Here is a 56862-nt window from a genome sequence, read left to right as displayed (position 1 = left end):
GATCCGCTTCCTGACGGCCTTCATCGTCGTAACGCTTCAGGACCGCAGAGGCCAGGAAGATCTGGCTCAGCACATCCCCCAGACGGGCAGAAATACGCTCGCGACGCTTCAGGCTACCGCCCAGCACCGCCATGGAGACGTCAGACAGCAGAGCCAGGTTGGCGCTAAGACGGTTCAGATGCTGGTAGTAACGTTTGGTCGCATCGCCGGTCGGCGTCGCGCTGGTAAGACCGCGCGTCAGGCCCAGCCAGAAGCTGCGCACCTTGTTGCTGCCCACGTGACCGATATGTTTGAAGAGCAGCTTATCGAAGGCATCCACGTCGTTGTTCTGCGCGGCAGCCATCTCTTCCAGCACGTACGGATGGCAGCGGATTGCGCCCTGACCGAAGATCATCATGCTGCGGGTCAGGATGTTTGCCCCTTCCACGGTGATGGCAATCGGTGCGCCCTGATAGCCGCGCGCCAGGAAGTTGCCTTCGCCGAGCATAATGCCTTTACCGCCCGCGATATCCATCGCGTCAATGATCGACTGCTGCGCGCGGTGGGTACAGTGGTACTTCACAATTGCGGATAGCACGGCCGGTTTTTCGCCCAGCATAATGCCGTAGGTAATCAGAGAAGCCGCGGCATCCATCACGTAGGCGTTGCCCGCGATACGCGCCAGCGGCTCTTCGATACCTTCCATCTTGCCGATGGAGATTTTGAACTGACGGCGGATATGAGCGTAAGCGCCAATCCCCATCGCGACCGACTTCAGACCGCCGGTTGAGTTCGACGGCAGGGTAATGCCGCGGCCCACGGACAGACATTCCACCAGCATACGCCAGCCCTGACCGGCCATTTTCGGACCGCCGATGATGTAGTCAATCGGCACAAAGATGTCCTGACCGCGGGTCGGACCGTTCTGGAACGGCACGTTCAGCGGGAAGTGACGACGACCAATTTCAACGCCTGGGGTAGAAGTTGGGATCAGCGCGCAGGTAATGCCCAGATCTTCTTCACCGCCCAGCAGTTTTTCCGGGTCAGAGAGCTTAAAGGCCAGACCCAGCACGGTGGCGATTGGCGCCAGGGTGATATAACGCTTGTTCCAGGTCAGGCGCATGCCCAGCACCTGCTCGCCCTGCCACTCGCCCATGCAGACCACGCCGGTGTCCGGGATCGCGCCTGCATCGGAGCCCGCTTCCGGGCTGGTCAGCGCGAAGCATGGGATTTCCTGACCGCGTGCCAGACGCGGCAGGTAGTGATCTTTCTGCTCTTCGGTACCGTAATGCTGCAGCAGTTCGCCCGGGCCTAAGGAGTTAGGCACGCCAACGGTAATCGCCAGGATCCCGGAGACGCCTGCCAGCTTTTGCAGGACGCGAGCCTGAGCGTAAGCGGAGAATTCCAGACCGCCGTACTCTTTCTTGATGATCATCGCGAAGAAGCGATGTTCTTTCAGATACGCCCACAGCTCTGGCGGCAGATCGGCCATTTCATGGGTGATGGCAAAGTCGTTGGCCATACGGCACGCTTCTTCCACCGGGCCGTCAATAAAGGCCTGTTCTTCAGCGGTCAGGCGCGGCTGCGGATAGTTATGCAGTTTTTTCCAGTCCGGGTTGCCCTGGAACAGATCGCCTTCCCACCAGGTGGTGCCTGCGTCAATCGCTTCTTTCTCGGTACGCGACATGGGCGGCATCACTTTGCGGAAGCCTTTGAACACCGGCGCAGAGATCATTGATTTACGCATCGGGGCCAGGTTAAACGGCAGAAGAATGATGGCAAGAGGGACTAAAAGCCAGATATTCCAGAGGCCTGCGGCGCCAAGCGCAGCCGTCCAGGCCAGAAGAATCAGGCTGCTCAGGAATAAACTTACGCGGTGATAGAACAACACACCGAGCAGAACAACGGTTGCGAGAATGCTCAAAATCATCATAAAGAAAAGCTCCCTTGCTTGTAGGAGGTCTGACCACTTGTGATGATATGGTTGTAGTTGATGTTATTTCCTTTAGCAATGTGTTTACAAAATAATTACAACCTGGTTCACATTGTTCGCGTTTTAGCCGGCACAAAAAATCAAAACGCCGGACGTTTCGCATGGCTTTAGCTTCTCGCTTTTCTTGCTATCCGGTACACTCCACTGTGTTATTTCATCAATACTGAAGGATTATCCTCATGTACCAGGATCTTATTCGTAACGAACTGAACGAAGCGGCGGAAACGCTGGCGAACTTTCTGAAAGATGATGCCAATATTCACGCTATTCAGCGCGCAGCGGTCCTGCTTGCCGACAGCTTCAAAGCCGGTGGCAAAGTGCTCTCCTGCGGTAACGGCGGTTCCCACTGCGACGCTATGCACTTCGCAGAAGAGCTGACCGGACGCTATCGCGAAAACCGTCCGGGCTACCCGGCGATTGCGATTTCCGACGTGAGCCACATCTCCTGCGTAGGCAACGACTTCGGTTATGACCACATCTTCTCCCGCTACGTTGAAGCCGTAGGCCGTGAAGGCGACGTGCTGCTGGGGATCTCTACTTCTGGCAACTCCGGCAACGTGATCAAAGCGATCGCCGCCGCGCGTGAAAAAGGGATGAAGGTCATCACCCTGACCGGTAAAGATGGCGGTAAGATGGACGGTACGGCGGATGTCGAAATTCGCGTTCCGCACTTCGGTTATGCTGACCGTATTCAGGAAATTCACATCAAAGTGATCCACATCCTGATTCAGCTGATCGAAAAAGAGATGGTTAAGTAAGGCTTCGCTGGGGGGCTTCGGTGCCCCCCCGCTGTTGTGGAGGTATTTTATGTGCGAACTGCTCGGGATGAGCGCCAATGTGCCAACCGATATCTGCTTTAGTTTCACCGGGCTGGTTCAGCGCGGTGGAGGAACCGGGCCGCATAAAGACGGCTGGGGCATCACCTTCTACGAAGGCAAAGGGTGTCGCACGTTCAAAGATCCACAGCCCAGCTTTAACTCACCGATTGCCAAACTGGTGCAGGACTACCCGATCAAGTCCCGCTCGGTAATCGCCCACATCCGTCAGGCTAACCGTGGCGAAGTGGCGCTGGAAAATACCCATCCGTTTACCCGCGAGCTGTGGGGCCGAAACTGGACCTACGCGCACAACGGGCAGCTCACGGGCTATAAGTCGCTGGAGACGGGCAATTTCCGCCCGGTCGGCGAAACGGACAGCGAAAAAGCCTTCTGCTGGCTGCTGCACAAGCTGACGGAGCGCTATCCCCGCACGCCCGGCAACATGACTGCCGTATTCAAATACATCGCGACGCTGGCGTCTGAACTGCGTGAAAAAGGCGTGTTCAACATGCTGCTCTCTGACGGCCGCTATGTGATGGCGTTCTGCTCGACGAATCTGTTCTGGATCACCCGCCGTGCGCCGTTTGGCGTTGCGACGCTGCTCGATCAGGATGTGGAGATAGACTTTCAGAAGGAGACCACACCGAACGATGTGGTCACTGTTATCGCAACGCAGCCGCTGACGGGCAACGAAACCTGGCAAAAGATTATGCCAGGCGAGTGGGTGCTATTTTGTCTCGGGGACCGTGTAATTTGACGCCAGCTGCGGGTGGACGACTTCGTGGCTCAGCGGTTTGCTGACCACGTAACGGCCATCGACGATAGAGACCACCGGTGGCTTGTGGGTCTGCTCAAAGTAGTCGTAACCCGGCTTCAGCTGTTTCCAGAAATCCGCGTAGTATGAGTACTTGTGACGCGCCATGTTGGCGTCCGTCATGCGGAACGGATAGATGCTGACCTGTACGTTAGGCTGCCCAAAGACCAGCGCGCCCGTCACGAACTGGAAAATCTCATCAATGCCGGAGTCGGTCATCGCATAACAGCCGATAGACACGCAGGCACCGTGGATCATCAGATATTTACCTTCATAACCGTGTGCACGGTCATAGGCATTCGGGAAGCCGATGTTAATGGCTTTATAGAAGCGGCTGTCAGGCTTGAGCTGGCTGCGCTGAACGTTGTAGAACCCTTCCGGACTTTTGAAATCGCCCTGACGCTGTTTTGGCCCCAGTCCGCCGGAGTAGTTACAAATTTTGTAACTATCAAGCAGCTGATATGTCTCGCCCATTTTGACAAACAGATCGAGAGTGCGCTCTTCCTTGAAGATCTGAATATAAACCGGCGATCCCATTAACTGCTGTTTATATTCCTTGCTGACCGGCGTCGTTGAGCTATTACTGCTGAGCAGTCCGGCAAACGACATGCACGGCATCAGAAGCATCGCAATGAACAATGCGATTTTACGCATACTACTAGTTCCTTGATAAAACCATGACCAACTTGCCAGGACGGCAAAAGAGACCCGAAATCAGATTATTCTGTTAGGAGCGCTCACATTAGCACCGCTATAGATTTTCGCAAGAGCCGGGCGGTGAGTTTACAAATTAGTTTTACTTTATAAACCATCAAAATTGCGATGGCTCCAGGAACTTTGCGCATTAGCTCGCAATTTGGCGCGCGCGACGGCGGATTCCCTGCCCGCGGGAAGGGGAAAATGTTACACTTTGCGCCCACTGGATTGTTGTTCATGGAAACCTGCTAACCACATGTTTAAAATTAAAAAAGGACTTGATCTGCCGATTGCAGGCGTGCCAGCGCAGCACGTTTCGACAGGCGCAAGTGTCCGTCATGTCGCCATTTTGGGCGAAGACTACCTAGGTATGCGTCCTTCAATGCTGGTACAGGAGGGCGATCGCGTTATCAAAGGACAGACGCTCTTTGAGGACAAAAAAAATCCCGGCGTGATGTTCACAGCCCCCGCGAGCGGCACCGTTGTGGCCATCAACCGTGGCGAGCGGCGCGTTCTGCAGTCGGTGGTTATCCGCATTGAGGGCGATGACAAGCGTGAATTTGCCCATTACGACATAGCAGAACTCGCGTCGCTGAACCGTGACGCCGTTCAGAATCAGCTCCTGGCGTCCGGTTTATGGACCGCGCTTCGTACGCGCCCCTTCAGCAAATCCCCTGTTCCGGGCACGGAACCGGCCGCGATTTTCGTCACGGCCATCGACACCAACCCGCTCAGCGTGGACCCGGAACCGGTTATCCTGGCGCAGCGAAAAGCTTTTGATGCAGGACTCACAATTCTAACCCGCCTCACGCCCGGAAAAGTGCACGTTTGCCAGGCCGGCGGCGGCAAGCTTGGCGGCCATCCGCTGGGGCAGGTCACGTTTAATGAATTTTCTGGCCCGCATCCGGCGGGGCTGGCCGGGACGCACATCCATTTCCTTGAGCCAGTCAGCCTGACGAAACAGGTCTGGCACCTTAATTATCAGGACGTCATCGCCATCGGTAAGCTCTTTACTACGGGTGAACTCTGCGCTGAACGGATAATCGCCATCGGCGGACCGCAGGCTGCAAATCCGCGCCTGGTGAAGACGCTGCTGGGCGCTGACATCAACGAACTGCTGGTGGGGGAAACGAAAGAGGGCGAAAACCGCCTGATTTCCGGATCGGTCCTCAGCGGTCGCCATGCTGCCAATGCGCACGCGTACCTGGGACGTTTCCATTTGCAGGTCAGCATTGTGCAGGAAGGGCGGGAGAAAGAGCTGTTTGGCTGGGTTCTGCCAGGCGCAGAAAAATACTCCGTCACCCGAACCACGCTGGGCCACTTCCTGCGTAATAAGCTGTTTAACTTCTCAACCAGCACGCACGGTGGCGAGCGCGCCATGGTCCCGATTGGCAACTACGAGCGCGTCATGCCGCTGGATATTCTTCCCACCGTGCTGCTGCGCGATCTTCTGGCCGGCGATACCGACGGCGCGCAGGCGCTGGGCTGTCTGGAGCTTGACGAAGAAGATCTGGCGCTCTGTACCTATGTCTGTCCGGGCAAATACGAATATGGACCGGTATTGCGCGAGGTGTTAACCCGCATTGAGCAGGAAGGATAACCGATGGGCTTAAAACACCTCTTTGAAAAAATTGAGCCGCACTTTACCGAAGGGAAGCTCAAAAAGTACTACCCGTTATATGAAGCAACGACGACCATTTTCTACACGCCGGGCCTGGTGACGAAGGGGGCGGCGCACGTTCGCGATGCCATCGACCTGAAACGCATGATGATTCTGGTGTGGTTTGCCGTCTTCCCGGCGATGTTCTGGGGTATGTATAACGTCGGCCTGCAGACCATTCCGGCGCTTCACCACATGTACGATGCACAGCAGCTGGCGCAGGTGATCCAGTCCGACTGGCACTACCGTCTGGCCCAGTCGTTAGGGGTGAGCTTCGCCGCAGATGCGGGCTGGCTGAGCATGATGACGCTGGGCGCGGTGTTCTTCCTGCCGATTTACATCACGGTATTCGTCGTGGGCGGCTTCTGGGAAGTGCTGTTTGCCATTATCCGTAAACATGAGATCAACGAAGGCTTCTTCGTTACCTCTATCCTGTTTGCCCTGATTGTTCCCCCGACGCTGCCGCTCTGGCAGGCGGCGCTGGGCATTAGCTTTGGCGTGGTCATTGCCAAAGAGATCTTCGGCGGCACCGGGCGGAACTTCCTCAACCCGGCGCTGGCGGGACGCGCGTTTCTGTTCTTTGCTTATCCGGCGCAAATCTCGGGCGACCTCGTGTGGACGGCGGCAGACGGTTTTTCCGGCGCGACGCCGCTTTCACAGTGGGCGGCACACGGCGGCGAAACGCTGGTTAACAACGCAACGGGTCAGCCAGTCACCTGGTTTGATGCCTTTATTGGCAATATTCCAGGCTCTATCGGAGAAGTCTCTACGCTGATGATTTTGCTTGGCGGCGCGATCATTCTTTTTGGTCGCGTGGCCTCCTGGCGGATCGTTGCGGGCGTGATGATCGGTATGGTGCTGACCACCACCCTGTTCAACGTTATCGGCTCGACCACCAATCCGATGTTCTCCATGCCGTGGTACTGGCATCTGGTGCTGGGTGGCTTCGCGTTCGGCATGATGTTCATGGCGACGGACCCCGTCTCTGCCTCGTTTACAGATAAAGGTAAATGGAGCTATGGCGTGCTCATTGGCGCGATGTGCGTTCTGATCCGCGTGGTCAACCCGGCGTATCCGGAAGGGATGATGTTGGCCATTCTGTTTGCCAACCTGTTTGCGCCGCTTTTCGATTACCTGGTGGTGCGGGCCAACATTAAGCGGAGGAAGGCGCGTGGCTGAGGTTAAAAATAACGACAGCATCAGCAAAACGCTGCTGGTGGTGCTGGTGCTCTGTCTGGTCTGTTCTATTGTCGTTGCCGGTTCCGCCGTGGGGTTAAAACCTCTGCAGCAGGAGCAACGTGCGCTGGATAAACAGCGCAACATTCTTGCCGTCGCCGGGCTGATGCAGGAAGGAATGAGCGCAGATGACGTTTCGGCCGTCTTTGCTGAACGTATTTCGGCGCGTCTGGTGGATTTAAAAACGGGTGAACTGCTGGATAAAGACCCGGCAAAATTCAACCAGGCGCTGGCGCTTAAAGATCCGCAGATGAGCCTGACGCTGGAGGCATCGCAAGATCCCGCCGGGATTAAGCGTCGCAGCAACCTGGCCGAAATCTATCTGGTTCGCGACCCCCAAAAACGTATTCAGGAAGTGGTACTGCCTATTTACGGTAACGGTCTGTGGTCAATGATGTACGCGTTTGTGGCCCTTGATACCGATGGGCGCACCGTAAAAGGCATTACGTATTACGACCAGGGCGAAACGCCGGGGCTGGGTGGCGAAGTTGAGAACCCTAACTGGCGGGCACAGTTTGTCGGCAAGAAAGTGCTCGACGATAACGGTCTGCCTGCGCTGAAGGTGATGAAAGGGGCGGCACGTCCCGGTGACGACTACGCCGTTGACGGGCTTTCCGGCGCTACGCTCACATCAAAAGGCGTGCAGCACAGTTTTGATTTCTGGATGGGCGAGCTGGGCTTTGGTCCTTTCCTGAAAAACGTACGTGAAGGAGCGCTGAACAATGGCTGATACCGGTGAACTGAAAGAAGTTAAAAAGGTGCTCATTGGCCCACTGTTAGCCAATAACCCGATCACGCTCCAGGTGCTGGGCGTCTGTTCCGCTCTGGCGGTAACGACCAAGCTGGAAACGGCGGTGGTGATGACGCTGGCGGTCACACTGGTCACGGCATTCTCCAGCATGTTTATCTCGATGATCCGCCACCACATTCCCAACAGCGTGAGGATCATCGTACAGATGGCGATCATCGCCTCGCTGGTGATCGTGGTCGATCAGCTGCTGCGCGCCTTCGCCTATGAAACCTCAAAGCAGCTCTCGGTGTTTGTCGGGCTGATCATCACCAACTGTATCGTCATGGGGCGTGCGGAAGCCTACGCCATGAAAATGCCGCCGCTGGCGAGCTTTATGGACGGCATCGGCAACGGCCTTGGCTACGGCGTGATCCTCCTGACCGTTGGGTTCCTGCGCGAGCTGATTGGCAGCGGCAAGCTGTTTGGCATCACGGTGCTGGACACGGTGCAGAACGGCGGCTGGTATCTGCCAAACGGCCTGTTCCTGCTGGCTCCTAGCGCATTTTTCATTATCGGTTTGTTGATCTGGCTGATTCGTACGCTGAAGCCAGAACAGCAGGAAAAGGAGTAACCGACAATGGCTCATTACCTGAGTTTGTTTGTGCGGGCGGTGTTTGTTGAAAACATGGCGCTCGCGTTTTTCCTCGGCATGTGTACATTCCTTGCGGTTTCCAAAAAAGTGTCGACGGCATTTGGTCTCGGTATCGCGGTCACCGTGGTGCTCGGCTTGTCTGTACCGATCAACAATCTGGTGTACAACTTTGTGCTGCGGGACGGCGCGCTGGTGGAAGGAGTTGATCTCAGCTTCCTGAACTTCATCACCTTTATCGGGGTGATCGCGGCGCTGGTGCAAATCCTCGAGATGATCCTCGATAAGTATTTCCCGTCGCTCTACAACGCGCTGGGGATCTTCCTGCCGCTGATCGCGGTGAACTGCGCCATCTTTGGCGGCGTCTCGTTTATGGTGCAGCGTGATTACAACTTCAGCGAATCCGTAGTGTACGGTTTTGGTTCCGGCATCGGCTGGATGCTGGCGATTGTCACCATGGCGGGGATCCGCGAGAAAATGAAGTATGCCAACGTGCCTGCGGGTCTGCGTGGCTTGGGGATCACCTTTATCACCACCGGGCTGATGGCGCTGGGCTTTATGTCCTTCTCCGGTGTGCAGCTATAAGGGCAAACAGATGGAAATTATCCTTGGCGTGGTGATGTTCACGCTGATTGTACTAGTGCTGTCAGGGCTTATTCTGGCGGCGCGCGCGAAGCTGGTGAATTCCGGCGACGTGGTCATTGATATTAACGACGAGCCGCAGAATCAGATCCGCACGCCGGCGGGAGACAAGCTGCTCAACACGCTCTCCGGTAACGGCATTTTTGTCTCCTCAGCCTGCGGCGGCGGCGGTTCCTGTGGGCAGTGCCGCGTGACGGTAAAAGAGGGCGGTGGCGATATTCTGCCAACCGAGCTGGCGCATATCACAAAGCGTGAGGCAAAAGAGGGCTGTCGTCTGGCCTGCCAGGTCGCGGTACGTCAGAACATGAAGATAGAGCTGCCGGAAGAGATCTTCGGCGTCAAAAAATGGGAGTGCGAGGTTATCTCTAATGATAACAAAGCCACCTTTATTAAAGAGCTGAAGCTGCGGGTGCCGGAAGGCGAGCATGTCCCGTTCCGCGCCGGAGGATACATTCAGATTGAGTGCCCGGAGCACGCTGTGGCCTATGCGGACTTTGACGTGCCGCATGAGTACCGCGCCGACTGGGACAAATTCAATCTCTTCCGCTTTGTATCTGAGGTGAAAGAGCCGACGCTGCGCGCCTACTCGATGGCCAACTACCCGGAAGAGAAGGGCATCATCATGCTCAACGTGCGTATCGCCACGCCGCCACCGAATGTGCCGGATGCACCGCCGGGCGTCATGTCGTCATACATCTGGTCCCTGAAGCCTGGCGATAAGGTGACGATCTCCGGCCCGTTCGGGGAGTTCTTCGCGAAAGATACCGACGCGGAAATGGTCTTTATCGGCGGCGGTGCCGGTATGGCCCCGATGCGCTCGCACATCTTTGACCAGCTCAAGCGGCTGGGTAGCCAGCGTAAGATCAGCTTCTGGTACGGGGCGCGCTCGCTGCGCGAGATGTTCTATGAAGATGAGTTTGAACAGCTGGCGCGTGAGAACCCGAACTTCACCTTCCATGTGGCGCTTTCCGATCCGCAGCCGGAAGATAACTGGACGGGCTATACGGGGTTCATCCACAACGTGCTGTATGAAAACTACCTCAAACAGCACCCGGCGCCTGAGGACTGCGAGTTCTATATGTGTGGTCCGCCGATGATGAACGCCGCCGTGATTAAGATGCTGAAAGATCTCGGTGTCGAAGATGAGAACATCTTGCTTGATGACTTTGGAGGCTGATGATGCTGACGTTTCTGGCAACCTTTGTGGTGTTTGTGCTTGTCATCTTCGGCATGTCGTTAGGCTGGATCGTTAAGCGGAAAAGCATTCAGGGCAGCTGCGGCGGTATTTCCTCTATTGGGATGGAAAAGGTTTGCGACTGCCCGGAACCGTGCGATGCGCGGAAGAAAAGGATGGCCCGCGAACAGCAGCGCATTATTTAATTTTTTTGTAGGCCGGGTAAGGCAAAGCCGCCACCCGGCGTTCTCACATCTGCTTCTCAATCCTCATTTGTTTACTGTATACTTATCCAGTGATGAGTGAGGGCTTACTATGCGCAAAATAATCCATGTCGATATGGACTGCTTTTTTGCCGCAGTGGAGATGCGTGACAACCCGGCGCTGCGGGATATTCCCATCGCCATTGGCGGCAGCCGCGTTCAGCGTGGTGTCATCAGCACCGCCAACTATCCTGCGCGCAAATTTGGCGTGCGCAGCGCGATGCCGACGGCGATGGCATTAAAGCTCTGCCCTCATCTCACGCTTCTGCCCGGCCGGTTTGAAGCCTATAAAGAGGCTTCCCTCCATATTCGGGAAATCTTCTCCCGCTATACTTCTTTGATCGAGCCGCTGTCGCTGGACGAAGCCTATCTGGATGTGACCGACAGCTTGCACTGCCACGGCTCCGCCACGCTGATGGCGCAGGAGATCCGCCAGACGATTTTCAACGAGCTGAATCTGACGGCTTCGGCGGGCGTCGCGCCCGTTAAATTCCTTGCCAAAATTGCCTCCGATTTAAATAAGCCCAACGGTCAGTACGTCATCACGCCTGACGAGGTGCCGGCGTTTTTGAAAACGCTGCCGCTTGGCAAAATACCTGGGGTAGGAAAAGTCTCCGCCGCAAAGCTGGAAAGCATGGGGCTACGGACCTGCGAAGATGTGCAGCGAAGCGATCTCGCCATGCTGCTCAAGCGCTTTGGAAAGTTTGGCCGCGTGCTGTGGGAGCGCAGCCAGGGGATTGACGATCGCGATGTGAACAGCGAACGGCTACGAAAATCCGTCGGCGTTGAGCGCACCCTCAGTGAAGATATTCATGACTGGTCCGAATGCGAAACCATTATCACGGAACAGCTTTACCCGGAGCTGGAACGACGCTTAAGCAAGGTGAAGCCGGACCTGCTGATTGCCCGTCAGGGTATCAAATTAAAATTCAACGACTTCCAGCAGACCACGCAGGAACACGTCTGGCCGCGTCTGAATAAGGACGATCTCATTGCGACGGCGAAAAAGGCATGGGAAGAGCGCCGGGGCGGGCGAGGGGTGAGGCTGGTGGGATTGCACGTCACGCTGCTGGATCCGCAGTTAGAGCGACAGCTGGTTTTGGGATTGTAAAAAAGCCCGGTGCGCTATGCTTACCGGGCCTACGTTTTTCACCCTCTCCCTTTGGGAGAGGGCTGGGGTGAGGGTATTACTTAACAGGGATCGCTTTCAGCAGCTCAGTCAGCAGCGTCCAGTAGTGACCGACGCTTTCGATATGAACCTGCTCATCCGGCGAATGCGGACCGGTAATGGTTGGCCCGATGGATACCATGTCCATGTCCGGATACGGTTTCTTGAACAGGCCACATTCCAGACCGGCGTGGATCACCTGAATGTTCGGCGTGCTGTTGAACAGACGCTGATAGGTTTCACGCACCAGCGCCATCACCGGAGAACTTGCATCCGGCTGCCAGCCCGGGTAGCTGCCTTTTGCAGACGTTTTCGCGCCCGCCAGCGTGCCCAGAGATTCCAGCATGCTCACCACGTACTCTTTACCGCTGTCGATCAGAGAGCGGATCAGGCAGATGATTTCCGCGCTGTCGTTGCTCATGGTCACCACGCCCACGTTCAGTGAGGTTTCCACCACGCCTTTCGCCACGTCAGAGTTGCGGATCACGCCGTTTGGCGTCGCGTTCAGCAGCTGAACGAAGGTGTCACGAGACTGCGCGGTCAGCGCGGCTTTATCTGTAGATACAGATTCCAGCACCACGGTCAGGTTTTTCTCTTTCGCCGACAGTTCGTTTTTCAGGATATCCAGGTATACGCTGGAGAGTTTTTTCAGCTCGTCCGCTTTTGCCGCGGGAACCGCTACGGTGGCGAACGCTTCGCGCGGAATCGCGTTACGCAGGGTACCGCCGTTGAAGTCCACCAGACGCAAATCCAGCTCGGCCGCATGGCCTGCCAGGAAGCGCGCCAGCAGCTTGTTGGCGTTACCCAGCCCCAGGTGAATATCACCGCCGGAGTGGCCGCCTTTCAGCCCTTTCAGCGTCAGCTTGAAAGTCTGGAAGCCCGCAGGAATCGCTTCGCGCGACAGCGGCAGGGTAGAGATGAAATCAATCCCGCCCGCGCAGCCCATGTAGATCTCACCTTCTTCTTCAGAGTCGGTGTTGATCAGGATGTCCGCCTGCAGCCAGTTCGCCTGCAGACCGAACGCGCCGTCCATGCCCGCTTCTTCGGTCATGGTCAGCAGCACTTCCAGCGGACCGTGCTCAACGCTGTCGTCGGCCAGCACGGCCAGCGCAGAGGCCATACCGATGCCGTTATCCGCGCCCAGCGTGGTGCCGCGTGCTTTCACCCAGTCGCCGTCGATGTACGGTTGAATCGGGTCTTTGGTGAAGTCGTGAACGGTGTCGTTGTTCTTCTGTGGCACCATGTCCAGGTGTGCCTGCAGCACAACCGGTTTACGGTTTTCCATCCCTGCGGTAGCAGGTTTGCGGATCAGAATGTTGCCAACCTGGTCACGTTCAGCATGCAGACCTTTTTCCTTCGCCCAGCCCATAATATGTTCGGCAAGCTGTTCTTCATGGTAGGAAGGGTGTGGAATGGAGCAGATTTTCGCAAAAATATCCCACAGCGGCTGCGGAGATAATTGAGACAGTTCAGACACGATAAGTCTCCTTGTCGAGGCGCTGCAAACAGGGTTGCAGGTCACAGGGTTAGCAGGTTAATAGTTACCACAAGTCAGGCTTGCGAGATGAAACTGAGAATACCACTTTCTCTGCTGGCTGGTAGCATAAAGCATGTAAAAACTCAGGCAGAGGGCGCTAAACACTGGTTTTTAGTGCGTCAGATCTCTATAATCTCGCGCAACCTATTTCCCCCTCGAACACTTTTTAAGCCGTATAAAAACAGGCTGGGACACTTCACATGAGCGAAAAATACGTCGTCACCTGGGACATGTTGCAGATTCACGCACGCAAACTGGCTGCGCGTCTGATGCCTTCCGAACAGTGGAAAGGCATTATTGCCGTCAGCCGTGGCGGTCTGGTACCGGGGGCGCTGCTGGCACGTGAGCTGGGTATTCGTCATGTCGATACCGTTTGCATCTCCAGCTATGACCATGACAACCAGCGCGAGCTGACCGTGCTGAAACGTGCGGAAGGCGACGGCGAAGGTTTCATCGTTATTGACGACCTGGTAGATACCGGTGGTACTGCGGTTGCTATCCGCGAAATGTATCCGAAAGCACATTTCGTCACTATCTTCGCGAAGCCTGCTGGCCGCCCGCTGGTTGACGATTACGTGATTGATATCCCGCAGGACACCTGGATTGAACAGCCATGGGATATGGGCGTGGTCTTCGTACCGCCTATTTCAGGCCGTTAATACCAGTACGTAACTTTACACGCCCGACTATGTCGGGCGTTGTTCTTTTTGGCCTGCCACGCGTTACAATAGTCTTCATATGACGTATTCATGGAGGCAACGCAATGACGCAGGCGAATCTCACCGAGACTCTCTTCAAACCCCGTTTCAAACACCCTGAAACGTCGACGCTGGTGCGTCGCTTCAATCCGGGTACCCAGCCTGCCGTCCAGTCCGCGTTAGACGGTAAAAATGTGCCTCACTGGTATCGCATGATTAACCGCCTGATGTGGATCTGGCGCGGTATTGACCCCCGTGAAATCCTTGATGTGCAGGCACGTATCGTGATGAGTGAAGCCGAACGTACCGACAGCGAACTCTACGACACCGTGGTGGGCTACCGTGGCGGAAACTGGATCTACGAGTGGTCTAAACAGGCGATGCTCTGGCAGCAAAAAGCCAGCCAGGAAGAGGACACCACGCGCAGCGGCAAGCACTGGCTGCATGCGGCCAATCTCTACGCCATTGCCGCGTATCCACATCTAAAAGGTGATGAGCTGGCGGAGCAGGCCCAGGCGCTGGCGAACCGTGCTTATGAAGAGGCGGCGCAGCGTTTGCCGGGCCAAATGCGCGAGCTTGAGTTCAGCATTCCAGGTGGCGCACCCGTCACCGGGTTCCTGCATATGCCGGAAGGCGACGGCCCGTTCCCGACCGTCCTCATGTGCGGCGGGCTGGATTCGCTGCAAATTGATTATTACAGCCTGTATGAGCGCTACTTCGCACCAAAAGGGATCGCGATGCTGACGCTTGATATGCCTTCAATTGGTTTCTCATCCAAATGGAAACTGACTCAGGATTCCAGCCTGCTGCACCAGCATGCGCTCAAAGCGCTGGAAAACATTCCGTGGGTTGACCACACCCGCGTGGCGGCTTTCGGCTTCCGTTTCGGCGCGAACGTCGCGGTGCGTCTGGCTTACCTTGAATCTTCTCGTCTGAAAGCCGTCGCCTGCCTCGGCCCGGTCGTACACGCTCTGCTCAGCGATCCCGCACGCCAGGGGAGCGTACCTGAAATGTACCTTGATGTGCTGGCCAGCCGCCTTGGCATGCATGATGCATCAGACGAAGCGCTGCGCGTTGAGCTCAATCGTTACTCGTTAAAAACGCAGGGGCTGCTGGGACGTCGCTGCCCAACGCCGATGCTGTCTGGGTTCTGGAAAAACGATCCGTTCAGCCCGGAAGAAGAGTCGCGATTAATCACTTCGTCATCTGCGGATGGCAAATTGCTTGAGGTGCCGTTCAGCCCGGTCTATCAGAATTTCGACAAATCACTGAAAGAGATTACGCGCTGGATCGCTCAGAGATTGTGTTAATAGATTGCTAAATTTCGCTGGTTTGGTAAAACAGTGGCTTCACAAAAGGAGATCGCAATGACGTTACCGAGTGGACACCCGAAAAGTAGACTGATTAAGAAGTTTATGGCTCTCGGCCCGTATATTCGAGAAGAGCAGTGTGAAGAGAATCGCTTTTTTTTCGACTGCCTGGCTGTATGCGTCAACGTGAAGCCTGCACCCGAAAAACGTGAATTCTGGGGCTGGTGGATGGAAATGGAAGCAGAGGAAAAACGCTTTACGTATAGCTACCAGTTTGGCCTGTTTAATAAAGACGGCAACTGGCAGGCGACCACGATTAAAGATCAGGAAGTGATTGACCGCCTGGAATATACGCTAAAAGAGTTTCACGATAAGGCACGCGCGTTGCTGGCTACCCTGGATCTCAAGTTCGAACCCGCGGATGACTTTTCCAGCGAAGCGGTGAAGCTGACTGCCTGATGATGTCACAGCGCCGGGTGACGGCTTCGCCTTACCCGGCCTACAAATTCTCCCTCTCCCGGTGGTAGAGGGCCGGGGTGAGGGCACCAGACAGCATGAATCCCCGACAAAAAAACCGGCATCAAGCCGGTTTTTTTATTTCACATCATCAGAACTGGTAGGTCATACCCAGGGCAACGATGTCATCGCTGCTCACTCCCAGTTTATTTTTGTCGTCAATCTGGTTGATTTTATAATCAACAAACGCGGACATATTTTTGTTGAAGTAATAGGTCGCGCCAACGTCAATATATTTCACCAGATCTTCGTCGCCAATACCTTCAATATCTTTGCCTTTAGACTGGACATAGCCCAGGGACGGGCGCAGACCGAAGTCGAACTGATATTGTGCGACCACTTCAAAGTTCTGCGCTTTATTAGCAAACCCACCGGAAATTGGCGTCATATTGCGGGTTTCAGAATACATCGCAGCCAGATAAATATCGTTCGCATCATATTTCAGACCGGTTGCCCAGGCTTCTGCTTTCTGGCCCTGGCCACGTGCCAGCAGGTTCTGAGCGTTGGTGCGGTCAGAGTTAGTGTAGGCGCCGCTGACGGCGAAATCGCTGCCGCCGAAGTCATAGGTCAGAGAGGTACCAAAACCGTCGCCGTTCTGTTTCTTGGCGTCACGGTTTTCATTTTTGCCCTGGTACTGCAGCGTCATGTCCAGACCGTCAACCGCGCCGAAGAAGTCGGTATTGCGGTAGGTCGCCAGGCCGGTAGCACGCTTGGTCATGAAGTTATCGGTTTGTGCGGAAGAGTCACCGCCGAATTCAGGGAACATATCGGTCCATGCTTCGACGTCATACAGGGCACCCAGGTTACGGCCGTAATCCAGTGAACCAAAGTTTTTCAGCTTAAGACCAGCAAACGCCAGACGCGTCTTCTGAGAGGAGTCGCTCTCAGCTTTGTTACCTGCAAATTCAGATTCCCAACGGCCATAGCCCGTCAGCTGATCGTTAATCTGCGTTTCGCCTTTAAAACCGAAACGAACGTAAGTCTGATCGCCATCTTTGGTGGCATCATCGCTGATGTAGTGCATGGCTTTCACTTTGCCGTACACGTCCAGCTTATTACCATTTTTATTATAAACTTCAGCTGCGTGAACGGATGCAGAAGCCACTACGCCCATAACCATTAATGCCAGAGTGCTCTTTTTCATTTTCGATCCTGTCTTATAAACGCGCTAAAAAATTCGCTGGACGATAAGCTCATGCCTAAGTCCCGTGAAAAAACAGGAAGGGTTTTATCGTTCTGGAATGAAACTTTTATGACAAACTAAGAATAATTTTAAAAAACTGTGATTTATTATTTCGGTAATAAAAGTGTCAAATTCCCCCGCTACGCTTCCTGATCCCGCGCAACAAAGTGTTTCGCGATGTGCTAAGGCAGTTGGCAACGGGGCTGACTCCTGCTAAAACGTTCGTTCGACATTACTTTCCCTTATCGTTGAACGGCAGAGAATCATGAGTGACAGCCAGACGCTGGTGGTAAAACTCGGTACCAGTGTTTTAACAGGCGGATCGCGCCGCCTAAATCGCGCCCACATTGTTGAGCTTGTACGTCAGTGCGCTCAGCTACATGCCGCAGGGCATCGTATTGTGATTGTGACCTCCGGGGCGATTGCCGCCGGGCGTGAACATCTGGGTTACCCCGAACTCCCCGCGACGATCGCCTCCAAACAGCTGCTGGCCGCCGTGGGCCAAAGCCGACTCATTCAACTCTGGGAACAGCTGTTCTCCATCTATGGCATTCACGTTGGGCAGATGCTGCTGACGCGTGCGGATATGGAAGACAGAGAGCGCTTCCTGAACGCCCGCGATACCCTGCGCGCGCTGCTGGACAACAATATTGTTCCGGTCATTAACGAGAACGATGCCGTTGCTACCGCTGAAATCAAAGTGGGTGATAACGATAACCTCTCGGCGCTGGCCGCGATTCTGGCCGGTGCCGATAAATTACTGCTTCTGACCGATCAGCAGGGGCTGTTCACCGCCGACCCGCGCTCCAACCCGGAAGCCGAGCTGATTACCGACGTTCAAGGCATCGACGATGCGCTGCGCGCCATCGCCGGTGACAGCGTTTCAGGCCTCGGAACGGGCGGTATGGGGACCAAGCTGCAGGCCGCTGACGTCGCGTGCCGCGCCGGTATCGACACCATCATTGCAGCGGGCAGCCGCCCCGGCGTGATTGGCGACGTAATGGAAGGCATCTCCGTCGGCACCCGCTTCCACGCCCAGGAATCCCCGCTGGAAAACCGCAAGCGCTGGATATTTGGCGCGCCTCCTGCTGGCGAACTCGTCGTCGATGAAGGGGCAACCGCCGCGATTCTGGAACGAGGAAGTTCATTACTTCCTAAAGGAATTAAAAGCGTGACAGGCAACTTCTCCCGTGGTGAAGTGATCCGTATCCGTAACCTCGAAGGCCGCGACATCGCCCACGGCGTAAGCCGTTACAACAGCGATGCTCTGCGCCGCATCGCGGGTCACCACTCGCAGCAGATCGACGCCATTCTGGGCTATGAATATGGTCCGGTTGCCGTGCATCGCGATGACATGATTATTCGTTAAGGAGCCAGAACATGCTGGAACAAATGGGCGCTGCCGCGAAGGCCGCCTCTTATAAACTGGCGCTCCTTTCCAGCCGCGAGAAAAACCGCGTGCTGGAAAAAATCGCTGATTATCTGGAATCCCAGTCTCAGGAAATTTTGCTCGCCAACGAGCAGGATCTGCTGGAAGCGCGTCGTAACGGCTTGAGCGAAGCGATGCTCGACCGTCTGGCGCTGACGCCGGCACGCCTGAAAGGCATCGCCGACGATGTGCGTCAGGTCTGCAATCTGGCCGATCCGGTAGGGCAGGTGATCGACGGTGGGTTGCTCGACAGCGGTTTACGCCTGGAGCGCCGCCGCGTGCCGCTCGGCGTTATCGGCGTTATTTATGAAGCTCGTCCAAACGTGACGGTGGATGTTGCGTCCCTGTGCCTGAAAACCGGTAACGCCGCTATTCTGCGCGGTGGGAAAGAGACATGGCGCACCAACGCCGCGACGGTGAAAGTCATTCAGCAGGCGCTGGAAGAGTGTGGCTTACCGGCGGGTGCCGTACAGGCGATCGAGAGCCCGGACCGCGCGCTGGTCAACGAAATGCTGCGCATGGACAAATACATCGACATGCTGATCCCACGCGGCGGCGCGGGCCTGCACAAGCTGTGCCGCGAGCAGTCGACGATTCCGGTGATCACCGGCGGTATCGGCGTGTGTCATATCGTTGTCGACGACAGCGCTGAGATTGAACCGGCGCTGAAGATTATCGTGAATGCGAAAACCCAGCGTCCAAGCACCTGTAACACCGTAGAAACGCTGCTGGTGCATCAGGATATTGCGAACACCTTCCTGCCGGCTCTGAGCAAACAGATGGCAGAGAGCGGCGTGACGCTGCATGCTGACGCCAGCGCGCTCGCACTGCTTCAGGATGGCCCGGCTAACGTTGTTCCCGTAAAAGCGGAGCAGTACGACGATGAGTTTCTGTCACTGGATCTGAACGTGAAAATCGTTGCCGATCTCGACGACGCCATTGCGCACATCCGTGAACACGGCACGCAGCATTCTGACGCGATCCTGACGCGCACCCTGCGCAATGCCGATCGCTTCGTGAACGAAGTGGATTCTTCAGCGGTATATGTGAATGCCTCCACCCGCTTCACCGACGGCGGCCAGTTCGGCCTCGGCGCAGAGGTGGCGGTCAGCACGCAGAAACTGCACGCGCGCGGCCCGATGGGGCTGGAAGCGCTGACCACGTACAAGTGGATCGGCTTCGGTGACGATACGATTCGTGCGTAAATAATCACGGGTGATGCAAAAATAGCCGTTTGATTCAAAAGGGCATTGACGCATCACCCGGATAGATCTAACCTTTTGCCCCGTGGTTACGCTCGTAACCGGCCTCTCAGGGCCGATATAGCTCAGTTGGTAGAGCAGCGCATTCGTAATGCGAAGGTCGTAGGTTCGACTCCTATTATCGGCACCATCATTTCATCCGGTACCATCCTCAATCGTCCATTTTTCCTTGTTTTTCGCGGTGTTGGCTGTTTTGTTTGTCCGCCGTTATCCACCTTTTACCGTTGCAATCCAAATTTAAAACGGGTACATAATCGGGTATCTGAGTTTGAGGCGGGTACCTATGAAACTAAACGCGCGACAGGTCGAGACGGCAAAGCCTGCCGAGAAAGACTATAAGCTGCCAGACGGCAACGGGCTTATTCTGCTGGTGAAAACCAGCGGGGCGAAATACTGGCGCTATCGCTACACCTTCGCCGGTAAAGAAAAGATGCTCGCGCTTGGTGTGTACCCGGCGGTTTCGCTGGCGGCCGCTCGCGATAAGCGAGACGAGGCCCGGCGGAACGTTGCGGCGGGTATTGACCCGGTGAAGGTCAAAAGCCACGTTGCGGCTGCCGCAGCAAAGACGATCACGTTTAAAGAGATTGCCACAGAATGGCACGAATTCAAGAAACCGCGCTGGTCGCCTGGCTATGCCTCTGACATTCTCGAAGCATTCAACAAAGATATTTTCCCTGCGGTGGGTAAGCTGCCGGTTGCTGAGATCGAACCTGTCCAGATGTTGACCGCACTGCGCAAAATTGAGAATCGCGGCGCAACTGAGAAAGCAGCCAAAACGCGCCGGTGGTGCGGTGAAGTATTCAGCTATGCCGTTGCAACAGGGCGCGCGAAGTATAACCCCGTCAGCGAACTGAACAGCGCAATGACCGGGCATAAAGGAGAGTCCTTCCCGTTCCTGACGGCTGAAGAGTTGCCCGATTTTCTCGCGGCGCTTGAAAGTTACAAGGGGAGCCCGCTTCCCCGGCTGGGTTTGCAGATCATGATGCTGGCAGGGCTGCGTACTTACGAACTGCGACATTCAAAATGGGAATGGGTAGATTTCGATAATCGGCTGTGGGAGATACCCGCCGAATTTATGAAGATGGACCGCCCGCACCTGGTACCGCTCTCCGATCAGCTTGTTGTTTTGCTGAAGGAGTTGCACGGTCTGACAGGTCGATACGTGAATATGTTCCCCGGCAGGAATGACCCGTCAAAGGTCATGAGCGAGAACACAATAAACAGGATGATCCACACGCTGGGGTATAAGGGGAGGGTAGTAGGGCATGGCTTCCGGCATACGTTCAGCACCATCCTGAACGATAAAGGATTCAACTCTGACTGGGTTGAACTCCAGATCGCTCACGTGGATAAGAACAATATACGCGGGGTTTATAACCATGCCCTGTATATGGAAGGGCGTCGGGAGATGATGCAGTGGTATGCGGATTATATTGACCAGCTGCGTTTGATTTAAAGAAACTGTTTTTTCCACTCTTCGACCTCGCCGCGTACCCAGCGGGAGGTTCGGCTCCCGAGCTTCTTAGGCTTCGGAAATTCGTTATTGCTGATGCGCTCATAAATACTGGATTTTTTCAGGCCAACGGAGCGCTCAACCTCTTTGATGTTAATCAGGTCAGTGTCAGAGATAACCGGTGTCATGCTATACCTCTCTTTTTCATGGCATCGAGCAGGATGTCCTGCACTGTTCGTTTTGAGTTGCGCCGCTCCATCACCATTTCGTCCATAGTGTCGGCGGCGATAATGTGGTGAATGAACACCGGGCGGTTGTGTCCGGCCTGAATCTGCCGGGTTGGCCCGATGCGTTCGATAATTTGCTGGTACTGTTCCAGGTCCCACCAGTGCGAGAAAAACACCAGTATGTTGCCGCCGTCCTGCATATTCAGGCCGTGGCCTGCGCTGGCCGGGTGCGCGAACAGAACCGGGATCTTTCCGGCGTTCCAGTCGCGCAGCGTCTGTGGATCCTGGTCGAGGTGGCGACCTCGGGGAAACGCTTTAAGCAGACGCTCGAGGTCGTGTTTCCAGTGATAGGCCACCAGCACCGGTGCGCCAGCTGCTTCGGTGAGAATACTGTCCAGCGCCTGCAGCTTCGCGTCGTGCAGTTCTGACCAGCTCCCGGCGTCGTCGGTGTACACCGCGCCGCTGGCAATTTGCAGACACTTCACTGTCTTTGCCGCAGCGTTCGGCGCTTCGATGCCCTCGCCGTTCAGCTCGAGGAACATTTCTTTTTCCATTTCGCGATACTGCTGGCGGGCCTTCGGCGGCATATCCACGCGGATCACGTTATGGATGGGCTCTTTGATGTCGAACCAGTCGGCGGCGTCCAGGGAGATAGTGACGTCGGCCAGTGCCCGCTGTATTTCGTCCTGGGAATGGGCGAACGGCTCCAGTTTCGTCCAGCTCTGCCCCGGAAACTGTATTGAGTTGAACCAGCGGGAAGTAAACGCGCCGTAAGTGCGTCCGAGGCGCTGACCCTGATCCACAAACCACGCCTGCCCCCACAAATCCACCAGGCCGTTCGGCGCTGGCGTACCGGTGAGATTCATCCAGCGCCGGACGTGTTTATGTGCCACCTTGCCCAGCGCCGCCGCGCGCTTACCGCCACCGCGCAGCCGGAAGGATTTCAGCCGGGTGCTTTCATCGGGAATGACGGTACCGAACGGCCAGCGGCCGCCCAGCTCTTCCACCAGCCAGACCAAATTGTCGTAGTTGATGGTAAACACGCTGGCGTTGCTGTTTGCCAGCGCCGCAGCGCGAGCCTTAGCGTTACCGACAATAGGCTGCACCTCGATATTGCGAAGATGCCCCCATTTAACCGCTTCATCCGGCCAAGTGCTGGCAGCCACGCGCAGCGGTGCGAGGACCAGCGCGGGCTGAGTCTCCGCTCCCGCCATGAAGAGATCTTCCAGCGTGGTGAGCGTCGCCACGGTTTTACCCATGCCCATGCCCGCCCAGATGTTGCAGCGCAGGATGTCGATTTCGTGGTTGATGATGAGGTCTTGATAAGGGCGGGGTGTGAAAAGTTTAGAAGGGGAGTTAACTGACACGTTTTTCCTCCCAGTGTAGCCTGTCGCCGCTATGTCCTGTATACCGCCCGGTCTGCCCTTTGGCTGTAAATTCCAGTGTGCCAGCGGTAAAGAGCATCACGATAGCGCCATCATACGGGCCGCCAATCAGGCGGAATTTACTGCGTCGTTGGACTTTTCGCACAATATCCCCTCCAGATTTTTGCTATCCAGCACCACCACGGTAAAGCCCAGCGCGCGCAGCCGTTCGTGCTCGCGTAGCTGTTCGGCACGTGGTGGTTTGCCGGGTGCTTTGCATTCAACAAAGACGAGACGGCCGCCCGGTAGCAGGACAATGCGATCCGGTACCGAGCGGCGACCGGGTGATACGAACTTAAAGGCTACCCCGCCAGCCTTTTTCACTTCGGCGACGAGGTGCTTTTCAATAAGGCTTTCACGTTGGTAGGCCATCATTCACCACCTTTGACGAAAATTACCCAGTGGGTCTTGTCAGCTTTGCCAGTGCGCTGCCAGATAATCGGCCTCTCTTCAGTCAGCGCCAAGATATTGCTTACCGGGATCTGCGTTTCGTTCCATTTGAATATGAGTACACCGTGTGGCCGCAACACCCTGAATGCTTCAGCGAAGCCGTCGCGAAGATCATCGCGCCATGTTTCTTTGTTGAGCCGCCCGTACTTTTTACCCATCCACGCGTTATCACCGACACGCTCGAGGTGCGGCGGATCGAACACGACGACAGGGAAAGTTTTATCGGCAAAGGGAAGGGCGCGGAAATCAGCAATAAGGTCCGGGTTGATAACCAGCTGGCGGCCGTCGCAAAGCTCATGCTGCTCAGCGCGGATATCACTGAATACCGCGCGCTTGTCCTGCTTGTCGAACCAGAACATACGAGAGCCGCAGCACATGTCAAGAATGGTCTGCTCACACGTCATCGTTCACCGCCTTACGCTTTTCGCGCATGTTCTGCATCAGGCAAAAATCAGACCGGCGTTCGCTCCAGTCCTGATTAAGTTCGTTACGTGATTCGCGGTTGGCTTTGGACCAGACCTTTGCCGCCCGGTCATACTCGCCGGACTGCTCAAGGCGCAAAGCCTCCCGCGCAGTCCGGTAATAAAGCGGGCTGTCCCGATATTTAAATGACATAGGGGTTACCTCAGAGTGAGTTGGCGAATTCTCCAGCGTAAAGTTTCGCGCCTTTGGCGTAAGCCTCTGCTGCCAGCTCTTTTGTTGGGAAATACCCGAGACTCTTAACTCGTCCTCGGATTACAATTTTTGCCTGCCACGGCTTTCGAGGGCATTTAGGGTGAAACACAACGCCTTTGAAACCGGATGTGTTGTGTCCCCGCTTGGCAATGTTGTATTGATTCTGGGCGTTATTGCAGACTCGAAGGTTTTCGATTCTGCAATCGCGCGGGTCTCGGTTTATGTGGTCCAGCATCGGTGGTATGAATCCGTGGTGGTAGAGCCAGACAAGTTGATGCAGGTAGTAGGTTTTTCTGCCGATAGTGGTTGCCAGATACCGCTGATTCTTACCCGTACCGTGCCACGGGTAGAGTTTACGGCCGCCAACACGACGCAATAACCCCGTCAGCGGTTCGTAGACAAACAGCGCTTGAACTTCATCCTGTGTCATAACTCACTCTTTTCTGTAATGGTACGCCTCAAAGCCGCCCGCGTTCAGCGGGATATCGGGCGCCCATTCGGGGTTAGTGGAGAGCAGCGCGGAGAGCTCTTTATCGTTGAAATCGTCAGTGTCCGGCGCTTCGGTGATTACCTCATCGTGTACCGTCAGCACAATGCTGTAACCGGCATCCTCGATCAGCGGCATGTTTCCGGCCAGAACGTCGCGGGCGGCCGCTTGGGTGACGTTTTCCACCAGCTTTCCGCCATAGGTTTTGAGCCGCTGCCATTTGCGCGAGTAGGAGTTAACGCCCTGATAGGTGATATTCCCCTTCTCGATGGACGGGGACGGGTAGCACAGCGCGCGCCCGGATGGCAGCTGTATGCGCAGCCATGCGCCATCACGGCGGACTTTCAGATAACCGCAGTACAGCGTTTTTTGCGGTGTGGCTATTGCGGCGCGGACGGTGCGCTCGAGCTCATACCAGAAATCGCATGTTGCCGGGTGGGCTCTGCGCCACAGGCGCTTGAGCGAGTCGCAGGCGATGAAGACGCGTTCGGACAGGCCGTAGGTCGCTTTACGCTTCACCGATTCGTCGTACCAGCTTTTCGCCTCGCGGATAACATCGCGGGGGATGTTCGGCAGCGCAGCGTTCGCCAGCTCGTCGAGGTCGAGACCGTAGACCAGAGCGAAGGTCAGGAACGCCGCAACGCCGCCGCCGAAGCCGAGGCCCAGCTCCATCACCTTGCCAATCTGACGCTGGTATTTATCAACATCGTCCGGCGAGATATTGAAGGCGCGGGCGTAGGCCAGTTTATACAGATCCGGCCCGGACCCCTCGTCGTACTCCCGGAACGCGTCCAGTTTCCACTGTTCGCCGGCGAGCCAGGCAAGTTTTCGCCCCTCGATATTCGACAGGTCGCTAACCACCAGCTTTTTGCCCGCGGGGGCCATGATGCAGCCGCGCAGCGCCGAGCTGGTCAGCTCCATGATGTTATCGAAAAGCAGATCGGCGCATCCGGCTTTCAGCGCCTCGATACCCTCGTCTATCTGGTCCTGCTCAAGTGAAGGGCGGGGCAGGTTTTGGGGCTGGAATAATCGCCCGGCCCAGCGCCCGGTTCGCGATGCGCCGCAGAACTGCAGCGTGCCGCGCAGACGCCCGTCGCTGCTTACACCCTTCATCAGCGATTTGTACTTGCTGGTGCTGGTGGTGCTGGCCTGCAGGCGAATAGCCAGCAGCTCTTTCACCGCCGACGGCAAATCAGGATCCGCCATACGGCGCTCCAGCGTGCTGCGCTGCATGTCGGGCAGCTCTACGCCGTAGGATTCAACAATGTGCTTAATCAGCGCATCGCGCTGCGTGGCCGCCTGCACTTCGCCGTCGGTCATCACCTGCGTGCGTTTCGCCAGGCGCTTTTGCTCCTGGTCTACCGCCTCGATCGCCGCCTGCGCCAGCTGCACATCCATGCAGACGCCGCGGTCGTTGATCTGCTGGTCACGATGCCAGAGCGCCAGCTCTGCCCCCTTATAATTCCACTTTGGCAGGCGCTTATGCACTTCGCGCATGGCCTCGATATCAAGGCCAGCGTAAGCAACAAAGCGTCGCCATTCTTCCGGGTGGGTTTTGCTGGTGGCGCGGCGCAGTTTGCTGTTCTTCGGACGTGGCTTACAGAATAGCTGGATCAGCGCCTTACCTTCTTTGTCCTTCGCCTTGTCCTGCGGTACGCCCAGCACCTCGCAGAGTGCCCCCAGCGCGCCGGGGAGGCTGTGCGCCAGCGCCTGCACCATCGTGTCGCGCCAGCGGACGACATCGGGTGCCAGTTCCGGCATTGCATGGCGCAGTACCGTGCGGTCGAAATGTGAGTTGTGCGCCCACACCTCAATCGCCGGATTGGCCAGAGCCTGATACAACATTGGTGGCATTACAATGCCTGTCGTTAAATCCCATACGCTGACGGGACCATCGTCAATGGCCCAGGCCATCAACATTACCTCAACCTTTTCTGCATAGGCATGGGTGCCGTTGTTAATAGGCACCTCGCTGAAGGTTTCGAGGTCAATCCATAATTTTTCCATACTCAATCCTCGCGGATGCTTTGCGAAAAGGGACACTCTTTGCAAAACACCCGGCGCTTGGCCGGGTGAGTGAGTGTTAAACCAGATCGGAGGCGTCTGCACCTTCGCTGATATCGTCGAAGTCATCCGGCGCGGCCACACCGCCGCCAGCGAACGCGTCACCGTCGCGCAGGAACTGGACGCCACCCAGCGATGCGTTAACGCGTTTGCCGAAGTTGTTGTCCTGCGCCCAGATGTCGATTACCGCGTTGACGTAGCAACCAGCATAAGGACGCCCGTCGGCCTGGATTAGCGGGGAACGGTCGCGATCGATAACTGCCGGGCGCGCTTTGTTGGCAGCATTCAGGAAGAAGTTGCCCGGGAAGCCCTCGTATTCGGCTTTCTCGTCACCGTCGTGCAGACAGAGGTTTAGTTTTTTCTCCAGCTGGCCGTAAATGGTTTCCCACTTCTCGCCCCACTTTTCCTTCGCTACCTGTTTCAGCGCTTTGCGGACTTCTTCCAGTTGTGGATGTTTCGGATCCATCAGGAAAACAGCAGAGAAGCGCGGGTCGCCTTCGCCGTTCACGGTTTTTGCTTCGAACAGAGCGGGGAAGGCCAGGCGGACGTTGTTCAGTTTAATTTTCATGGGTAATTCCTTAATCAGATGAGGTCAGCGGCGAGCGCGTCGTCGGACACGTCGTCGAAATCGTTAACAGGGTTGATATTGAGCGCGGGGCGCGGGTCGGATTCGGGGGCGATGGTGGGCTTACCGTCAGCGCGGGTGATCAGCGCTTCGACTTTCGTCCAGCGGCGAGGGCTGGCCTTTTTGATGAGCTTCTCGGCTTTGGTTGGGCTAATCAGCTTAAGGTCGAAAACCTCCTCAGTTTTATATCGGAACTGGTCTTTCAGCAGCGCGCGGGCGGCTTCTTCATCGCTCCAGGCGCGGTTACCCTGTTTACCAGTAACCAGCTTAAAGCCCGGTACCGGATGCCCTGCGTTCAGCTCACTGTTCACCCGGTCGCACACCGCTTTGCAAAAAGACTCAATCAGGCCAACCTGGCTGTAAATATCCGCCAGCTGTTCGGCAGTCAGTAGCGGTACGCGTTTGACGGCTTCTGCGAGTTGCTCGCCCACTGGCTGGGTCAGGTCGACAAAATCGTCTCTCACATCGTTAAGTCTGGCTTGCGCCTCAGCGGTGCACAGACCGCCTTTTGCCTTACAGAACCGACATTGTTTTTCGCCGGGTGTGAAGTTTTCAAGCGGCAGGGTTTCGACGCCTTCGCAATCGGCGATGTTGAACATCACAATCACGCTGGCGGCCGCTTCCTGCGCCCGTTCGCCGAACGCCTGTAGCTCTTCCACCGTCAGGGCCCACTCTGAAACGTGGTTAAGTCGCGGCTGGTGGATGAACAGGCGTACCGTATCGAAGTCGTACAGCATGCTGAACTGCTCGAGCGCACCCAGGGCATACAGTTGCAGCTGCTCGTTCTGCTCAGCATCAACGCGCACACCCTTACCGTATTTCAGGTCGTGGATCTGCAGTTCGTTGCCCGCGATGATTACGCCGTCGGCGGTACCAAAGGACTCTTCTACGCCCACGATATGGGAGAAGTCGACACGCTGCTCGACCAGCAGCTCATTGCCCTGCGACAGCGCCCAGACGGTGTCGACGTAACGGCCAACGGCTTCGACCATTTCCTCATCTACCTGCGGGCCGGAAGTATCATCCGGGTGCTCAGCAAGTGGATAAGAGCCGAGGAACATAGCGACATTGCAACCCGCATAATGCTCCGGGTGGCTTAGGCGGTTGCGCAGCACTTTTTCTCCCAGCGCGTGGGCTGCGGTACCTTCTTCTGCGAATGAGGAGCTTTTATCCGGTTGCGTGGCCTCCAGCGCCAGACTACCGGGGCAGCGCATCCACCGATGCGCTGAAGACGGGGAAAGTCGTGCATGAACGTCTGGCATGATTAACCCTCCAGCGCTTTTTCAGCCTGAGCGATCACGTCTGAGAGGTTCTCGTCAGCAACTTCGCCGAGTTTTTTAGCACCCTGTTTTTCCAGAATCGCCACCGCTTCGGCACGGTAACCACCTTTCGCCAGCTGGAGGATCAACCCTTCGGCCTTTTTACGCAGGACTGCAAAATCGGTCTGCGCGCCAGCATTATCCCCGGTGTCATCGACCGTTTCGGTACCGCCTTTTGCCGCGTTTTTACGCGCGAAATCTTCCTGCAGCTGGAGGTACTCAACTTTAGTGATCTCGATATGGCCCTTTTTAAGCAGTTCGTTCAGCTTGCGTAAGGTGTGAAGCTCGCTGGCGGCGGAGCCATCAACGTTCTTGCAGTAGAACGGCCCGGTGCGTTCCTCATCTTTACCGCTGGTTTTCGGCTTCACTTCATGGCGACCGTCTGCGGGGGCGTCCAGTAAACGCTCGGCAAAGTCACGGCGTGCCGCGATGGTCGGTAAGTCGTCCCAGAAGCGCAGAATGTTACGTGACAGGTCAAGTAATGCTGGCTTGTTAAGATGGCCAGCGCGTTTAACACCCTGCAGGGCGCTGTCCAGAGCGTCGATCTGCACAACGCGCTTATCGCCTTCGGCGTCGCGATAATCAACAACGCGCTGGACCATCGTTTCGCTGAGCTCCTGCGGGGCCGGGTAGAATGCAGCCAGGGCGATAATGTCGCTGAACTCCAGATCGTCCAGCGTAACTTTGCGGATAACGGTATTTTCCGCTTTGTTTTCCGGTACCGTTTCGCGGTATTCCTGCACCTGTGCCACGGTGTCCGCGCGGAGAGGTACGCCAGAGGCCAGCGCGGTGATAAGACGTTCCAGCAATTCGTTGTTACGGGTTACCAGCTGGTTATTAAGTTCCAGATTTGTTTCTAAGCTCATACTGCGGTCCTCGCTACAAGGAGAATGAAGGTAATAGCCAGGCCGAACGCAGTAGCGAGGGCCAGACCGGTGAAGATGTCGAAATGTTTGCGGCGATATTGGAGCACGTCGCGCCCCGTCAGCCGATGGAGGTGTTCAGGTTTCATCGGTAGTGCTCCTTTTCATGTCTGGGAGCGCACCCGGTGCCAGCGGGCGAGACATAGCACCGTTGTGGATGCACTCTCAGTCAGGAAAAAGGCCCGTCAAGGGAGACGGGCAAAGACTACACACAGCAATTACATGGATGATTCAGAGTGTGGGGCAGGCCGCTGATTCCGATTCGCAAGGTAATTACAGCGAGTTACGGCTAGATCGAGTTGGGCATAGGCGCTGTCGCACGTAGAGTGCGTCAATCCTCGTCGCATGACATGGAAACCTGCTGGGTGGTTCAAAACCCAGAAATCGCCATTTTCATGGAGTATGTCCGATTCCTTAATTCGCATAAGTTAGCCCTCAGTGGATTAGTAAAAGGCCCAAAGCCTTTGATTAATTCACTGCACGCCCCATCATCGGGGCGTTTCAACTTGCGTGACTTATCAGCTCGTCGCGGTGTGGTCCTCTACGCTTACCGTACGCATACGGACTCGGCGCTTACCTCGATCCCATCGGGTGCTATTTCGTTTTGCCAGGAGCACAGCGGCTTACCTGTCACGCGGTTCTGTTTGTTAAAGAGCTATATTGCATTTCGTGTTTACAGTATTGCGCTTTGTGTTTTTTGTTGTCAACACGAAATGTGGAATATTTTGCAAGGACGTAAAAAAGCCCGCTCAGTGGCGGGCTTGATAACGAAAGGGGAGTTAAGTTGGGTTTTAACGCTTACGGCGGTGAATGCGGTGTTCGATCATAGTGCCGATAATGGTTACTTTATTCACTGCGGAATCCAGTGAAGGGTAGTCTGGATTTAAAGGTACCAGTTCAAAACCGCCGTCAGCCTTCGAGCGGTATTTTTTGAATGTGGCTTCGTACTCACCGTTTTTAGCTACTACAAACTCGCCAGGGTGTGGCGCAACCGCGGGGTCTATGATTACTGTATCCCCCTCCTTGAACTCCGGTTCCATTGAATCCCCTTTGATGCGTAAAGCGAATATCAGGTCAGAGGCTGGGCCGTCAAAGGATATAGTCTCTTCAACCCCTTCTGGGGTCAGGAGATAATCAGGCTCTGTGAACATCCCCGCCTGAATGTAGCTGACCACCGGAACAGAACGCTGTCCAGCCGATACAAATTCTGCGTTATCTGGGGTGCCGAAAAGTAACTCGCCCGGAGACACGCCCAGCGCTGAAGCCAGCACTACCGCATCTTCTACGCTTACTTTTCGGGAACCTGTTTCGTAATTACCTACACGAGACTGATACCCCCAACCGCATTTTTCTGCTAAATCCGCCTGGCTTAACCTAAGACGTTCTCTCAACATTTTTATACGCTGACCAACTGTTTCCATTGTGTTCCACCTCATCATGTTATGTGTGTTTTAGCGTATTTTAACACGCAGCGTGTAATTTAAAATCTGCCAACTGTGTTGCCTGTAAAACACGATTTGTGTTTTACTTCATCTCAGGAGGTACTCTATGAACAACATTTCAGCCGTACGGAAAAAAACAGGCGTTACCCAGCAGCAGCTAGCTGACCTTTTAGGCTGGAAGCAATCGCGCATCGGTAACTATGAAGCGGGTGTTCGCACGCCGGATTTAAGTTCGTGCCGTAAGATCGTTGGCGCGCTAAATACCTTAGGGGCTGAGTGCTCCTTGGACACCGTTTTTCCGCCACAAAACGATAAAAAGGCGTAACCCATGCCAGAGAAAAAGATCTGGGGGGCAACGCCTGACGAATGGTTCCACTTCGATCTGGTGCTGGGACGTACTGACCAGCTGCTGCCGGTCGTGTGCAACCCGGGCGCGGCCATTTCCCCCGACAGCAAACTGAAAGCGCTGGGCAAGACGCCGAGCCGCTATAACCGTGACCGCCTGGTAACCGGTATTGCTCAGTGGACAGAGCACGTCGTCACTGAGCATGACTTCGCCCGCTGGTCGAACGAACCGGATTACGGCATCTGCGTGCGTACCGGTCATGGCTGGCTGGCGCTGGACTGTGACAGCGAAGACGAAGACATCCAGGCCGATATTCGCAAAACGCTGGTGCAACTGCTTGGCGAGTTGCCGCCGCGTCGCTGGCGCGCCAACAGCAACAAATGCCTGTACCTGCTGGCCGTTGACGGCGATTTCCGTAAGCGCATCCACCGTCTGGCGGGCGATATGGGGATTATCGAGCTGCTGGCGAACGGCCAACAGTTCGTTGCCTGTGGTACGCACAGCAGCGGCGCGCGCATTGAGTGGGACGGCGGTCTGCCGGACGAACCTCCGGCCATAACTGCTTACCAGCTCGAAACGCTGTGGCAGCGCCTGGCGGATCAGCTCCCAGTGTCGGTCACCACCGAAGCGGGCAGCACGAAGATGCGTGACCGCTCAACGTTCACGCCCGGTGCCACGGATGATACGGCCGAATATCTCGACGCCAACGGCTGGACGCTGCTGGACGGCGCGAACGGCGAGCGATACATCCGCTGCCCGTTTGAGGACGGCCACAGCACCGGCGGCGACCCGACGAGCACGGTTTACTTCCCGGGCGGTACCGCGGGCTTTGAGCAAGGACATTTTAAATGCCTGCATGCCAGCTGTGCACACCGCGACGACGGCGATTTCCTTAATGCCATCGGGATCCGCAACGACGATTTCGAAGACCTGACCAGCACCGACGTTGCAGAGCCATTACCGCTGCCGGCCTTCGAGCGCGATAAGTGGGGCCGTATCGAGGCCACCATCAGCAATGCGGCCAAAGCCGTTGTGCGTCCTGACTTCGTGGACATCGATATCCGCTTTGACCAGTTCCGCGACGAAATCATGTTCGCCCAGGCTGGCTCCGGTCAGTGGCAGGCGTTCACCGATGCGGACTATGCGCGCCTGCGCATAACGATGGAAAAGCGCGGCTTTAAACCCGTCGGGCGCGAGCTCATTCGCGACGTGGTGCTGCTGGCCGCTGACGAACAGCCGTTCGACTCGGCGACCACCTGGCTGAACGGGCTGGAGTGGGACGGCGTGCCGCGCATCGAAACTTTCTACCACACGCACTTCGGTACCGCCGATACGCAATACACCCGTGCGGTGTCCATGTACATGTGGACGGCGCTGGCGGGCAGGGTGCTGGAGCCCGGTGTTAAAGCCGATATGGTGCCAATCCTCGTTGGTCCGCAGGGCTGCGGTAAATCCTCCGGCGTGGAAGCGCTTAGCCCCGACCCGGCGTTCTTCACCGAGATCTCTTTCGCTGAGAAAGACGATGACCTCGCACGCAAGATGCGCGGACGACTGGTGGCGGAGATTGGCGAGTTGCGCGGCCTCAATACCAAAGAGCTCGAATCCATCAAGGCATTCGTGACGCGCACGCACGAGAACTGGATCCCTAAATACCGGGAGTTCGCTACCCAGTTCCCGCGTCGCCTGGTGTTCGTCGGTACCACCAACGAGGACGAATTCCTCGCTGACAAGACCGGTAACCGCCGGTGGTTGCCTGTGGAGGTGTCGAAAGTCGACGTGAAAGCGATAAAAACCGACCTCCTTTTGCTGTGGGCTGAGGCCCGCGAGACGTTTAAGCGCCTCGGCGGCATCCAGTTCCGCGATGCTGAGCGGCTCGGTGCGTGTGTCCACGAGCAGTACACGATTAAGGACGCGTGGCTCGAGACGGTCGAGAAATGGCTCGACACGCCTGACCTGATGACTAACGACATTCCGCGAAATTGCGAATTTTTACGCGCTAGTGACGTTCTGCGCGATGCGATTGGCTTAAATCCCAGCCATATCGGAAAACGCGAAGAAATGCGAATTAGCAATGTTTTGCAAAATTGCGGCTATAAGCGTGTTCAGCGTCGTGTTGACGGAAAAATGACTCGAATTTTTGAGGCGGTGTCCCAACCTGTACCAGCCTCGAAATAGAGGTTGGTACATTTTAACTGATTGAATTTAAAAGCCAGTACCAACTGTACCAACTGTACCAACCTAACTACTAAAAACCCCATATATATATATAAGTCGTTTGGGGAAAAGGTTTGAAAAGAGCTGGTACAGGTGGGTACAGGCTGGTACAGGCCGAACATGTAATTTATTGCGGGTAGCGATATGCAAACACGATTTGATTCCACCACGGCGATTAACGAGCGCCAGAAGCTCAATAAAATCGCTCTCTATGCTCGCGCGTGCGCGCGTTTTGGGGGGTGACCTATGCCAGTTGTCGCAACGTTCAAAACGGACTGGTTCCGGGTGATTAACGACATCACGCGCAGCGGCATTCCCCTGCAGGAGATTGCCAGAGAGCTCGACGTGTCGAAGTCTGCTATCATCGGCTGGAAGCAGGGCGCAGCACCGAACCACCACACGGGCGAAGCGCTGATAGACTTCTGGTGTTACGTCACACAGCGCCCGCGCTCAGAGCTTCCGGCGCAGGTCACATCACGGCGATTCGTTTACGCCTGGCGCACAAAGCGTCTGGCACCATGAAAACTTGCAAAAACAGGGCGTTCATCGGTTAAAAACGCTATGCAAAAACCGCCCTGTTTTATGCACGATTTATGCAGTCCATTTTCACCACTTCCCGCCAGTAAACCGCAACAAATAACCGCTTCACGCTGAATCGCTAACGAGTGCCATTTCGCTGGTGCGCGCAACGTCCATTATGTTAAATCGGCCCTGTTTTTAACAAATCTTCCATTTGGTCGGGATTCCGACCGCCACCCCGTTTCACACTTACGGCTCAATCATCACAGGAGCCACCACAATGGGCCGACCAAAGAAACTTATCGAAGTACCGGGGCAGGAACCTGAAACGGGCGCAGAGCAGCCAACAGGCGCTGATGCCCCAATTACAGCGACTGAGATCCAGGCGCTTAACGCTGACGGCCAGCGCGCAGAGCAGGAAGTAATCCAGCAGCGCGTTGCCAGTCTGCTGGACGATGCCGCACTCGCTGAGCGCAATACTCTGCTGGGTACCATCAACGAGCAGGGCGCGGCCATCATCGCCCGCTTTGAAACGCTGGGGTATACCGACCTGGCTGACCAGCAGCTGACCGACAATATCGAATTCCTCCAGCTCGTCAAAAAAGCCACCACGGCGGCACCTGTCGCGCCGCTGGGCTACGTGACGAACGACGAGGGCAAGCCGCAGCCTGTAACGGGTAAGCCTGTTCTGACTGAGCACGGCTGGCACGTTCCGGGCTAAGAGGGGAATCGTTATGTGTGGAGGTGGAGCACCTAAGGTCGTACAGACCGACCCGCAGGCCGAAGCGGATGCAGCTGCCGATGCAGCGGCAAAAGCGGCAAACGCAGATGCAGCAGCGCGCAAGAAGCGCAAGAAAGGCTCGTCCCTTCTCGCCAGTGGTGCAGAGGGTGCAGCTGATTCTGGCAGCTCTCTGCTGTCCTCTGGTGCGCAGGCAGCGCAGCAGAAAAACACTCTGGGGGCGTAACTGATGGATGAACTCGCCGTTAAGCTGATTAAGCGTTCCGATACGCTGAAAGCCAACCGCCAGCAGCATGAAAGTGTCTGGCGTGAGTGCTATGACTACACCTATCCGCTGCGCGGCGCGGGATTCTCTGACGAAGTGCTCGACGCTCAGAGCGCAAAACACAAGGTGGCGAAGCTACTGGACGGCACCGCCACCGACAGCGCAAGAATGCTGGCCTCTGCGCTCATGTCCGGCATGACCCCAGCTAACGCACAGTGGCTGAACCTCGACAGCGAATCGCTGCCGGACGACGCCAAAGCCTGGCTGTCTGAGTGCGCCACGCTGGTCTGGGAAAATATCCACGCGGCCAACTTCGACGCCGAGGGCTACGAGGCAAATCTCGACGTGGTGTGCGCTGGCTGGTTCGTCCTGTACATCGACGAGGACCGGGAAGAGGGCGGCTACACATTCCAGCAGTGGCCGCTGGCGCAGTGCTATGTCACGTCCACCCGCAAGGACGGTATCGTGGACACGATCTACCGCCGCTACCAGCTGACCGCTGAGCAGGCCATCAAGGAATTCGGCGCGGACAAGGTCAGCGAGAAGATCCGCGACGCGGCGAAGAAAAAGCCTGACGATAAATTCGATTTCCTGCACTGCATTTTCCCGCGCGAAACCTACATGGTCGATGCCCGCCTGGCGAAGAACATGCGCTTTGCGTCGTACAACGTCGACGTGAGCAACAAGCAGATAGTGCGCGAATCCGGCTATCACGAATTCCCGTGCTGCGTGCCGCGCTGGATGAAAATCCCCGGCGGCTCCTATGGCATCGGTCCGGTGTACGACGCGCTGCCGGACTGCAAGGAGCTTAACGAAACCAAACGCATGGAGAAAGCCGCGCAGGATCTGGCTATCTCCGGCATGTGGATTGCCGAAGACGACGGCGTACTCAACCCGCGTACTGTCAAAGTTGGCCCGCGTCGCATCATCGTGGCGAACAGCACCGACAGCATGAAACCGCTGCTGACTGGCGCAGATTTCCAGGTAGCGTTCACCGCAGAAGACCGCCTGCAGGCGTCAATCCGCAAAATCATGATGGCCGACCAGCTGCAGCCGCAGGACGGTCCAGCCATGACCGCCACCGAAGTGCATGTGCGCGTCGCGCTGATCCGCCAGCTGCTCGGCCCGGTCTATGGACGGTTCCAGGCTGAATATCTCCAGTTGCTGGTGGTGCGCTGCTTTGGCATCGCTTTCCGCGCTGGCATTTTCTCCCCACCACCCGAGAGCCTCCAGAACGCCAATTTCAACGTACGTTACATCTCACCTCTGGCACGCGCGCAGAAGCTGGAAGACGTAACGGCAATCGAACGCCTCGGCGCGAACGTGGCAAACCTGGCGGGCATCAGCCAGGACGTTGTTGACCTCATCGATACCGATGAAGCCACACGCGTTGTGGCTGAAGCTCTCGGCGTTCCGGCTAAAGTAATTCGCTCATCTGATGCTGTGGCAGATCTCCGTGATCAGCGCCAGAAAGCACAGCAGCAGGCCGCTCAGCAGCAGCTCATGATGCAGGCGGGAACCGAGGCAGCAGGAGCCGCAGGGCAGACCGCTGGCGCGGCAATAGGGCAACGACTGGCAGGTAACCAATGAGAATAAAACAGGCCACGCCTCAGGACTTTAAGCGCATTTTCGAGGAAATGCCTGGCGGCTCTCAGGTGCTGGAAGAGTTAACGCGCCGCTTTGGGCGCGCTGCGTACGTCCCCGGCGGTACCGAGGGCGACCGGGAAACATGTTACAGAGCAGGGCAGCGATCCGTACTGGATTACATCCTGCGCGAAATCAACAAGGCCGATGGAGTAGAAGACGATGTGGAAGCTTAAACACTTATTCATGAACGCAGAGCCGGGTGCAGAACAGCCTAGCGGCGGTAACGGAGGTGGTGAAGATGGCGGCGATAATCCGGGTGCTGGCGAACCTTCTGGTAATTCTCTGCTCAGCACCGGCGCGGGCGAACCGGGTGCTAATGACTGGCTACCTGAGAAATTCCGCGTTATGGGCGAAGACGGAAAACTCAGTATTGAAAGCTCTGCCCGCAAACTGGCGGAAAATTACACTCACCTTGAAAAACGCATGGGGAGCGGCGACGCGCCGCCGAAAACGGCAGATGAGTATGCGCCTAAGGTAGAGGTCGAGGGATTCAACTGGGAAGAATTCAAAGCCGATCCGCGCATGCAGGGCTTCATGAAAACTGCGCACGCCAAAGGCATCACCAACGATCAGATGAGTTTTATCCTTGGTGAATACGCACAGCGCGCTCCTGAGCTGGTGGGCGGTGCCGCTGCTCTGGATGCGGAAGCCGCCACCACGCAGCTGCGCGAGGTGTGGAAGACAGACGCAGAGTTTAAGCAAAACATCGGTCTGGCTTTCCGTGCGTTCAACTCCCTGGCTGACGAGAGCGACCGAGGGCGCATCGACGAGATCGGCAATAACCCGATGGTTATCCGCATGCTGGCTAAAGTCGGCGCAGAAATGCAGGAAGACGCACCGGCGGGTGGCGATGTGAACCTCGAAGAACAGCAGACCATTCGCGACCTGATGAAATCCCCGGCGTACATGGACCCGAAACACGCCGACCACGAACGCGTATCGGCGAAGGTCAAAGCGTACTACCAGAAGCGATACGGCGATCAAACCGTAGCGTGACGTGTCACAGTACCGCATCAAAAGCCAGCACAACCCGCTGGCTTTTTCATTTGGTCGGGATTCCGACCGCGCACCTCGCTAACAATCTCCCCACAAACAGCCCGGCGGGGACGCCGGATAACTGAATTTTCCCGCAGTGCGTAAGCGCCACGCGCATTGTGTTAATCGGGCCGGGCAACCGACAACCCAGCAGGCGATATTTTCTGGAGTGATTGTTATGTCATTTGATGCCAATAAGAACATGATCACCGCTGCGTTTATCACGCAGTTTCATGATTCTTTCGAAATCGCCGCGCAGCAGAAGGATTCTCGCCTGCAGGCTGCGGTAAACGACCGTGGGATGATCACCGGCGAAGCGTTCACCATCAACGATATGGGGACCATCGAAATGACGCAGGTCACCACTCGTTTCGGTGACACCGTATGGGACCTGCCAGACGCTGGTACCCGTAATGCGTTGATGGCGGATTACGCTGTATTCGTACCGGTTGAAAAACGTGACCTGCGTAAACTGCTGGCCGACCCGCAGGGGCCGTATTTGCAGCTCACCCTGGCGGCTTCCAACCGCAAAAAAGACGATGTTGTTTATCGTGCTTTGCTCGACCCTGTGATGCGTAAAACGTCCAGCGGCGGCGCGTATGCACCGGTGGCGCTGCCTGCGTCGCAGAAAATCGTTGCAGGTGGCACTGGCATGACCAAAACCAAGCTGATCGCCGCGAAAGCGATGTTCCGCCGCAACGAGTGCGACGAGCAGAACGGTGAAGAGCTGTATATCACCTACAACGCCGACATGCTGACGCAGATCCTCAGCGATACCACGCTGACTTCTGCCGACTTCATGGCGGTGAAAATGCTGCAGGAAGGCGCGGTGTCCGGTAACTGGCTTGGTTTTAAGTGGCTGGCTTACGAAAAACTAAATTCTGCGACCGCAGGCGATCCGGCCGTAACCACCAAAACCGCCGTCGCATGGTGTAAATCGGCAGTGCATTTCGGTACCGGCGCTGAGTACAACGTTGATATCGGCCCACGTCGCGATAAAAACAACACCATTCAGATCTCTGTTGATGCGTCTTATGGTGCTGGCCGTGCCAACGAGAAAAAAGTCGTCGCCATCGATTTTGTTGTTTAAGCCGCTGGTGTGTTTGCCGGGGTATTCCCCCGGCCTTTTTTCATCTGAGGTTCTGCCATGACTTCGAGTGTATCGATCTGCTCAAACGCACTTCTTGCGCTGGGTGCTCACCCGATAAATGATTTCGACGAAGACACGGATCATGCCCGTCTTTGCGCCAACCTTTACCCTACTGTCCGCAATAAATTACTCCGCGCTCACCCGTGGAACTGCGCGATAAAACGCGTTGTGCTCTCGCCTGTCAGCGCTGCACCTGTTTTTGGGTACGGTTATCAGTTTTCCCTTCCGGGGGACTTGATTCGCGTCCTGTCCGTTGGCGAACCACATGACAATATTGATTACCGGATTGAGGGGAGCAGGCTGCTGACTAACGTCGATGTGATTCGTCTGCGTTATATCTACCGTAATGAGGATGAGTCCACATGGGATGCCGCGCTGGTGGATGTTGCTGAAATGACGATGCAGTCCAAGCTGGCATATGCAGTGACCGGGTCCACCAGCCTGCGTGATAGCCTGGCGCAGGAGGCCTCATTCCTGCTGAAACAGGCAAAAGCCGTCGATGGTCAGGAAGAACCGCCGGAAGAGCTGGGCGGCTATCCAACTTATGAGTCGAGGTTCTGACATGCGCGCGAACCTTATAAAAACCAATTTTACCGCTGGCGAAGTTTCCCCACGCCTGATGGGGCGCGTTGATATTGCCCGCTACGCCAACGGCGCGAAGATTATCGAAAACGCGGTAGTGGTCGTGCAGGGTGGTGTTGTCCGCAGACCTGGCACCCGATATGCGGCGGCCACGAAATTCGGCAATAAAAAATCCCGCCTTATTCCCTACGTGTTCAACCGTTCTCAGGCCTACATGCTTGAATTCGGCGACGGCTACATGCGCATTTATCAGAACGGTAAGCAGCTGGTTAACGGCGACAATACGCCTTATGAAATCGCAAGCCCATACACCGCCGATATGCTGCCCGCAGTGAATTATGTCCAGGGCGCTGACACCATGTTTCTGGTTCATCAGTCTGTGAAGCCTCACCGCCTCCAGAGACGCGGCCAAACCGACTGGGTACTCGAGCCAGCACCATTTATCGTTGAGCCATTCGACGAGGTGCGTGATACACCGCAGAAGTGGTGTAAGCCGTCCGTAAAAGAATTCGTGGGCTCTGAAATTACGCTCACGCTGAGCGACGCTGATCCAGGCACCAACCCAACACCTCCATTTACGGGGGGCGGCTGGGTTGCTCAGGACGTGGGCTCATACGTTCGCCTTAATGGCGGTCTGGTACTGATTAAAAGCATCACCAGCCCGCAGGTTGCCGTTGGTACTATCCGCAGTGACTTAACCGCCACGCAGGCGGCATCACCGGGTTCATGGACGCGTGAGGACACGGTCTGGACCAATGAATTTGGGTACCCCGGCGCAGTGACGCTATACCAGCAGCGTCTTGTCCTGGCGGGTTCGCCAAAATATCCGCAAACAATCTGGTGGAGCGAAACGGGCGTTTACCTGTCCTTTGAGATTGGTACCGAGGACGATGACGCGATCAGCTTCACGCTGTCTTCTGACCAGCTCAACCCGATTGTGCATCTGGCGCAGATGAATACCCTGATTGCGCTGACCTACGGCGGGGAGTTTACGATCACCTCCGGCAATGATGCGGCCATTACGCCGACCAATATTTCGGTGAAAAATCCAAGTCCGTACGGTTGCAACGGGATCCGCCCGGTTCGCGTTGGTACCGAAATTATGTTCGTGCAGCGCGCCGGACGTAAACTTTACGCTGTAGCTTACGATCCCGACAGCTTTGTTTCCTATTCAGCCAACGATATGACTGTGCTGGCCGAACACATCACAGCGGGTGGTGTGCTGGATATGGCTTATCAGCAACAGCCAGATGCGTTTATCTGGATGGTTCGGGCTGATGGCGCTGCGGTCACGATGGCTATCGACCGTGGTCAGGATGTAATTGCATGGTCACGTCAGGTTACAGATGGCGCGTTTGAGTCGGTGGCGACCATCCCATCGGAGGCTGACGATGTGGTATATGCGATCGTCCGTCGCGAGATAAACGGCCAGACCGTACGTTATGTCGAGGTGTTCGACAGCAAACTCTATACGGATGCTGCAGTAACCGGAACAAGTAGCGCCGGTTCTGCGACATGGTCTGGGCTTGCGCACCTCGAGGGCCAGACGGTTGATGTGGTGGCCGACGGCGCGGTTATGCCGCAGTACATCGTTTCCTCTGGTCAGATCACCCTATCACGACCGGCGAAAAGCGTGGAAATTGGCCTGCACTTTGAAAGCACGATCGAAACGCTTACGCCTGAAGTTCAGACCACTGAGGGTACGACACAGAATGCGAGAAAACGCACCAGCGAAGTGACTATGCGTTTCCTCGAAACGACTGGCGCGGAGTGCAACGGCCAGGTTATTCCGTTCCGCCGTTTCGGGCCAAAAATCCTCAACCAGCCCGCTCCATTATTCACCGGCGATCACTACTGGGGAAAACTCGGCTGGGAACGCGGAGAAGATACCCTGCTTATCCAGCAGCGCCAGCCGCTGCCATTCCATCTTCTTGCCATTATTTTCACATTCACCAGTAACGGGGGCTGACATGGTACGTAACGCAACGGCCGGGGATATCCCGGCGCTGATCGAGCTGGGAGCACGGATGTATATCGAGTCCCGCTATTCGCGGAATTCTCCCTTCGATGAAGGAAAGTGCGCAGAGCTCGCCCGCAACCTTATTTCGTCCCCCGCCGGTTGTCTGCTGGTGGTCGAAAAAGACGGTGCTGTAATCGGCTGGCTGGCCGGGGGGATTGCTGAGCAATGGTTCAGCCGCCAGCTGATGGCGTTTGAGTATGGGCTGTTCATTGCTCCTGAGCATCGCGGCGGCACTGCGGGACCGCGTCTCGCTAAAGCATTTATCACCTGGGCTGAAGAGCACGGCGCTGCGCTCATAAACATGGGGATCACCACGGGCGTGCATGAAGAACGCACCGGCGATTTGTATTCACGTCTCGGCCTGTCGCGTACCGGTCTGCTTTATTCCAAAGAGGTGTAACGATGTGCACTGGCATAGAAATTGCGGCGATCGGCGCATCAGTTCTTGCGGCTGGTGGTGCGGTTTATAGCGGGCAGCAGCAAAAGAAAATGTCCAACTATCAGGCTGCACAGGCGGAAGCTGATGCCGAGGCTGCACAGGCAGCTGCACGGGTGGAAGCCGATCGCATCCGTAAAGCTGGACGAGCACAGGCAGCTGCAGCGCGAGCTTCTCTTGCAGGGTCTGGTGTGGACACGGGGGAAGGCACGGCGCTGCGTATTCAGTCCGATATCGTTGGCGATGCTGAGCAGGATGCTTACCAGACCATTCTGAACGGTACAAATCAGGGCGCCAGACTGAATTCTCAGGCGTCCGCTGACCGTATCTCTGGCCGTAACGCTTCAACATCTGGCTACATCAGCGCGGGTAGCTCTGTGCTTAGCGCGGGCGGTACCGCATATAACGGCTGGAAAAAAGCAGGGAGTAAATAACCGTGAGAATTCCAACGGGTAATTTTGGTAACGTTACGCCGCAGGCGAATCCTACCCGCGTCAGTGTCAGTAATGTCGGGCAAATAGGTAACGCAGTCGCAGGTCTGGGCGCAGCTATAGGTCAGACTGCGGATGAGGTACAGCGCACGCAGGATAAAGCGGATGTGGCGGCAACCCAGGCCATTCTTACCGATCTTGATGCGAAATCCAGTGACCGCTGGGAAAACCCGGAGACCGGCGCGCTGGTAACCCGGCAGGGGTTCAAGTCTTCCGGCGTTGGTCTGGACATGGATAAACAGGACTCTTCCGACTATGAAGAGGCCCGTAAACGCGTACCGCAGAGCCAGCTGCAGTATTTTGACGCGCAGTGGAAAGCGGGTCAGATCCGCCGAGCCAGCACTTATAACAGCTTTGAACGTAGCCAGACCGAGCAGGCCCAGCGCCAGCAGCTGGACGCGACGGTAAAATCTTCCGTGGAGCAGGAAGCGGGGGCGTTTGACGATCCGCAGGCGGCCGCATTAATTCGCGGTGCCCGCCAGCACTCGATTTCATTGTATGGCCAGGCGCAGGGGTGGTCACAGGAGCAAATAGACCAGGCGGTTTCTGAGGCCAATTTGCGAGCAATGGACCAGCGAGCCCAGAACTACGCGGTGACCAACCCACAGGGCTGGTTAAATGGCGATTTCCCGGTGAAAGATTCCGGCGCTATGGATATGCGCGCCATCGGTATTGTTGAATCAGGCGGCAAGCATTTCAAAAGCGATGGCAGCATCATCACATCGCCTAAGGGGGCTCAGGGACAGTACCAGTTAATGCCAGATACGGGTAAAGAACTGGCGGCCAAGCGCGGAGTTGAGTACAACCCAAATGACCCTGAGCAGCATGCGCAACTGGCGAAAGATTATGTGGGCGAACTGTATTCAAAATACGGCTCAGAAACACTAACAGGTGCAGCTTACAACTGGGGGCAGGGTAATGTCGATAAACTGATAGACAAAGTGGGCGACCCGCGCAAGGGTGAAATTTCTGAGTCTGAGTTTATCAGCAAGCTGCCCTCTGAAACTCGCGGATGGCTGGCCCGCTACCGTAAAAACAAAACAGGCCTCGATCCTGTTTCTGTCAACAAAATCGATAACATTGCCGAGTCAAAAATCCGGGAGCAGCGTACGGCGCTGCGCGAGCAAATTGACCCGATTCTGAACAATACGATGGTGCAGCTGTACAACGGGGAAGTGCCTGACGCGATGCCCGATAAAGCGTCAATTATGTTTGCGTACGGCGAGCAGGGGGCAAAAGCCGTTAAGCAGCTCGACATCGCGATCAACAATGCCAAAACCTTCCAGGCGATACAGTACGTGTCCCCGGAACAGCAGCAGGCAGAAATCGCAAAGCTAAAACCTCAGGCAAATGACCCTGATTATGCGCTCAAGCTTGATGCGTATGGCAAGCTCGGCGCGCTGGTGCAAAAAAGTAATGAGGTGATACAGGCGCAGCGTGATACCCGTCGTTTTAACGAAGCGCTGTCTATGGGCGAAAAACTTGACCCTACCAATAAATCCATGCAAAAAGCTGCCGACGCTACGCCAACGGCGCAAAACTTCCGGATTAACGACGCCACCACCCACGACGGGATCGTACAGCAGGTGGCCCAGACCGGGATCATTCCTTCGCAGGTAACCACCCAGTTATCGGCGATTTCCCGCGCGCGCAGTCCTGAGGCGGTCCGTCAGGGGGCCGAGTTATTTAATCGTCTCTATGACACAGATCCCGAGTCTGTTGGCGACATGCCAAAGGATATGCAGGGATTTTATCTTACTGTTAAGCAGCTTACCGATTCCGGCATGGCGTCCGAAACCGCAATCGAGCAGGCGCAGAATCTGACTTACAACCAGACCGATGCGCTCAAAGCGCAGCTGGCATCAACCCAGAGCACCAAGGAGTACAAAAAAGACCGCGGCAAAGCGATGGATTCTGCCGTGAGCAATATGTCTGGCTTCTTTAGCTGGGGTAATCCATCTGCCGACGACCAGACGCCGGAGGCAGCACGCTTCCGCAACGATTATCAGTCACTTTATGACATCAACTACCGCACCACCGGCGGTAATGCTGATGCGGCGAAGAAAATGACCAACCAGCAGATCGCCCGCACATGGAGTATCAGCGAGGTTAACGGCGACGCCAAACTTATGAAATACGCACCAGAGGCACTCTATAACTACGGTCCGTCAGGCTGGCAGGCGGCACAGTGGAAAGAAGAAAAAGAGAGCCTGATGTACGGTGAGCGCAAGGGCGAGATCACCACCAGCCCGACGCAGCTTGGTATTACTTCCGGTAGCGCTGCACCTGTGACCAGCAAAACGCCGGAATCGCGTATTGGCGGAGAGCTGGAGATAACTCCTGATGTACTGACGGCCCGCAATGGCGATTACGCCATCATGGTGCGGACAAAAGATAAGGATGGTATCGAAGCGGTACAGCCATTCTACGATTCGTACGGCAGGTCGATGCGCTGGAAACCGTCTCTGGAAGAGTGGGCGCCATACAAAAAAATGCAGTCAGAGCGTGAAGAACATGATCGTAATGAGCTGCAACGCGGTCAGGATATTCGCGGGTTCAAAGATAAACACCGCGCGCTCGACGAACAATATAAGCGCCTGCACAACGAGCGTATGGACAGAGTTAAAAATTACTTTTCGTGGAGCACTGAATAATGCCGGTATACGCCACTCCTGAAGAACTGAATAACGGATTCACGCCTGCGGGCAATGTCCTGACGGCACCTTCCGGGTTTGATGTCCCCCTGCCTGAAGGTACCAATCCGGCACCTCAGCAGGATGAGCCGTCTGTGTGGGGCGCAGCATTTCGCCAGAATAACCTGCTGGGGCAGATGTTCCGCCCGGCTAAGCAGTTCGAGCCGGTAGACGGGTACAATCCGTATGTTGATAAAAACGAGCTGCACGGTTATGAACAATGGGGATCCGCCTTTGCTGACTCCCGTTCGCCGGAAGAAACCGCCTGGTTGAAACAACAGATTGACGACGAAAACGAGGACCGCAGGGTACTTTCCGAGGCGGGCGGCGAGGGTGTTCTTGCCAGTATTGCCGCCGGGGTGGTAGACCCTGTTACCGTAGCCTCTATGTTTATCCCCGGTGCGCAGGGCGGCGCGGTTGCCCGTATCGCGTCACAGGCTGCAATCGGTGCAGCTGCAACAGCAGCGAGTGAGGTTGCGCTGAATAACCAGCAGATTACCCGCACGTGGGGGGAAAGCGCTTCCCACGTCGCTGCAGGTGCGTTGATGAGCGGTGTATTTGCCGCAGCCGGTGCTGCACTATCGCCATCTGTCCGCACTGCGGCCACGCGCGAAGTGGCTGATGCGCTCGATAATATGAGTATCACGTCAGCGACGGACACGGCAGCAGCTTCCCTCCCCGAAGGTGGCAGCGTCGGCGCGGCGCGAATCAGCGAGGCCACGCTCGAGGATCTCACCCCGGCAGCTGGTGGACCGGTCGGTAAACTGGCACGTAAGGCAGGGAGCTATCTGACACCGTTTACCCGGCTGATGGAGTCGCCGTCGAAAACCTCCCGCCGCACCGCGCTTGAGCTGGCAGAGAATAACTACACACTGCAGGGCAATGCCCGCGGCATTGAGACACCCATCGCGGCGGAAACCCGTGTTCGCGGGTGGCGTCGTGAAGAGGCGGCCGTCGTGGTGACGAACAAGCAGGCCTACAGCCAGTATAAAGCCGCTGGGGGCGACCTGAGCTTTTCACAGTTCCGCGAGGAAGTAGGCAACGCCATGCGCAGCGGCGATGTGCATGCTAACCCGGTGGTGCAGGAAGCGGCGCAGGCGATGCGCACAGTTGTTAACCGGGTGAAGGTGGCGCAGCAAAAGCTTGGCCTGCTGCCGCCTGACGAGGAGCTTAAAGCCATCGGTCAGGAGAGTTATTTCCCGCGCGTCTACAAAGTCGGCAAGATCGTCAACGAACGTGATAAGTTCCGCGACATGCTGGTCGACTGGTGGTCGCGCGGTGAGAAAACCATGTCCCGCGAAGAGGCTGAAATTACTGCTGACGCCACGATCAATAAAATTGTCGGTGCAAAAATTCCGCAGGATTTTGCAAACGTCTTTATGGTGAAAGCGGCGGGTAGCACCCGGTCACGTACGCTCAGCGTTCCTGATCGCCTGATGAAAGACTATCTGGAGAGCGACGCCAACTATGTACTGCAGCGTCACATCCGCGAGGCATCGGCAGAGGTGGAGCTGACGCGCGCATTTGGTAACAAATCGCTGGAAAAGCAGCTCAAGGATATTCAGGACGAATACGATGCACTGATGCGCCAGAATCCCAAAGACCAGGCGAAGCTGGCGAAAGCCCGCGATAACGATATCCGCGATATTACCGCGCTACGCGACCGCCTGGCTGGCACCTACGGCATGCCGGACGATCCATCATCATTTTTCGTCCGCGCCGGCGCGTTCCTGCGCAGCGCTAACTTTGTCACCAAGCTGGGCGGAATGACCGTTTCCGCGATTCCTGACCTGGCACGTGGTGTGATGGTTAATGGGTTCGGCAATACCATGCGTGGTTATTCTGCACTGATTACCCGCTCACCAGCATTTAAGGCCAGCCGCGCCGAACAGTTAAAAATGGCCGTCGGGCTGGAAACCATCCTGCATACCCGCGCGCGTACGATGGGTGACCTGGTGGACAGTTCCGCGCGAACCACAGCGGTGGAAGCGGGCATGGAGCGCGTCACCGATGCGTTCGGCAAGCTCACGCTGATGGGTCACTTCGACGATATGAACAAATCGGTAAACGGTATGATCACGTCCGACGGCATTCTCTCCGGCACGTTCGCTGGCCGCCGCCTGGCTAAGCTCGGCATTAACGACAATATGGCCGCGCGTATCCGCAGCGAGTTCGAAAAACACGGTGAGGTAATCAACGGCTGGCATATCGGTAATTTTGAAAAATGGGACGATCAGCATGTGGCTGGCGTCTTCCAGTCGGCGGTGTTAAAGGATGTGAACAACACCGTTATCACCCCGGGCATCGGCGATACGCCACTCTGGGCCAGTACGCCGCTGGGTAAAACCATCTTCCAGTTTAAATCGTTCGCTACCGCGTCTTATAACCGCGCTACGCTGGGCGGCCTGCAGGAGGGAACCGGTCAGTTTTATTACGGTACCGCTTTTCAGATTGGGCTTGGCGCGCTGACGTACGCGCTTAAACAGTCGGCAAATGGCAAAGAGGTTGACTGGTCGCCGAATAAGCTGGTACTGGAAGGTGTTGACCGCTCCGGTATTCTCGGCCCGCTGATGGAATATAACAATATGGCGGAAAAGGCCTCCGGCGGTATGGTAGGGCTGGGGGCTTTGCTCGGCACCGGAACACAGTCACGTTATGCCAGCCGCGGCTTTATTGGCTCTGCACTTGGCCCGACATTCGGCCTGCTCGATACCATTACTGACGTGACCGCTGGTGTGCTAAATGGCGATGCTGGCGATCGGGTACTGCATAATGTCCGCACGCTGCTGCCGGGTAACAATCTGTTCTGGATTGCGCCGCTGATAAATCAGGTTGATCCTGGCATGCGGTAATCGGTCGGGATTCCGACCTCTGGACTGTTCCATCATAGCCCTGTATTCACTACGGGGCTTTTTTATGCATCAGGATTACAAAACACGCCTTACTGCACTGAGCGATAAACTCACCGACGTGGTGCTGGAAGAAGCCGATCCGGAGAACTGGCCGGGGGCAGGGAAGAAGCCGAGCGAGCTGACCAAAGATGAACGCGGCGATCGCTACTGGGATAAAAAGAACGCAGCCGCATCACTGACACTGCTGATTAAGGTGCACTCCCTGATTGGCATGCAGACACGCGGCGGTACACCATCCGATAATCCTGGTCAGGATGATGAAGCCTTTGCGCTGGGTCAGCAGGTATCGAAAGCTGAGCGAGAGGCGGCCGCAATTATTGAGCGCCTGCAGAAAGGGAAAAAATGATATCGTTCCTCGCCTTCTTTCTCATGTGGGCGGAACGGATGCAGTGGAATGTACCGGACTGTCACTATAAGGCCTGCCACTGGCTGGAGCATCGCGGTAATCTCGCGGTGCTTCGCTGTTTCCGTGGTTTCGGTAAATCAACGATCCTTGCGGTTTATAATGCCTGGCGATACTACTGCGATCGTCAGTACCGCATTCTTCACCAGTCGGAATCCGATCCTACAGCCCGTAAAACTTCCCGCGATACGCAGAACGTTCTGCGCAACCACCCTTTGACGAAAGGTATGTTACCTGACGGTATCGGCACGGTTGAGCAATGGTGGGTTAACGGTTCGCTGGATATGCGTAACGCCAGCATGTTCGCTAAAGGCATCCTGTCGAACGTTACCGGCTCCCGCGCGAATGAGTGCCAGAATGATGACGTAGAGGTGCCGGGTAATATCCAGACGCCGGAAGCTCGCGAAAAGCTGCGCTACCGTCTGAGCGAACAGACTCACATTCTGATCCCTGGCGGCCGCAAACTGTTTATCGGTACACCGCATACGCATGACAGCCTCTATGACGAGCAGGAGGCCGCGGGTGCCGACTGCTTGACCATTAAGCTGTTTGAAAAAGAAAAACGCATAGAGGCGAAAGACGCCACGCAGCTGCGTTATGTTCTGCCGTTTCGGCCAGAGTATGTCTTTGCGGGTATTCACAAAGCTGCGCGCCTGCTTGTTGAAGATGTCGACTATAAGCTAACCGCCGACGGGGTCGAGTTCGCCGCGGCTCCAGATACAGTTATTGATTTTTATTCGGGCTGTGCATGGCCGGAACGTTTTGACCGCGCAGAGCTGGAATTACGCCGTAAAGAATGTCGTACTGTTAACGAGTGGGACAGCCAGTACCAGCTACACAGTAAACCCGTCGGTGAAGTTCGTCTCGACCCTGACCGCATCCGGGAATACAACATCCACCCGCAGATTCGATATGCGAACCGTACGGCCTCGCTCTGGCTGGGTAACGTGCAAATTGTTGGCGCTGTCGCCTGGTGGGATGTGGCCACAGGTAAAGTTAAAGCCGATGCTTCGGCATTCTCGCTGATGCTGACGGATGCCAGAGGGCATTTGTACTGGCACATCTGCCAGGAGCTTACCGGGGAGCTGGCAGAGTTTGACGATAATGACAAAATCACGGGCGGCCAGGTGGCACAGATAAAAGAGCTGGTGCTCAAATATCAGATCCCGGTTGTATGCGTTGAGGTAAACGGCCCCGGCAGCTTCGCGGGTAAATTGCTGCGTCAGGCGCTCAAGGGGACCGGGTGCGGCGTACGTGAAGAATTCAGCATTACCAACAAGCAGAAACGTATCCTTGATGCGTTTGAAGCGCCGCTGTCTTCTCGGTTCCTGTGGGCTCATACCGATGTACTGGACGGCCCTGTATATGACCAGATGCGCGACTTTAACCCGGCGCTGACCAACCAGCCGGATGACTTTATCGACTCTGGCGCAGGTGCAATTAGTCAGACCCCTGTACGCATCGGGAAAGTGGTCGGGATTCCGACCGGACATGCGCGCGAAGATTGGCAGTTAAGTGACGGAGATCATCTGGTCGACGTCGATTACTAACCTGCCAGAGGTTCACATCATGTCGGTACCTAACCAGACGCCCTACATAATCTATAACGCCAACGGTCTGACGACCGTTTTTCCTTTCGAGTTCTATATCATCAACGCCGGCGACATAACCGTCACAATCAACGGAGAACCGGTAACCAGCGGGTACACCGCATCCGGGGCAGGGAATGTCGGCGGTGGTGATATTATTTTCCTGACGCCGCCTGCAGCCGGTTCTGTTGTGATGCTGGAACGTGTGGTCCCAACCTATCGGCTGACAGATTATCAGGACAACGGTGACCTGCTGGCTGATACCGTGAATAAGGACTTTGATCGCCTGTGGATGGCTATTCAGCGCTATGGTATTCATCTGGGGCTTGCTTTGAAACGTCCTCTGTTCGGCGGTCCGTTCGATGCAGAAGGCTACAGGATTTCAAATCTGGCAGACCCCGTTAATGATCAAGACGCAGCGACAAAAAAATATGTTGAGAGCGTATCTCTTGCAAGAACATTAAGAGTCCCAGAAAACACAGTGCAAGCGGTGCCGTCGGTATCGATGAGAGCTAATAAGCTACTGGCTTTCAATGCCGCTGGAGATCCTATTGCAGTTTCACCCGCATCAGGTTCAGCATCAGACGTTCTGATTGAACTTGCAAAACCAACTGGTGCCGGTCTAAGCGGAACGACATCAGGCGGCACTGTTCAGTCTGACCTCGACAAGCTTAATAAACAAAACGATGCCTTTGCCTACATTGAAGATTATGCGAACCTCGTTGTGTCTGACGACTGGTCAGATGCGATTCAGGCAGCTCTAGACACTGGTAAGGATGTGGTAGGGGAAAAAGACAAGATTTACAAGGTGTCTAAAGTTTTGAAATCGAAGGGGCAGCAGCTACTTGGAGGGTTCAAATTAAACGTTACAAGGTATTCACTAGGGGTAACCGTTGCCAGCTCCACAGTTAAAGAAAATCCCGATACAAGAATAATGATGTGCTACGTAAGCTCAGCTTACGACATGGCAGAAATGCTTTATATAAAGTCATTAGGTTTCAATATTGTACATCATTATTTGGGTTTTGCTGATTCAGTTGATAGCGCTGGAAGCACGGCTCAGATGTTAGACAATGCTCATAGTGCTGGTTTAAAAGTATCCATTGGGACAGAGCAGGACCCTTTAGCAAAATCTGATTTGCCGGCTTTCATTGCAAGCATAGACAGTCACCCAGCAGTATATATGTACGCTGTTTATGACGAACCTGGTGCAAGAGGTATCAGCGTTGCCGATCAAGACGCTAAAATAAACGTTCTTCGTGGGGTTACCAATAAGACTTTACAGATGGTATGCCAACTCCCTCCCGGTGGACCATTTACCCAATGGTACTCAACAAACTATGATTTAGCCTTCGTAGATTCTTATTCAACGGCAACAAACGGCAACCTACAACAAAGGATTGCCCAAGACCTAAATAAAATGCGCCTTGATTTCGGCGTTATATCAGAGATGACTGGTGTAAAAAGAACAATCCCTTGCATAGGTGCTTTTTTATTCAACGGATCAAATATCTCTGGTGACATAGACCAAGTTGTTGGAGGGTGTAAGGTTTTTGGTACGGCTGGTAACGGAGAGTTTGCCGCCTTCGTTTGGGACGGGGAGGCTGACCCAGGAATAACTGACAGAATACGGACAAATTCACGCCTTCAGAAACTGGTTAGTGACCTGTCAAGCAAGATCTACAACAAAAACCTACAAACAAAGACGTATCTTTTTGGAGGGACATCCAGCAGCACTAAATGGCCATTGGATAGCTTACTTAAAGATATGGTGCCCACAGACCCTTCTTCAGATAATCCTGTTATAACGAAGAATGCATGGCCAACGCGCGTTGCTACAGGTGGTGGCGACAGCGATCACTCAACCACTCAAACAGGAGTGGAGTCTAGCGGAATAGCATTTAAAAATACGGATGCTGTACTCTGCTTAACCCAAAAATACTCAAAGGGTTGTTCAGGATGGGTTGAAATTAACCAGATTAATGGCGGTAGTAGCTTGGTTGGTAATATGTTTTTAAGCGCAACAGATGAGGGTTACAATATAACGGACATTGTAAACAATGTGGTAAATGGTTCTTCAGTTTTCAGGTTTGGATTTAACCCTGCTGATTATAATGCGTCCGGAAAAATGGCTGCTATTCACTTTGTGTTCCCCGCAGGCTCGGTGTTGAAATATCGGAATTTTTTAAGGGGAGCTATCGTTTATTCTGACTGGTGATTGATATCAAGCCGTCAATCATCTTGGCGGCTTGATATAATTTTTTTACCTCATTTTGAATCTATTCAAAAAAGAAATTAATGAGGTTGTTATAAGTAACACTGCCATATCAAAGCTGAAGTTCATGCCGAAAAGATGCTTGTCCATATCCCGATAACCTTCGCCAATGAAGGAGATATAGAATTGTGAAATACCTAATGAACAGCATAGGAACAATAGCCCTGAAATTTTATCACTCCTGAATGCCAGGCTAAATGCTAAAGCAAGAACAAGTAAAAAGAATCTTACATTTTTATATAATGCATCTTTTAAGTTAGTTATTTTTGCGTAAAATCCATCGTTGTTTATTATCAATGGCATGGCTTTGTAAACGTGGAAATAGTTCTCTGTTAACTGAGTTTTTACACCGTCATCAAAGGGTAGCTTTAACAGCATAGATGGATGTTTTAATATTTCTTCTATCGTTTCCTTGAAGGTTGCGTCTTTGTGTTTATTAAAACACTCTTCGCCAATTGATGTTGATACAACACCTGATTTCAAATCAAAACGGTTACCCCAGGAATCAATGCCTACGCAATTTTTATCGGCACCTTCAGGAAGTTCTATTCCGTTCATTCTTTCATATTCATAAACGCCGAAATATACTGAGTGATATTTGTTGTATGCAACAGTCGATGTTGTAAACATCATGCAAAGCAAAGAAAGAGCCAAAGAAATTGCGACTAAAGGTATTTTTAAAAGCATACCTTTACGGTCGTATATTAAGTAATAACAAAATAAAATCGCTGGGAAGTAGAAAAACTGACCTTTTGAGCAGGCTATTATTGTAACGCTAAGAAATGTTGTTAAATATGCTTCGGTTGTTCTTTTGTTTACAGTCAAAAGAAGTAGTGGAAGGAAAATTAAAAGCACCTGTTCCTGATAAAAAGACCCAAAGAATGCAAGGTTAGATGATGAAATTATTGGTGTCATGCAAAAAAGATATGATATAAATAAAATCCTTTTATCTTCTAACTCTGAAACTTTAAAGAACAGCGAAGAGACGATTAATACATAGAAAAATTTTAAAATAGATGAGTAGAGAGGAATGGAAAATGTATTGCTGAACAGATGAATAAATGATGCGTACGCGTATACAATCAGGCTGTACGAACTTTTGTACTCATAAGAGTTTAACGGGCTGAAAATCTCTTTTAATGGGTAATAGAATGGGAGGTTGTTACTAAAAGTCGGTATGCTTTCAATGAAAGGAAATACAGACCGGTAATAATCACCAGTGTTCATCATGATCAATGATGCAGATGTAAAAGAAACCAACAATGCTAACACTACCGCAACTAATGATTTGGTTGTTAAAAACTTCATTTGATTCCCTTCTTCAATAAATATCTCGGTCTATCTTTAGTTTCAACATATATTCGCCCAATGTATTCCCCCAACACTCCGATACCAATAAGCTGAATTCCACCAATGAATAGTATGGAAACGAGAAGGGAAGGATAGCCTCTGACAGCATTACCAAATGCAAGTGTGTCAATAATCATCCATGCTCCATAAAGGAACGCAACTCCCGCAACGAGAAGGCCGATATAAGTCCAAATACGTAGTGGGAACGTAGAGAAGCTGGTTATTCCTTCGAGTGCCAAATTCCACAACTTCCATCCGTTGAATTTAGTGCTACCAGCAACACGCTCAGCGCGTGCATATTCGACGACATCGGTACGGCCGCCAACCCAGCTAAGCACACCTTTCATGAAAAGGTTACGCTCTGGTAAGAGCTTGATATTTTCCACCATTTCACGAGACATCAGACGGAAGTCTCCAACGTTCTCCTCAATTTGCGGATTGCTTATTTTATTATGTAATTTATAGAACCATTCAGCGGTCTTTCGCTTTAGTCGACCATCAGTAGAGCGATCAGAGCGCTTAGCCAGCACCATATCTGCCCCTGCCTGCCACTTTTCTATTAGGTGCGGAATCACCTCTATTGGATCCTGCAAGTCAACGTCAATCGGGATAATCGCTTCACCGGTAGCGTGATCAAGTCCAGCAAACAGAGCGGGTTCTTTGCCAAAGTTTCTTGTGAATGACAGAGGAACAACAAGCGGATCGGCAACAGCAATCGCGTTAATAATTGATTCTGTCGCGTCTTTGCTGCCGTCATTGATGAAGACTATCTCGACTTCATGCTGCTTAAGCTCTTCAAATTCCCGAACCGTTTTATAAAAAATAGGTATGGCGTCTTCTTCATTGAAGACGGGAACGACCAGAGAAATTTTCATTTCGCATCCCTAAAGACAATGAACTTTGAATAGATAAATCCGCACACCAAGCTGATTGCGGAGAACAAGATTAACGTGATGATAGGGGCCATACCTGATTTATCAGCACACCAACCAACAGCAGCACTCAGCGAACCCATAAAGCCCACATAAAGCATGTAGCGCATAGTTGTAGTTGACGATTTAAAAGTGAATCTGGCATTAGCGAAGAAGCTGAATGACACTGCCACGACAAACCCTGCGAAGTTACCAAGAGCTTGCCCAGTGTGTAACCCATAGATACAAACAGCGAACACAATCCAATGAATGGCAGTGTTTATAACCCCGATTGATGTGTACTTTGCAAATAGCTTTAACATTATAAGAATCAGTGAATTCTGAAAGGTTTGAAGTTTAGCACTTGTTGTTAACCTAATCGACCTCCTTTATATGGTCGGGATTCCGACCGCTATCTCGCCATACCCTCATGCCACTAAACACATTCCCCCCGGGGGTAAGGCATGAGGATGAATCCACAAAATAACTGGCTGTCCTGGGTAGGCAATGGGCTAACTACTGTTGCTGCATATCTGGGTATTACCACTCTTGATTTAACCTACCTTGTCCTGGCCGTGCTCGGTTTTCTTCTTTCGCTTCTTGGCTGGCTTGATCGCCGCTCGAAAATCAAGGCGGATCGTCATGCCAACGCCGAACGCCTTGCTCTCGACAGGCAGCGTACCCGCGCGGTTATCGAGTTCCTGAGCAAGTCCGATTCACATAACCTCGAACAGGCCGACGAAGTTGTCGCGAAAGTACAGCGGGTGATGACTGAAACGGAGATTCAACCATGAAGCGCGCTACAAAACTAAGCGCTGCCGTTCTCGGTCTTGTGCTGGCCGGTGCACCTGCGTCGGTCATTCTCGACCAGTTCCTGAATGAGAAAGAGGGAAACAGCCTTACCGCGTACAAAGACGGCGGCGGCATCTGGACGATCTGCCGTGGTGCCACGATGGTGGATGGTAAACCGGTGGTGCAGGGCATGAAGCTTACACAGGCGAAATGTGACCAGGTAAACGCCATTGAACGCAATAAGGCGCTTGCGTGGGTAGACCGCAATATTAAGGTGCCGCTGACCGAACCGCAGAAAGCCGGTATTGCTTCGTTCTGCCCGTACAACATCGGCCCGGGTAAATGTTTCCCCTCGACGTTCTACAAGCGTATCAATGCTGGTGACCGGAAAGGGGCATGTGAAGCTATCCGCTGGTGGATTAAAGACGGTGGCCGTGATTGCCGTCTGACCAAAGGCCAGAAGAATGGTTGCTATGGTCAGGTTGAGCGCCGTGATCAGGAGAGCGCGTTAGCGTGCTGGGGGATGGATCAGTGACGATAAAAGCAAAGCTGTTAGCGCTGGCCGCTCTGCTGGCGCTGTTGATTGGTACATATTATGCCGGTTACCTGAAAGGCTGGTATGCGCACAGCGAGCGTGTTAACAGCGAGCATACAGCAAGGAACAAAAAGGCGGAGAAAGTCGTTGCTACTAGTGAGCAGAAAGCGGCAACGGCCAGCGCAGAAGGAAAAGTGGTTTACCGGACCATTTATCGCGACGTGGTGAAATATGTCAACGACCCGAATCATATTAAGTGCGATTTTGACGATCACGCTGTGCAGCTGCGGCAGCGAGCAATCGACGCGGCCAACAATATCCCAGGATTTGATGAGCCCGCCGTGCAAGGCAAGTAACGCCGGACGGGATAGCGACGAAGACCTGCAGGCGGATTCCCAGACAACGGAATGTATGCGGGAACTCCGGACGAATATCTATCGCTGGCAGGCATGGTACAGGGCAACGGAATAGCCCGTTTTGTTCCTCAATTGGGAGCGAAATCAAAACGGGTATCATTTTGGGTATCTCTCTAGATTGTAAATGTAAAACACAATAAATACAGGTGGTTACATGCTGTGTTTTACTCCTATTATCGGCACCATTTCAAACTCTTCCCAAGTCTACCGAAATCAACTAAAAGCCTGTATACTAAGGTTTCTGGCCCGTATCTTATCTCCTGTCATCAACTGGACTCAACCGAAATCAAGTCGCAGTTGGGGGCATAAGTGGGGGCATTCTGTGTTCGGTCCAGGGAGATGCCCCCAATGAAGCTTAATGCGCGACAGGTAGACGCTGCTAAACCCAGAGAGAAAGCCTATAAGCTGGCAGATGGTGCTGGTTTGTATCTTGAGGTTGTTCCCTCTGGTTCCAGATACTGGCGGATGAAGTATCGCTTCAATGGAAAAGAGAAACGTATGGCTTTTGGTGTCTATCCAACAGTGTCCCTTGCGCAAGCGAGAGCACTACGTGATGAAGCCAAAAAAAAGCTGGCCGAGGGCATCGATCCGTCTTTCGCCAAAAAAGAAGAAAAGCTGGTTCGCGATGTGCAGCTCAACAACACATTTCAGGCTGTGGCGCTTGAATGGCACGGAACGAAGGTGAGCCGGTGGTCA

Annotated in this window: 57 protein-coding genes and 1 tRNA gene (2 of these 58 running past the window's edge); 39 read left to right on the top strand and 19 right to left on the bottom strand. The window is 54.7% G+C overall.

From position 1 onward, the window contains the following. Positions 1–1912, bottom strand: partial view of an acyl-CoA dehydrogenase FadE gene (gene fadE / locus AC1VYI_RS20300; RefSeq protein ID WP_023310495.1) — the 5' portion only. Its footprint begins 533 nt before the window's first position; the window shows 1912 of its 2445 coding nt (coding positions 1–1912); it begins with the start codon at positions 1910–1912; the stop codon falls past the left edge of the window. A gap of 239 nt (positions 1913–2151) precedes the next feature. On the opposite strand from fadE, the gene lpcA reads away from it, so the two are divergent. Together lpcA and AC1VYI_RS20290 are read left to right on the top strand one after the other, a co-directional pair. Then, entirely contained in the window at positions 2152–2730 is a 579-nt protein-coding gene (lpcA, locus tag AC1VYI_RS20295) for a D-sedoheptulose 7-phosphate isomerase (RefSeq protein ID WP_010427884.1), read from the top strand. Between the two features lie 49 nt (positions 2731–2779). Continuing rightward, complete coding sequence (locus AC1VYI_RS20290; RefSeq protein WP_023310496.1) at positions 2780–3547, top strand: class II glutamine amidotransferase; 768 nt, start codon at positions 2780–2782, stop codon at positions 3545–3547. Here the strand turns inward: AC1VYI_RS20290 and dpaA are convergent. After that, on the bottom strand, positions 3518–4258 hold the full coding sequence (dpaA, locus tag AC1VYI_RS20285) for a peptidoglycan meso-diaminopimelic acid protein amidase (RefSeq protein WP_023310497.1): 741 nt from the start codon (positions 4256–4258) through the stop codon (positions 3518–3520). The two genes, AC1VYI_RS20290 and dpaA, sit on opposite strands and share 30 nt — an antisense overlap. A 298-nt stretch (positions 4259–4556) precedes the next feature. Here dpaA and AC1VYI_RS20280 point away from each other — a divergent pair, with 298 nt between their 5' ends. The 8 genes from AC1VYI_RS20280 to dinB all read left to right on the top strand — a co-directional run bounded on the left by AC1VYI_RS20280 (position 4557) and on the right by dinB (position 11765). Next, positions 4557–5900, top strand: a complete 1344-nt coding sequence (locus AC1VYI_RS20280; protein ID WP_134866779.1) for a Na(+)-translocating NADH-quinone reductase subunit A — start codon at positions 4557–4559, stop codon at positions 5898–5900. Between the two features lie 3 nt (positions 5901–5903). Further along, positions 5904–7139, top strand: coding sequence for an NADH:ubiquinone reductase (Na(+)-transporting) subunit B (locus tag AC1VYI_RS20275; protein ID WP_134866778.1), 1236 nt, complete (start codon positions 5904–5906; stop codon positions 7137–7139). Then, a complete protein-coding gene (locus AC1VYI_RS20270) occupies positions 7132–7926 on the top strand; it encodes a Na(+)-translocating NADH-quinone reductase subunit C (RefSeq protein ID WP_023310500.1) in 795 nt (264 codons plus the stop codon). Before AC1VYI_RS20275 ends, AC1VYI_RS20270 begins: the two co-directional genes overlap by 8 nt. Next, on the top strand, positions 7919–8557 hold the full coding sequence (locus AC1VYI_RS20265; protein WP_014882676.1) for an NADH:ubiquinone reductase (Na(+)-transporting) subunit D: 639 nt from the start codon (positions 7919–7921) through the stop codon (positions 8555–8557). Before AC1VYI_RS20270 ends, AC1VYI_RS20265 begins: the two co-directional genes overlap by 8 nt. A gap of 6 nt (positions 8558–8563) precedes the next feature. Further along, positions 8564–9160 (top strand): NADH:ubiquinone reductase (Na(+)-transporting) subunit E, encoded by a 597-nt coding sequence (gene nqrE, locus AC1VYI_RS20260; protein ID WP_008500255.1) that lies wholly within the window; start codon positions 8564–8566, stop codon positions 9158–9160. A 10-nt stretch (positions 9161–9170) separates the two neighbouring features. Further along, positions 9171–10394 carry an NADH:ubiquinone reductase (Na(+)-transporting) subunit F gene (nqrF, locus tag AC1VYI_RS20255; RefSeq protein WP_023310501.1) on the top strand — a complete coding sequence of 408 codons (1224 nt, stop codon included), beginning with the start codon at positions 9171–9173 and terminating at the stop codon, positions 10392–10394. Continuing rightward, complete coding sequence (nqrM, locus tag AC1VYI_RS20250) at positions 10394–10597, top strand: (Na+)-NQR maturation NqrM (protein ID WP_023615899.1); 204 nt, start codon at positions 10394–10396, stop codon at positions 10595–10597. Before nqrF ends, nqrM begins: the two co-directional genes overlap by 1 nt. A gap of 109 nt (positions 10598–10706) precedes the next feature. Further along, positions 10707–11765 (top strand): DNA polymerase IV, encoded by a 1059-nt coding sequence (dinB, locus tag AC1VYI_RS20245; RefSeq protein ID WP_045400538.1) that lies wholly within the window; start codon positions 10707–10709, stop codon positions 11763–11765. Between the two features lie 76 nt (positions 11766–11841). Here the strand turns inward: dinB and pepD are convergent, their stop codons facing one another. Then, a complete protein-coding gene (gene pepD / locus AC1VYI_RS20240; protein WP_045400541.1) occupies positions 11842–13299 on the bottom strand; it encodes a cytosol nonspecific dipeptidase in 1458 nt (485 codons plus the stop codon). A gap of 260 nt (positions 13300–13559) precedes the next feature. Between pepD and gpt the strand changes: the two genes are divergently transcribed. The 3 genes from gpt to crl all read left to right on the top strand — a co-directional run bounded on the left by gpt (position 13560) and on the right by crl (position 15826). Beyond that, entirely contained in the window at positions 13560–14018 is a 459-nt protein-coding gene (gpt, locus tag AC1VYI_RS20235) for a xanthine phosphoribosyltransferase (protein ID WP_010427903.1), read from the top strand. 104 nt (positions 14019–14122) lie between these two features. Continuing rightward, positions 14123–15367 carry an esterase FrsA gene (gene frsA / locus AC1VYI_RS20230; protein WP_134866777.1) on the top strand — a complete coding sequence of 415 codons (1245 nt, stop codon included), beginning with the start codon at positions 14123–14125 and terminating at the stop codon, positions 15365–15367. A 57-nt stretch (positions 15368–15424) separates the two neighbouring features. Beyond that, positions 15425–15826 (top strand): sigma factor-binding protein Crl, encoded by a 402-nt coding sequence (gene crl, locus AC1VYI_RS20225; RefSeq protein ID WP_023310506.1) that lies wholly within the window; start codon positions 15425–15427, stop codon positions 15824–15826. 148 nt (positions 15827–15974) lie between these two features. Here the strand turns inward: crl and phoE are convergent, their stop codons facing one another. Beyond that, positions 15975–17027, bottom strand: coding sequence for a phosphoporin PhoE (phoE, locus tag AC1VYI_RS20220; RefSeq protein ID WP_045356222.1), 1053 nt, complete (start codon positions 17025–17027; stop codon positions 15975–15977). A 304-nt stretch (positions 17028–17331) separates the two neighbouring features. Between phoE and proB the strand changes: the two genes are divergently transcribed. From proB to AC1VYI_RS20200, 4 genes are all read left to right on the top strand, one after another. Further along, positions 17332–18435: a glutamate 5-kinase gene (gene proB / locus AC1VYI_RS20215; protein WP_023310508.1), complete on the top strand. Its 1104-nt coding sequence runs from the start codon at positions 17332–17334 to the stop codon at positions 18433–18435. A gap of 11 nt (positions 18436–18446) precedes the next feature. Beyond that, positions 18447–19700, top strand: a complete 1254-nt coding sequence (gene proA / locus AC1VYI_RS20210; protein WP_126796904.1) for a glutamate-5-semialdehyde dehydrogenase — start codon at positions 18447–18449, stop codon at positions 19698–19700. 111 nt (positions 19701–19811) lie between these two features. Next, a tRNA-Thr gene (locus AC1VYI_RS20205) sits at positions 19812–19887 on the top strand. A 153-nt stretch (positions 19888–20040) separates the two neighbouring features. After that, a complete protein-coding gene (locus AC1VYI_RS20200; protein WP_482882541.1) occupies positions 20041–21213 on the top strand; it encodes a tyrosine-type recombinase/integrase in 1173 nt (390 codons plus the stop codon). Here AC1VYI_RS20200 and AC1VYI_RS20195 read toward each other — a convergent pair. From AC1VYI_RS20195 to AC1VYI_RS20140, 12 genes are all read right to left on the bottom strand, one after another. Then, positions 21210–21398 carry a helix-turn-helix transcriptional regulator gene (locus tag AC1VYI_RS20195; protein ID WP_000189281.1) on the bottom strand — a complete coding sequence of 63 codons (189 nt, stop codon included), beginning with the start codon at positions 21396–21398 and terminating at the stop codon, positions 21210–21212. The genes AC1VYI_RS20200 and AC1VYI_RS20195 overlap by 4 nt on opposite strands. Continuing rightward, the gene (locus tag AC1VYI_RS20190) at positions 21395–22804 is read right to left on the bottom strand and encodes an SNF2-related protein (RefSeq protein WP_482882540.1); all 1410 of its coding nucleotides are present in this window, start codon (positions 22802–22804) and stop codon (positions 21395–21397) included. Before AC1VYI_RS20190 ends, AC1VYI_RS20195 begins: the two co-directional genes overlap by 4 nt. A 126-nt stretch (positions 22805–22930) precedes the next feature. Further along, on the bottom strand, positions 22931–23233 hold the full coding sequence (locus AC1VYI_RS20185) for a PDDEXK family nuclease (protein WP_482883370.1): 303 nt from the start codon (positions 23231–23233) through the stop codon (positions 22931–22933). Continuing rightward, positions 23233–23715 (bottom strand): class I SAM-dependent methyltransferase, encoded by a 483-nt coding sequence (locus tag AC1VYI_RS20180; RefSeq protein WP_482882538.1) that lies wholly within the window; start codon positions 23713–23715, stop codon positions 23233–23235. The genes AC1VYI_RS20185 and AC1VYI_RS20180 overlap by 1 nt, the downstream gene beginning before the upstream one ends. After that, on the bottom strand, positions 23705–23926 hold the full coding sequence (locus AC1VYI_RS20175; RefSeq protein WP_482882537.1) for an ANR family transcriptional regulator: 222 nt from the start codon (positions 23924–23926) through the stop codon (positions 23705–23707). Before AC1VYI_RS20175 ends, AC1VYI_RS20180 begins: the two co-directional genes overlap by 11 nt. Before the next feature lie 10 nt (positions 23927–23936). Beyond that, positions 23937–24416 (bottom strand): HNH endonuclease signature motif containing protein, encoded by a 480-nt coding sequence (locus AC1VYI_RS20170; protein WP_348575163.1) that lies wholly within the window; start codon positions 24414–24416, stop codon positions 23937–23939. A gap of 3 nt (positions 24417–24419) precedes the next feature. After that, a complete protein-coding gene (locus AC1VYI_RS20165; protein WP_482882535.1) occupies positions 24420–26480 on the bottom strand; it encodes a DNA polymerase in 2061 nt (686 codons plus the stop codon). 76 nt (positions 26481–26556) lie between these two features. Next, the gene (locus tag AC1VYI_RS20160) at positions 26557–27105 is read right to left on the bottom strand and encodes a DUF2815 family protein (RefSeq protein ID WP_060816173.1); all 549 of its coding nucleotides are present in this window, start codon (positions 27103–27105) and stop codon (positions 26557–26559) included. A gap of 14 nt (positions 27106–27119) precedes the next feature. Then, a complete protein-coding gene (locus AC1VYI_RS20155; RefSeq protein ID WP_077580747.1) occupies positions 27120–28424 on the bottom strand; it encodes a DUF2800 domain-containing protein in 1305 nt (434 codons plus the stop codon). Positions 28425–28426: 2 nt separating this feature from the next. Further along, positions 28427–29347 (bottom strand): hypothetical protein, encoded by a 921-nt coding sequence (locus AC1VYI_RS20150; RefSeq protein ID WP_482882532.1) that lies wholly within the window; start codon positions 29345–29347, stop codon positions 28427–28429. Continuing rightward, the gene (locus AC1VYI_RS20145) at positions 29344–29493 is read right to left on the bottom strand and encodes a hypothetical protein (protein ID WP_001619023.1); all 150 of its coding nucleotides are present in this window, start codon (positions 29491–29493) and stop codon (positions 29344–29346) included. Before AC1VYI_RS20145 ends, AC1VYI_RS20150 begins: the two co-directional genes overlap by 4 nt. 702 nt (positions 29494–30195) lie before the next feature. Then, positions 30196–30825, bottom strand: a complete 630-nt coding sequence (locus tag AC1VYI_RS20140) for a LexA family protein (protein WP_141414047.1) — start codon at positions 30823–30825, stop codon at positions 30196–30198. A 127-nt stretch (positions 30826–30952) separates the two neighbouring features. On the opposite strand from AC1VYI_RS20140, the gene AC1VYI_RS20135 reads away from it, so the two are divergent. The 18 genes from AC1VYI_RS20135 to AC1VYI_RS20050 all read left to right on the top strand — a co-directional run bounded on the left by AC1VYI_RS20135 (position 30953) and on the right by AC1VYI_RS20050 (position 52105). Continuing rightward, positions 30953–31171, top strand: a complete 219-nt coding sequence (locus AC1VYI_RS20135) for a helix-turn-helix transcriptional regulator (protein WP_141414049.1) — start codon at positions 30953–30955, stop codon at positions 31169–31171. A 3-nt stretch (positions 31172–31174) separates the two neighbouring features. Further along, the gene (locus AC1VYI_RS20130; protein ID WP_482882530.1) at positions 31175–33367 is read left to right on the top strand and encodes a VapE domain-containing protein; all 2193 of its coding nucleotides are present in this window, start codon (positions 31175–31177) and stop codon (positions 33365–33367) included. 285 nt (positions 33368–33652) lie between these two features. Beyond that, complete coding sequence (locus AC1VYI_RS20125) at positions 33653–33928, top strand: hypothetical protein (RefSeq protein ID WP_001619027.1); 276 nt, start codon at positions 33653–33655, stop codon at positions 33926–33928. Between the two features lie 277 nt (positions 33929–34205). Next, the gene (locus tag AC1VYI_RS20120; protein ID WP_482882528.1) at positions 34206–34646 is read left to right on the top strand and encodes a hypothetical protein; all 441 of its coding nucleotides are present in this window, start codon (positions 34206–34208) and stop codon (positions 34644–34646) included. A 13-nt stretch (positions 34647–34659) separates the two neighbouring features. After that, complete coding sequence (locus AC1VYI_RS20115; protein ID WP_015571350.1) at positions 34660–34890, top strand: hypothetical protein; 231 nt, start codon at positions 34660–34662, stop codon at positions 34888–34890. Between the two features lie 3 nt (positions 34891–34893). Then, positions 34894–36519, top strand: coding sequence for a portal protein (locus AC1VYI_RS20110; protein ID WP_270093469.1), 1626 nt, complete (start codon positions 34894–34896; stop codon positions 36517–36519). After that, the gene (locus tag AC1VYI_RS20105) at positions 36516–36749 is read left to right on the top strand and encodes a Bbp19 family protein (RefSeq protein ID WP_001619031.1); all 234 of its coding nucleotides are present in this window, start codon (positions 36516–36518) and stop codon (positions 36747–36749) included. Before AC1VYI_RS20110 ends, AC1VYI_RS20105 begins: the two co-directional genes overlap by 4 nt. After that, the gene (locus AC1VYI_RS20100) at positions 36736–37572 is read left to right on the top strand and encodes a hypothetical protein (protein WP_482882520.1); all 837 of its coding nucleotides are present in this window, start codon (positions 36736–36738) and stop codon (positions 37570–37572) included. The genes AC1VYI_RS20105 and AC1VYI_RS20100 overlap by 14 nt, the downstream gene beginning before the upstream one ends. A gap of 217 nt (positions 37573–37789) precedes the next feature. Continuing rightward, entirely contained in the window at positions 37790–38701 is a 912-nt protein-coding gene (locus AC1VYI_RS20095; RefSeq protein ID WP_482882518.1) for a phage capsid protein, read from the top strand. Positions 38702–38758: 57 nt separating this feature from the next. Beyond that, positions 38759–39322, top strand: coding sequence for a phage connector family protein (locus AC1VYI_RS20090; protein ID WP_232930733.1), 564 nt, complete (start codon positions 38759–38761; stop codon positions 39320–39322). A 1-nt stretch (position 39323) separates the two neighbouring features. Then, positions 39324–41312, top strand: coding sequence for a phage tail protein (locus tag AC1VYI_RS20085; protein ID WP_232930732.1), 1989 nt, complete (start codon positions 39324–39326; stop codon positions 41310–41312). Position 41313: 1 nt separating this feature from the next. Then, the gene (locus AC1VYI_RS20080; RefSeq protein WP_001619036.1) at positions 41314–41763 is read left to right on the top strand and encodes a GNAT family N-acetyltransferase; all 450 of its coding nucleotides are present in this window, start codon (positions 41314–41316) and stop codon (positions 41761–41763) included. A gap of 2 nt (positions 41764–41765) precedes the next feature. Beyond that, entirely contained in the window at positions 41766–42233 is a 468-nt protein-coding gene (locus AC1VYI_RS20075) for a hypothetical protein (RefSeq protein ID WP_284955956.1), read from the top strand. A gap of 2 nt (positions 42234–42235) precedes the next feature. Beyond that, entirely contained in the window at positions 42236–44944 is a 2709-nt protein-coding gene (locus AC1VYI_RS20070; protein WP_482882516.1) for a transglycosylase SLT domain-containing protein, read from the top strand. Continuing rightward, positions 44944–47835, top strand: coding sequence for a hypothetical protein (locus AC1VYI_RS20065; protein ID WP_482882515.1), 2892 nt, complete (start codon positions 44944–44946; stop codon positions 47833–47835). The genes AC1VYI_RS20070 and AC1VYI_RS20065 overlap by 1 nt, the downstream gene beginning before the upstream one ends. A 64-nt stretch (positions 47836–47899) precedes the next feature. Next, positions 47900–48241 (top strand): hypothetical protein, encoded by a 342-nt coding sequence (locus tag AC1VYI_RS20060; RefSeq protein WP_047359753.1) that lies wholly within the window; start codon positions 47900–47902, stop codon positions 48239–48241. Beyond that, the gene (gene terL, locus AC1VYI_RS20055; RefSeq protein ID WP_482882512.1) at positions 48238–49848 is read left to right on the top strand and encodes a phage terminase large subunit; all 1611 of its coding nucleotides are present in this window, start codon (positions 48238–48240) and stop codon (positions 49846–49848) included. Before AC1VYI_RS20060 ends, terL begins: the two co-directional genes overlap by 4 nt. Before the next feature lie 19 nt (positions 49849–49867). Next, a complete protein-coding gene (locus tag AC1VYI_RS20050; RefSeq protein ID WP_482882507.1) occupies positions 49868–52105 on the top strand; it encodes a hypothetical protein in 2238 nt (745 codons plus the stop codon). Positions 52106–52150: 45 nt separating this feature from the next. Here AC1VYI_RS20050 and AC1VYI_RS20045 read toward each other — a convergent pair whose 3' ends face one another. Genes AC1VYI_RS20045 through AC1VYI_RS20035 form a run of 3 tightly spaced genes read right to left on the bottom strand, consistent with a single transcriptional unit; the run spans position 52151 to position 54746 of the window. Next, positions 52151–53470, bottom strand: a complete 1320-nt coding sequence (locus tag AC1VYI_RS20045; protein ID WP_482882505.1) for a hypothetical protein — start codon at positions 53468–53470, stop codon at positions 52151–52153. Further along, positions 53467–54387 carry a glycosyltransferase family 2 protein gene (locus AC1VYI_RS20040; RefSeq protein ID WP_482882501.1) on the bottom strand — a complete coding sequence of 307 codons (921 nt, stop codon included), beginning with the start codon at positions 54385–54387 and terminating at the stop codon, positions 53467–53469. The genes AC1VYI_RS20045 and AC1VYI_RS20040 overlap by 4 nt, the downstream gene beginning before the upstream one ends. Then, on the bottom strand, positions 54384–54746 hold the full coding sequence (locus AC1VYI_RS20035; RefSeq protein WP_258756253.1) for a GtrA family protein: 363 nt from the start codon (positions 54744–54746) through the stop codon (positions 54384–54386). The genes AC1VYI_RS20040 and AC1VYI_RS20035 overlap by 4 nt, the downstream gene beginning before the upstream one ends. A gap of 147 nt (positions 54747–54893) precedes the next feature. Between AC1VYI_RS20035 and AC1VYI_RS20030 the strand changes: the two genes are divergently transcribed. The 4 genes from AC1VYI_RS20030 to AC1VYI_RS20015 form a co-directional block, all read left to right on the top strand. Continuing rightward, on the top strand, positions 54894–55217 hold the full coding sequence (locus AC1VYI_RS20030) for a hypothetical protein (protein WP_181593388.1): 324 nt from the start codon (positions 54894–54896) through the stop codon (positions 55215–55217). Next, positions 55214–55750 (top strand): lysozyme, encoded by a 537-nt coding sequence (locus AC1VYI_RS20025; protein ID WP_482882498.1) that lies wholly within the window; start codon positions 55214–55216, stop codon positions 55748–55750. Before AC1VYI_RS20030 ends, AC1VYI_RS20025 begins: the two co-directional genes overlap by 4 nt. Next, the gene (locus AC1VYI_RS20020) at positions 55747–56106 is read left to right on the top strand and encodes a hypothetical protein (protein WP_482882497.1); all 360 of its coding nucleotides are present in this window, start codon (positions 55747–55749) and stop codon (positions 56104–56106) included. Before AC1VYI_RS20025 ends, AC1VYI_RS20020 begins: the two co-directional genes overlap by 4 nt. 408 nt (positions 56107–56514) lie before the next feature. Further along, positions 56515–56862: the start of a tyrosine-type recombinase/integrase gene (locus tag AC1VYI_RS20015; RefSeq protein WP_050870275.1), read on the top strand. 861 nt of this gene lie beyond the right edge of the window; 348 of the gene's 1209 nt are visible here — the first part of the coding sequence; its start codon is at positions 56515–56517; the stop codon falls past the right edge of the window.

Source organism: Enterobacter sp. QK-SA4, from assembly GCF_056856775.1.
The sequence above is the reverse complement of the archived record's forward strand: the minus strand, read 5'-3'. Positions and strand labels throughout refer to the sequence as shown.

Bases quoted from the DNA above. Each gene is read 5' to 3' on its own strand.
- AC1VYI_RS20080 (WP_001619036.1), top strand. From the start codon at position 41,314: ATGGTACGTAACGCAACGGCCGGGGATATCCCGGCGCTGATCGAGCTG.
- crl (WP_023310506.1), top strand. From the start codon at position 15,425: ATGACGTTACCGAGTGGACACCCGAAAAGTAGACTGATTAAGAAGTTT.
- AC1VYI_RS20120 (WP_482882528.1), top strand. From the start codon at position 34,206: ATGGGCCGACCAAAGAAACTTATCGAAGTACCGGGGCAGGAACCTGAA.
- frsA (WP_134866777.1), top strand. From the start codon at position 14,123: ATGACGCAGGCGAATCTCACCGAGACTCTCTTCAAACCCCGTTTCAAA.
- dpaA (WP_023310497.1), bottom strand. From the start codon at position 4,258: ATGCGTAAAATCGCATTGTTCATTGCGATGCTTCTGATGCCGTGCATG.
- AC1VYI_RS20060 (WP_047359753.1), top strand. From the start codon at position 47,900: ATGCATCAGGATTACAAAACACGCCTTACTGCACTGAGCGATAAACTC.
- AC1VYI_RS20140 (WP_141414047.1), bottom strand. From the start codon at position 30,825: ATGGAAACAGTTGGTCAGCGTATAAAAATGTTGAGAGAACGTCTTAGG.
- AC1VYI_RS20185 (WP_482883370.1), bottom strand. From the start codon at position 23,233: ATGGCCTACCAACGTGAAAGCCTTATTGAAAAGCACCTCGTCGCCGAA.
- AC1VYI_RS20150 (WP_482882532.1), bottom strand. From the start codon at position 29,347: ATGAGCTTAGAAACAAATCTGGAACTTAATAACCAGCTGGTAACCCGT.
- AC1VYI_RS20145 (WP_001619023.1), bottom strand. From the start codon at position 29,493: ATGAAACCTGAACACCTCCATCGGCTGACGGGGCGCGACGTGCTCCAA.
- AC1VYI_RS20045 (WP_482882505.1), bottom strand. From the start codon at position 53,470: ATGAAGTTTTTAACAACCAAATCATTAGTTGCGGTAGTGTTAGCATTG.
- AC1VYI_RS20025 (WP_482882498.1), top strand. From the start codon at position 55,214: ATGAAGCGCGCTACAAAACTAAGCGCTGCCGTTCTCGGTCTTGTGCTG.
- nqrF (WP_023310501.1), top strand. From the start codon at position 9,171: ATGGAAATTATCCTTGGCGTGGTGATGTTCACGCTGATTGTACTAGTG.
- AC1VYI_RS20135 (WP_141414049.1), top strand. From the start codon at position 30,953: ATGAACAACATTTCAGCCGTACGGAAAAAAACAGGCGTTACCCAGCAG.
- AC1VYI_RS20280 (WP_134866779.1), top strand. From the start codon at position 4,557: ATGTTTAAAATTAAAAAAGGACTTGATCTGCCGATTGCAGGCGTGCCA.
- AC1VYI_RS20130 (WP_482882530.1), top strand. From the start codon at position 31,175: ATGCCAGAGAAAAAGATCTGGGGGGCAACGCCTGACGAATGGTTCCAC.
- AC1VYI_RS20095 (WP_482882518.1), top strand. From the start codon at position 37,790: ATGTCATTTGATGCCAATAAGAACATGATCACCGCTGCGTTTATCACG.
- AC1VYI_RS20075 (WP_284955956.1), top strand. From the start codon at position 41,766: ATGTGCACTGGCATAGAAATTGCGGCGATCGGCGCATCAGTTCTTGCG.
- dinB (WP_045400538.1), top strand. From the start codon at position 10,707: ATGCGCAAAATAATCCATGTCGATATGGACTGCTTTTTTGCCGCAGTG.
- phoE (WP_045356222.1), bottom strand. From the start codon at position 17,027: ATGAAAAAGAGCACTCTGGCATTAATGGTTATGGGCGTAGTGGCTTCT.
- AC1VYI_RS20065 (WP_482882515.1), top strand. From the start codon at position 44,944: ATGCCGGTATACGCCACTCCTGAAGAACTGAATAACGGATTCACGCCT.
- AC1VYI_RS20030 (WP_181593388.1), top strand. From the start codon at position 54,894: ATGAATCCACAAAATAACTGGCTGTCCTGGGTAGGCAATGGGCTAACT.
- terL (WP_482882512.1), top strand. From the start codon at position 48,238: ATGATATCGTTCCTCGCCTTCTTTCTCATGTGGGCGGAACGGATGCAG.
- AC1VYI_RS20175 (WP_482882537.1), bottom strand. From the start codon at position 23,926: ATGTCATTTAAATATCGGGACAGCCCGCTTTATTACCGGACTGCGCGG.
- AC1VYI_RS20100 (WP_482882520.1), top strand. From the start codon at position 36,736: ATGTGGAAGCTTAAACACTTATTCATGAACGCAGAGCCGGGTGCAGAA.
- nqrE (WP_008500255.1), top strand. From the start codon at position 8,564: ATGGCTCATTACCTGAGTTTGTTTGTGCGGGCGGTGTTTGTTGAAAAC.
- AC1VYI_RS20105 (WP_001619031.1), top strand. From the start codon at position 36,516: ATGAGAATAAAACAGGCCACGCCTCAGGACTTTAAGCGCATTTTCGAG.
- lpcA (WP_010427884.1), top strand. From the start codon at position 2,152: ATGTACCAGGATCTTATTCGTAACGAACTGAACGAAGCGGCGGAAACG.
- AC1VYI_RS20090 (WP_232930733.1), top strand. From the start codon at position 38,759: ATGACTTCGAGTGTATCGATCTGCTCAAACGCACTTCTTGCGCTGGGT.
- AC1VYI_RS20180 (WP_482882538.1), bottom strand. From the start codon at position 23,715: ATGACGTGTGAGCAGACCATTCTTGACATGTGCTGCGGCTCTCGTATG.
- AC1VYI_RS20170 (WP_348575163.1), bottom strand. From the start codon at position 24,416: ATGACACAGGATGAAGTTCAAGCGCTGTTTGTCTACGAACCGCTGACG.
- AC1VYI_RS20115 (WP_015571350.1), top strand. From the start codon at position 34,660: ATGTGTGGAGGTGGAGCACCTAAGGTCGTACAGACCGACCCGCAGGCC.
- AC1VYI_RS20035 (WP_258756253.1), bottom strand. From the start codon at position 54,746: ATGTTAAAGCTATTTGCAAAGTACACATCAATCGGGGTTATAAACACT.
- AC1VYI_RS20085 (WP_232930732.1), top strand. From the start codon at position 39,324: ATGCGCGCGAACCTTATAAAAACCAATTTTACCGCTGGCGAAGTTTCC.
- AC1VYI_RS20125 (WP_001619027.1), top strand. From the start codon at position 33,653: ATGCCAGTTGTCGCAACGTTCAAAACGGACTGGTTCCGGGTGATTAAC.
- AC1VYI_RS20165 (WP_482882535.1), bottom strand. From the start codon at position 26,480: ATGGAAAAATTATGGATTGACCTCGAAACCTTCAGCGAGGTGCCTATT.
- AC1VYI_RS20265 (WP_014882676.1), top strand. From the start codon at position 7,919: ATGGCTGATACCGGTGAACTGAAAGAAGTTAAAAAGGTGCTCATTGGC.
- AC1VYI_RS20275 (WP_134866778.1), top strand. From the start codon at position 5,904: ATGGGCTTAAAACACCTCTTTGAAAAAATTGAGCCGCACTTTACCGAA.
- AC1VYI_RS20050 (WP_482882507.1), top strand. From the start codon at position 49,868: ATGTCGGTACCTAACCAGACGCCCTACATAATCTATAACGCCAACGGT.
- AC1VYI_RS20195 (WP_000189281.1), bottom strand. From the start codon at position 21,398: ATGACACCGGTTATCTCTGACACTGACCTGATTAACATCAAAGAGGTT.
- AC1VYI_RS20155 (WP_077580747.1), bottom strand. From the start codon at position 28,424: ATGCCAGACGTTCATGCACGACTTTCCCCGTCTTCAGCGCATCGGTGG.
- proA (WP_126796904.1), top strand. From the start codon at position 18,447: ATGCTGGAACAAATGGGCGCTGCCGCGAAGGCCGCCTCTTATAAACTG.
- AC1VYI_RS20290 (WP_023310496.1), top strand. From the start codon at position 2,780: ATGTGCGAACTGCTCGGGATGAGCGCCAATGTGCCAACCGATATCTGC.
- AC1VYI_RS20110 (WP_270093469.1), top strand. From the start codon at position 34,894: ATGGATGAACTCGCCGTTAAGCTGATTAAGCGTTCCGATACGCTGAAA.
- AC1VYI_RS20160 (WP_060816173.1), bottom strand. From the start codon at position 27,105: ATGAAAATTAAACTGAACAACGTCCGCCTGGCCTTCCCCGCTCTGTTC.
- AC1VYI_RS20040 (WP_482882501.1), bottom strand. From the start codon at position 54,387: ATGAAAATTTCTCTGGTCGTTCCCGTCTTCAATGAAGAAGACGCCATA.
- gpt (WP_010427903.1), top strand. From the start codon at position 13,560: ATGAGCGAAAAATACGTCGTCACCTGGGACATGTTGCAGATTCACGCA.
- nqrM (WP_023615899.1), top strand. From the start codon at position 10,394: ATGATGCTGACGTTTCTGGCAACCTTTGTGGTGTTTGTGCTTGTCATC.
- AC1VYI_RS20200 (WP_482882541.1), top strand. From the start codon at position 20,041: ATGAAACTAAACGCGCGACAGGTCGAGACGGCAAAGCCTGCCGAGAAA.
- proB (WP_023310508.1), top strand. From the start codon at position 17,332: ATGAGTGACAGCCAGACGCTGGTGGTAAAACTCGGTACCAGTGTTTTA.